The organism is Flavobacterium ammoniigenes (genome assembly GCF_020886055.1).
GTDB lineage: Bacteria > Bacteroidota > Bacteroidia > Flavobacteriales > Flavobacteriaceae > Flavobacterium > Flavobacterium ammoniigenes.
In genome coordinates, this window is record NZ_AP025184.1 from 1,038,085 (window position 1) to 1,095,755 (window position 57,671).

At 36.0% G+C, this 57,671-nt stretch carries 42 protein-coding genes, 1 tRNA gene and 2 rRNA genes (2 of these 45 only partly in view); 22 read left to right on the forward strand and 23 right to left on the reverse strand.

The window, feature by feature from the left end; translation table 11 throughout:
* Nucleotides 1–2,198 (forward strand): 23S ribosomal RNA (locus tag LPC21_RS04605); it begins 682 nt to the left of the window's first position.
* A gap of 162 nt (nt 2,199–2,360) precedes the next feature.
* Nucleotides 2,361–2,470, forward strand: a 5S ribosomal RNA gene (gene rrf / locus LPC21_RS04610).
* Nucleotides 2,471–2,753: 283 nt separating this feature from the next.
* On the opposite strand, the gene LPC21_RS04615 is transcribed toward rrf, so the two are convergent.
* On the reverse strand, nt 2,754–3,335 hold the full coding sequence (locus LPC21_RS04615; protein ID WP_229318356.1) for a MiaE family protein: 582 nt from the start codon (nt 3,333–3,335) through the stop codon (nt 2,754–2,756).
* A gap of 110 nt (nt 3,336–3,445) precedes the next feature.
* On the opposite strand from LPC21_RS04615, the gene LPC21_RS04620 reads away from it, so the two are divergent.
* The gene (locus LPC21_RS04620) at nt 3,446–4,681 is read left to right on the forward strand and encodes a glycosyltransferase (RefSeq protein ID WP_229318358.1); all 1,236 of its coding nucleotides are present in this window, start codon (nt 3,446–3,448) and stop codon (nt 4,679–4,681) included.
* 4 nt (nt 4,682–4,685) lie between these two features.
* On the opposite strand, the gene LPC21_RS04625 is transcribed toward LPC21_RS04620, so the two are convergent.
* The 5 genes from LPC21_RS04625 to porV form a co-directional block, all read right to left on the reverse strand.
* On the reverse strand, nt 4,686–5,933 hold the full coding sequence (locus tag LPC21_RS04625; protein ID WP_229318360.1) for an NAD(P)/FAD-dependent oxidoreductase: 1,248 nt from the start codon (nt 5,931–5,933) through the stop codon (nt 4,686–4,688).
* A gap of 102 nt (nt 5,934–6,035) precedes the next feature.
* Nucleotides 6,036–7,652: a pyruvate dehydrogenase complex dihydrolipoamide acetyltransferase gene (locus LPC21_RS04630; protein WP_229318361.1), complete on the reverse strand. Its 1,617-nt coding sequence runs from the start codon at nt 7,650–7,652 to the stop codon at nt 6,036–6,038.
* Between the two features lie 6 nt (nt 7,653–7,658).
* Entirely contained in the window at nt 7,659–8,657 is a 999-nt protein-coding gene (gene pdhA / locus LPC21_RS04635) for a pyruvate dehydrogenase (acetyl-transferring) E1 component subunit alpha (protein ID WP_229318363.1), read from the reverse strand.
* A 127-nt stretch (nt 8,658–8,784) separates the two neighbouring features.
* Nucleotides 8,785–9,267, reverse strand: coding sequence for a cytidine deaminase (locus LPC21_RS04640; protein ID WP_229318365.1), 483 nt, complete (start codon nt 9,265–9,267; stop codon nt 8,785–8,787).
* Between the two features lie 68 nt (nt 9,268–9,335).
* Entirely contained in the window at nt 9,336–10,505 is a 1,170-nt protein-coding gene (gene porV / locus LPC21_RS04645; protein WP_229318368.1) for a type IX secretion system outer membrane channel protein PorV, read from the reverse strand.
* Between the two features lie 340 nt (nt 10,506–10,845).
* Here porV and gldJ point away from each other — a divergent pair, with 340 nt between their 5' ends.
* Together gldJ and LPC21_RS04655 are read left to right on the forward strand one after the other, a co-directional pair.
* Nucleotides 10,846–12,531: a gliding motility lipoprotein GldJ gene (gldJ, locus tag LPC21_RS04650; protein WP_229318374.1), complete on the forward strand. Its 1,686-nt coding sequence runs from the start codon at nt 10,846–10,848 to the stop codon at nt 12,529–12,531.
* A 62-nt stretch (nt 12,532–12,593) separates the two neighbouring features.
* On the forward strand, nt 12,594–13,883 hold the full coding sequence (locus LPC21_RS04655; protein WP_229318376.1) for a UDP-N-acetylmuramoyl-tripeptide--D-alanyl-D-alanine ligase: 1,290 nt from the start codon (nt 12,594–12,596) through the stop codon (nt 13,881–13,883).
* A 15-nt stretch (nt 13,884–13,898) separates the two neighbouring features.
* Here the strand turns inward: LPC21_RS04655 and LPC21_RS04660 are convergent, their stop codons facing one another.
* The gene (locus tag LPC21_RS04660) at nt 13,899–16,430 is read right to left on the reverse strand and encodes a helix-turn-helix and ligand-binding sensor domain-containing protein (protein ID WP_229318378.1); all 2,532 of its coding nucleotides are present in this window, start codon (nt 16,428–16,430) and stop codon (nt 13,899–13,901) included.
* Nucleotides 16,431–17,050: 620 nt separating this feature from the next.
* Between LPC21_RS04660 and LPC21_RS04665 the strand changes: the two genes are divergently transcribed.
* The 10 genes from LPC21_RS04665 (at nt 17,051) to LPC21_RS04710 (ending at nt 32,441) form a co-directional block, all read left to right on the forward strand.
* Nucleotides 17,051–20,170: a SusC/RagA family TonB-linked outer membrane protein gene (locus LPC21_RS04665; protein ID WP_229318380.1), complete on the forward strand. Its 3,120-nt coding sequence runs from the start codon at nt 17,051–17,053 to the stop codon at nt 20,168–20,170.
* A gap of 13 nt (nt 20,171–20,183) precedes the next feature.
* Nucleotides 20,184–21,695: a RagB/SusD family nutrient uptake outer membrane protein gene (locus tag LPC21_RS04670; RefSeq protein WP_229318382.1), complete on the forward strand. Its 1,512-nt coding sequence runs from the start codon at nt 20,184–20,186 to the stop codon at nt 21,693–21,695.
* Nucleotides 21,696–21,707: 12 nt separating this feature from the next.
* Nucleotides 21,708–23,306 (forward strand): PKD domain protein, encoded by a 1,599-nt coding sequence (locus tag LPC21_RS04675; RefSeq protein WP_229318384.1) that lies wholly within the window; start codon nt 21,708–21,710, stop codon nt 23,304–23,306.
* An 18-nt stretch (nt 23,307–23,324) separates the two neighbouring features.
* Nucleotides 23,325–24,254 (forward strand): hypothetical protein, encoded by a 930-nt coding sequence (locus LPC21_RS04680; RefSeq protein ID WP_229318386.1) that lies wholly within the window; start codon nt 23,325–23,327, stop codon nt 24,252–24,254.
* Between the two features lie 69 nt (nt 24,255–24,323).
* On the forward strand, nt 24,324–25,415 hold the full coding sequence (locus LPC21_RS04685) for a glycoside hydrolase family 16 protein (RefSeq protein WP_229318387.1): 1,092 nt from the start codon (nt 24,324–24,326) through the stop codon (nt 25,413–25,415).
* Nucleotides 25,416–25,503: 88 nt separating this feature from the next.
* On the forward strand, nt 25,504–26,340 hold the full coding sequence (locus LPC21_RS04690) for an endonuclease/exonuclease/phosphatase family protein (protein ID WP_229318389.1): 837 nt from the start codon (nt 25,504–25,506) through the stop codon (nt 26,338–26,340).
* A 32-nt stretch (nt 26,341–26,372) separates the two neighbouring features.
* Nucleotides 26,373–27,809 (forward strand): glycoside hydrolase family 30 protein, encoded by a 1,437-nt coding sequence (locus tag LPC21_RS04695; RefSeq protein WP_229318391.1) that lies wholly within the window; start codon nt 26,373–26,375, stop codon nt 27,807–27,809.
* A 52-nt stretch (nt 27,810–27,861) separates the two neighbouring features.
* Nucleotides 27,862–29,271, forward strand: a complete 1,410-nt coding sequence (locus LPC21_RS04700) for a glycoside hydrolase family 30 protein (RefSeq protein WP_229318550.1) — start codon at nt 27,862–27,864, stop codon at nt 29,269–29,271.
* 21 nt (nt 29,272–29,292) lie between these two features.
* A complete protein-coding gene (locus tag LPC21_RS04705) occupies nt 29,293–31,518 on the forward strand; it encodes a glycoside hydrolase family 3 N-terminal domain-containing protein (RefSeq protein WP_229318393.1) in 2,226 nt (741 codons plus the stop codon).
* Nucleotides 31,519–31,685: 167 nt separating this feature from the next.
* Nucleotides 31,686–32,441, forward strand: coding sequence for an NrtR DNA-binding winged helix domain-containing protein (locus LPC21_RS04710; RefSeq protein WP_229318395.1), 756 nt, complete (start codon nt 31,686–31,688; stop codon nt 32,439–32,441).
* 51 nt (nt 32,442–32,492) lie between these two features.
* Here the strand turns inward: LPC21_RS04710 and LPC21_RS04715 are convergent, their stop codons facing one another.
* From LPC21_RS04715 to LPC21_RS04750, 8 genes are all read right to left on the reverse strand, one after another.
* Complete coding sequence (locus LPC21_RS04715) at nt 32,493–34,229, reverse strand: alpha-amylase family protein (protein ID WP_229318397.1); 1,737 nt, start codon at nt 34,227–34,229, stop codon at nt 32,493–32,495.
* Nucleotides 34,230–34,415: 186 nt separating this feature from the next.
* Nucleotides 34,416–34,817 carry a hypothetical protein gene (locus LPC21_RS04720; RefSeq protein WP_229318399.1) on the reverse strand — a complete coding sequence of 134 codons (402 nt, stop codon included), beginning with the start codon at nt 34,815–34,817 and terminating at the stop codon, nt 34,416–34,418.
* On the reverse strand, nt 34,804–35,427 hold the full coding sequence (locus LPC21_RS04725; protein ID WP_229318401.1) for an exosortase/archaeosortase family protein: 624 nt from the start codon (nt 35,425–35,427) through the stop codon (nt 34,804–34,806). The genes LPC21_RS04720 and LPC21_RS04725 overlap by 14 nt, the downstream gene beginning before the upstream one ends.
* 17 nt (nt 35,428–35,444) lie before the next feature.
* On the reverse strand, nt 35,445–35,663 hold the full coding sequence (locus LPC21_RS04730; protein WP_229318403.1) for a PID-CTERM protein-sorting domain-containing protein: 219 nt from the start codon (nt 35,661–35,663) through the stop codon (nt 35,445–35,447).
* 9 nt (nt 35,664–35,672) lie between these two features.
* The gene (locus LPC21_RS04735) at nt 35,673–40,724 is read right to left on the reverse strand and encodes a T9SS type A sorting domain-containing protein (RefSeq protein ID WP_229318405.1); all 5,052 of its coding nucleotides are present in this window, start codon (nt 40,722–40,724) and stop codon (nt 35,673–35,675) included.
* 558 nt (nt 40,725–41,282) lie between these two features.
* Nucleotides 41,283–41,531 carry a GIY-YIG nuclease family protein gene (locus LPC21_RS04740; protein ID WP_229318407.1) on the reverse strand — a complete coding sequence of 83 codons (249 nt, stop codon included), beginning with the start codon at nt 41,529–41,531 and terminating at the stop codon, nt 41,283–41,285.
* Between the two features lie 47 nt (nt 41,532–41,578).
* A tRNA-Val gene (locus LPC21_RS04745) sits at nt 41,579–41,653 on the reverse strand.
* 86 nt (nt 41,654–41,739) lie between these two features.
* The gene (locus LPC21_RS04750) at nt 41,740–42,960 is read right to left on the reverse strand and encodes a bifunctional folylpolyglutamate synthase/dihydrofolate synthase (protein WP_229318409.1); all 1,221 of its coding nucleotides are present in this window, start codon (nt 42,958–42,960) and stop codon (nt 41,740–41,742) included.
* 129 nt (nt 42,961–43,089) lie between these two features.
* On the opposite strand from LPC21_RS04750, the gene LPC21_RS04755 reads away from it, so the two are divergent.
* Together LPC21_RS04755 and LPC21_RS04760 are read left to right on the forward strand one after the other, a co-directional pair.
* Nucleotides 43,090–43,785, forward strand: coding sequence for a MotA/TolQ/ExbB proton channel family protein (locus LPC21_RS04755; protein ID WP_229318410.1), 696 nt, complete (start codon nt 43,090–43,092; stop codon nt 43,783–43,785).
* 2 nt (nt 43,786–43,787) lie between these two features.
* Nucleotides 43,788–44,183, forward strand: a complete 396-nt coding sequence (locus tag LPC21_RS04760) for an ExbD/TolR family protein (RefSeq protein WP_229318412.1) — start codon at nt 43,788–43,790, stop codon at nt 44,181–44,183.
* A gap of 69 nt (nt 44,184–44,252) precedes the next feature.
* On the opposite strand, the gene LPC21_RS04765 is transcribed toward LPC21_RS04760, so the two are convergent.
* Nucleotides 44,253–45,143 (reverse strand): energy transducer TonB, encoded by an 891-nt coding sequence (locus tag LPC21_RS04765; protein WP_229318414.1) that lies wholly within the window; start codon nt 45,141–45,143, stop codon nt 44,253–44,255.
* 185 nt (nt 45,144–45,328) lie between these two features.
* Between LPC21_RS04765 and LPC21_RS04770 the strand changes: the two genes are divergently transcribed.
* The 3 genes from LPC21_RS04770 to LPC21_RS04780 are packed head-to-tail and all read left to right on the forward strand — an operon-like array spanning nt 45,329 to nt 47,811.
* Nucleotides 45,329–46,471, forward strand: a complete 1,143-nt coding sequence (locus LPC21_RS04770; RefSeq protein WP_229318416.1) for an acyl-CoA dehydrogenase — start codon at nt 45,329–45,331, stop codon at nt 46,469–46,471.
* A 47-nt stretch (nt 46,472–46,518) separates the two neighbouring features.
* Nucleotides 46,519–47,196 (forward strand): SDR family NAD(P)-dependent oxidoreductase, encoded by a 678-nt coding sequence (locus LPC21_RS04775; RefSeq protein ID WP_229318418.1) that lies wholly within the window; start codon nt 46,519–46,521, stop codon nt 47,194–47,196.
* Nucleotides 47,197–47,208: 12 nt separating this feature from the next.
* Nucleotides 47,209–47,811, forward strand: coding sequence for a SprT-like domain-containing protein (locus LPC21_RS04780; RefSeq protein WP_229318420.1), 603 nt, complete (start codon nt 47,209–47,211; stop codon nt 47,809–47,811).
* Here LPC21_RS04780 and LPC21_RS04785 read toward each other — a convergent pair.
* From LPC21_RS04785 to gcvP, 7 genes are all read right to left on the reverse strand, one after another.
* The gene (locus LPC21_RS04785; RefSeq protein ID WP_229318422.1) at nt 47,808–48,572 is read right to left on the reverse strand and encodes an ABC transporter ATP-binding protein; all 765 of its coding nucleotides are present in this window, start codon (nt 48,570–48,572) and stop codon (nt 47,808–47,810) included. The genes LPC21_RS04780 and LPC21_RS04785 overlap by 4 nt on opposite strands.
* Nucleotides 48,572–49,318 (reverse strand): MlaE family ABC transporter permease, encoded by a 747-nt coding sequence (locus tag LPC21_RS04790; protein ID WP_229318424.1) that lies wholly within the window; start codon nt 49,316–49,318, stop codon nt 48,572–48,574. Before LPC21_RS04790 ends, LPC21_RS04785 begins: the two co-directional genes overlap by 1 nt.
* A gap of 75 nt (nt 49,319–49,393) precedes the next feature.
* Nucleotides 49,394–50,245 carry a glycosyltransferase family 2 protein gene (locus LPC21_RS04795; RefSeq protein WP_229318426.1) on the reverse strand — a complete coding sequence of 284 codons (852 nt, stop codon included), beginning with the start codon at nt 50,243–50,245 and terminating at the stop codon, nt 49,394–49,396.
* Nucleotides 50,245–50,769 carry a methyltransferase gene (locus LPC21_RS04800; protein ID WP_229318428.1) on the reverse strand — a complete coding sequence of 175 codons (525 nt, stop codon included), beginning with the start codon at nt 50,767–50,769 and terminating at the stop codon, nt 50,245–50,247. The genes LPC21_RS04795 and LPC21_RS04800 overlap by 1 nt, the downstream gene beginning before the upstream one ends.
* 156 nt (nt 50,770–50,925) lie before the next feature.
* The gene (locus LPC21_RS04805) at nt 50,926–51,984 is read right to left on the reverse strand and encodes a 3-oxoacyl-ACP synthase III family protein (RefSeq protein ID WP_229318430.1); all 1,059 of its coding nucleotides are present in this window, start codon (nt 51,982–51,984) and stop codon (nt 50,926–50,928) included.
* A 122-nt stretch (nt 51,985–52,106) separates the two neighbouring features.
* Complete coding sequence (locus LPC21_RS04810) at nt 52,107–52,484, reverse strand: group III truncated hemoglobin (RefSeq protein ID WP_229318432.1); 378 nt, start codon at nt 52,482–52,484, stop codon at nt 52,107–52,109.
* Nucleotides 52,485–52,567: 83 nt separating this feature from the next.
* A complete protein-coding gene (gene gcvP / locus LPC21_RS04815; protein WP_229318434.1) occupies nt 52,568–55,411 on the reverse strand; it encodes an aminomethyl-transferring glycine dehydrogenase in 2,844 nt (947 codons plus the stop codon).
* Between the two features lie 175 nt (nt 55,412–55,586).
* On the opposite strand from gcvP, the gene LPC21_RS04820 reads away from it, so the two are divergent.
* Nucleotides 55,587–56,327: a hypothetical protein gene (locus LPC21_RS04820; protein WP_229318436.1), complete on the forward strand. Its 741-nt coding sequence runs from the start codon at nt 55,587–55,589 to the stop codon at nt 56,325–56,327.
* A gap of 55 nt (nt 56,328–56,382) precedes the next feature.
* Nucleotides 56,383–57,671 carry the 5' portion of a Gfo/Idh/MocA family protein gene (locus tag LPC21_RS04825; protein ID WP_229318437.1) on the forward strand. It continues 109 nt past the right edge of the window, so the window shows 1,289 of its 1,398 coding nt (coding positions 1–1,289); its start codon is at nt 56,383–56,385; its stop codon lies beyond the right edge, outside the window.

Genomic DNA, 57,671 nt, shown 5'->3' on the forward strand with positions numbered 1-57,671 from the left:
TAGTCAGTAGTGTTAGACGCGAAACCGTGTGATCTACCCATGGGCAGGTTGAAGCTGTGGTAACACACAGTGGAGGACCGAACCGGTTGACGTTGAAAAGTCTTCGGATGACCTGTGGGTAGGGGTGAAAGGCCAATCAAACTCGGAAATAGCTCGTACTCCCCGAAATGCATTTAGGTGCAGCGCTGGATTTAAGTTATATAGAGGTAGAGCTACTGATTGGATGCGGGGGCTTCACCGCCTACCAATTCCTGACAAACTCCGAATGCTATATAATGTTTACCAGCAGTGAGGGCTTGGGTGCTAAGGTCCAAGTCCGAGAGGGAAAGAACCCAGACCATCAGCTAAGGTCCCCAAATCTATACTAAGTTGAAAGAACGAGGTTTGTCTGCCCAGACAGCTAGGATGTTGGCTTGGAAGCAGCCATTCATTTAAAGAGTGCGTAACAGCTCACTAGTCGAGCGGACGAGCATGGATAATAATCGGGCATAAGTATAGTACCGAAGCTATGGATTTGTATTATATACAAGTGGTAGGGGAGCATTCTAACAGGGTAGAAGGTGTATCGTAAGGTATGCTGGACTGGTTAGAAAAGAAAATGTAGGCATAAGTAACGATAATGCGGGCGAGAAACCCGCACACCGAAAGACTAAGGTTTCCACAGCTATGCTAATCAGCTGTGGGTTAGTCGGGACCTAAGGCGAACCCGAAAGGGACAGTCGATGGCCAACGGGTTAATATTCCCGTACTACTTATTACTGTGATGGGGTGACGGAGTGATGAAAGCGCCGCGAACTGACGGAATAGTTCGTTGAAGTACCTACCTATAAGAAGCGCAGGCAAATCCACGCTTCTTGGGGAAATACGATAGTACTCGGAGACTTCGGTCAAAGAGATAGTGCGCCTAAGGGCTTCCAAGAAAAACCTCTAAACTTCAGGTAATAAGTACCCGTACCGCAAACCGACACAGGTAGTCGAGGAGAGAATCCTAAGGTGCTCGAGAGATTCATGGCTAAGGAATTAGGCAAAATAGACCTGTAACTTCGGGAGAAAGGTCGCCAGCGCAAGCTGGCCGCAGTGAAGAGGTCCAGGCGACTGTTTATCAAAAACACAGGGCTCTGCAAAATCGTAAGATGAAGTATAGGGCCTGACACCTGCCCGGTGCTGGAAGGTTAAGAGGAGATGTTATCTTCGGAGAAGCATTGAATTGAAGCCCCAGTAAACGGCGGCCGTAACTATAACGGTCCTAAGGTAGCGAAATTCCTTGTCGGGTAAGTTCCGACCTGCACGAATGGTGTAACGATCTGGACACTGTCTCAGCCATGAGCTCGGTGAAATTGTAGTAACGGTGAAGATGCCGTTTACCCGCAGTGGGACGAAAAGACCCTGTGCACCTTTACTATAGCTTAGTATTGACCTTGGATAAATGATGTGTAGGATAGGTTGGAGACTATGAAGTGGCGTCGCCAGGCGTTGTGGAGTCATTGTTGAAATACAACCCTTTGTTTATCTGAGGCCTAACCCCGCTATGCGGGGGACATTGCTTGGTGGGTAGTTTGACTGGGGTGGTCGCCTCCAAAAGAGTAACGGAGGCTTCTAAAGGTTCCCTCAGTACGCTTGGTAACCGTGCGTAGAGTGCAATGGCATAAGGGAGCTTGACTGAGAGACATACAGGTCGATCAGGTACGAAAGTAGAGCATAGTGATCCGGTGGTTCCGCATGGAAGGGCCATCGCTCAAAGGATAAAAGGTACGCCGGGGATAACAGGCTGATCTCCCCCAAGAGCTCATATCGACGGGGGGGTTTGGCACCTCGATGTCGGCTCGTCACATCCTGGGGCTGGAGAAGGTCCCAAGGGTTGGGCTGTTCGCCCATTAAAGTGGCACGCGAGCTGGGTTCAGAACGTCGTGAGACAGTTCGGTCTCTATCTACTGTGGGCGTTAGAAATTTGAGTGGATCTGATTCTAGTACGAGAGGACCGAATTGGACAAACCTCTAGTGTATCTGTTGTCCCGCCAGGGGCACCGCAGAGTAGCTACGTTTGGAAGGGATAAGCGCTGAAAGCATATAAGCGCGAAACCCACCACAAGATGAGATTTCTTTTAAGGGTCGTGGAAGATGACCACGTTGATAGGCTATAGATGTAAAGGCAGTAATGTCATAGTCGAGTAGTACTAATAACCCGTAAGCTTATGTACGCTTTTCCTGCCCCGCAAGGGGCAGGGAGAAACTTTCTTAATTTTTTTCTTTATCTCAGTATGTTAAGATATTTGCTCGACGCGAGCAGTGACTAGTGAACAGTAACTAGTAATTAGTGTAAGACTAATTACTAATCACTACTAACTAATCACTAACAACCTTAAGGTGGTTATTGCGGCGGGGCTCACCTCTTCCCATCCCGAACAGAGTAGTTAAGCCCGCCTGCGCAGATGGTACTGCAGTTATGTGGGAGAGTATGTCGTCGCCTTTCTTTATTGAGCCTTGTCTTTATAGACAAGGCTCATTTTTTTTAATGGATCGACGTGTTCGCCCTAAAGGGCTCGGTTCGTCGCTTTCTTTTAAAAACCCTGTTTCTAACCAAACGGGGTTTTTTGTTTTAGATACATCCGCGAACTGCCACTGAAATACACCACGACTTGAATAGCCCCGATAGGAGCTAGCTACCGCGTAGCGCGGATAGCGGGACAACTAGTGTTCAGGATGTAGAATAGTGCTGCAAAAAAAAATCCTCAATTACTAATTGAGGATTTTTATTAACCGTGTACGGTTTCTCGATTGCCGTAATTGGCTATGATAGACGATTCGTATTCAATCCATTCTTTCCAACGGGTATCCACATTGATGTTGTCTTGGTACTTTTTTGCGAAGCCTAAAAAGGTAGTGTAATGTCCTGCCTCAGAAATCATAAGGTCTCTATAGAATTTTGCCAATTCGGGATCTTGAATGTTTTCTGAAAGGACTTTAAAGCGTTCGCAACTTCGTGCTTCGATCATGGCAGCAAACAGTAATCGTTCGACCAAGGCATCGTTTCTACTGCCGTCTTTTTTTGCAAATTTGACTAGATCGTTGACATAATTATCTTTTCGTTCACGTCCTAATGTCAAGCCCTTTTCTTTAATAATAGTATGAACCATTTGGAAATGTTCCATTTCTTCTAAAGCGATTCGAGTCATTTCGGTTACCAATTCTTCTTTTTCTGAATTGTTGACGATGATATAAATAGCATTAGAGGCTGCTTTTTGTTCGCACCAAGCATGATCGGTCAAGATTTCTTCAATATTTGATTCGACGATGTTGACCCATCTTGGATCGGTTGCTAATTTAAGTCCTAACATGAATTGTGATTTTAGACTTACAAAATTACTCTTTTTATGTTCTATTTTTCAGATAAATGATTGAATTACCGTTTAATTACCATTATTTTGTAGTTCGGAAAAATGGATACATGAATACAAATAAACGACTCTTACTAATTGGTTTTGTTTGGCCTGAGCCCAATTCCTCTGCTGCGGGTGGAAGAATGATGCAATTGATTGCATTGTTTCAAAATCAGGGCTTTGCTATTACTTTCGCTAGTCCCGCACTGGATAGTGATTTTATGGTCAATCTTGCTGATTACGATGTAGATAAAGTGTCGATTGCTTTAAATGATTCTAGTTTTGATTCTTATATAAAGGAATTGCAGCCCAATGTGGTAGTATTTGATCGTTTCATGATTGAAGAGCAATTTGGTTGGCGTGTAGCAGAACATTGTCCTAATGCTGTTCGAATTTTAGATACGGAAGACTTGCATTGTTTGCGGTTAGCGCGACAGAATGCCTTTAAGGCAAATCGTAATTTTGATATTTCAGATCTAAGGAAAGAGGATGTAGCAAAAAGAGAAATTGCCAGTATTTTACGTTCGGATGTTGCTTTGATGGTTTCTGAATATGAAATGGAGGTTTTGCAGTCTGTATTTAATATTGATCCATCGCTTTTGTATTATTTACCTTTACTTGTTACTACTTTTGATCCTAATCCTTTGCCCTACATACAAAGGCAACATTTTGTTTTTATAGGTAATTTTCTGCATGAACCCAATTGGAATGCAGTTCAGTATTTGAAAGAGACAATTTGGCCAATTATTAGAAAGCAATTCCCAACAGCAGTTGTTGAAATATATGGGGCTTATCCTTCGCAAAAGGTTTTTCAACTACATAATGAAAAAGAGGGTTTCTTAATAAAAGGTAGGGCTGAAAGCGCTAAGGAGATTATTTCAAATGCGCGTGTTCTTTTGGCTCCAATTCGTTTTGGTGCCGGAATTAAAGGTAAATTGCTAGAGGCAATGGAATACGGTACCCCTTCCGTTACTACTTCTATCGGTGCAGAATCTATGCATGCTGATTTAAATTGGAATGGGAGTATTGAAGATGATTCGCAAGAATTTGCTGCTGCTGCTGTTCAATTGTATCAGGATGAAATCGTTTGGCAACATAGTCAACAAAATGGATTTTCCATTATTAAACAAAGGTATTTGACCGCATTATTTGAAGATCAATTTGAAACAACATTGACTTATTTACAATCCAATTTAGAAAAGCACCGTAATCATAATTTTATTGGTCAAATGTTGATGCATCATACTTTGCAAAGTACTAAATACCTGTCGCGATGGATAGAAGAAAAAAATAGAAAAATGTAGTTTGCTATTTTTTCTTTTCATCAATTAATGCTGCCACTAGTCGTCCTGATTTCATAGCGGCATTTATAGAGCCATTCATCAAATGGTCTCCACATATGAAAATATTGTCGTTGATTTTCATGTCAGTTTTAGTTAGTTCATCGCTAACGCTATCTTGATTTGGTAAAGCATACTGAATGCGGTAGGTTTTCAACATTTTCCAATCGTCAACTTGATTTCCATACCATTGCTTTAGCTCAGCTTTCATATTCTCCGCTACTATTGTATCGTCTATTTCTGGTATGCCATTATAGGAGATGGAGAGTAGCACTTTTCCATCTGGGGCATATTTGTTCGAAATATTCGACATCACAGTGAGATTATTTACCCATTTTTTGTTCTCAGAAGCATTTAAAATGACAACAGCTTGGTTTGTTGGTGCTTTTGTTGCTTCAAAGTAGACAGTAGTAACGGAATGGGATTGTTGTTTTTGTTGGGCAATATAATTACCCGCTAAACCAGTTGCTTCTGTTGCAATTACTATGATGTCTGAATTCATTTCTGAACCATTTTCTAAATAGATTGTATTGTTTTCAATCGCTGTTACTTTTGTTTCAAATTGAATTGAATTTTCAGGAAGTAGTGCCGCTAGTTGTTTTGGGATTTCTTCCATACCGAGTTCAGGAATTGCGGCATCACCAGTTGAAAATTGTTTCATTACAAAGTCAAACATATTGCTTGATGTTGTCAATTCATTTTCTAAAAATATACCAGAGAAAAAAGGTTTGTAAAAACGATCAATCATTTTTTGGCTAAAGCCATATCTTTTCAATTGCGAATAAGTATCAGTTTCGGGTTGTTTAAAAATAGCTGAGTTTGAAAGACGGACTAATTTAAGCTTTAACCAAAAGGTTTGAACCTTGTCTTTTAAGCTTCCTACGGGTGCAAATAATGTAGCAAAAAGGGCAGTAGGTCTTCTGAACGGATCGGCAATATCAAATTGTCCACCCTCAAAGAGTACGGTTGCACCTGGTATGAAGGGTTTCAAGTTTAATTTTTGATAATCTAAAAGCGCTTTCGTTTCCGGATAGTCAGTGAGCAAAACCTGAAATCCTCTATCTAATCGAAACCCATCTATACAATCTGTTTTGATTCGGCCACCCACTCGATCCGATGCTTCTATAAGTTGGACTTGGTAGTTTTTTTGATGTAAATAGACGGCGGCTGTTAAGCCTGATAATCCCGCTCCAATAATAGTTATAGTTGGTTTCATTGTTTGTTTATCAGACTTTAAAATTACTAAATCTAACCTATAAAATAAAAAATCCCGTTCTGATTTCTCAAAACGGGATTTCATTTATTTAAAATACAATTATTAAGCCAGCATGGTAACTGGATTTTCAATGTATTGTTTTAATGTTTGTAAGAACTGCGCGCCTGTTGCACCGTCAATAGTACGATGATCGCAAGCTAATGATAACATCATAGTGTTTCCTACCACAATTTGTCCGTTTTTAACTACTGGTTTCTCAACAATTGCTCCTACAGATAGGATAGCAGAGTTAGGTTGGTTAATGATTGAGTTGAACTCGGTGATGCCAAACATACCAAGGTTTGAAACGGTAAAAGTACTTCCTTCCATTTCGTTAGGGAGTAATTTTTTGTTTTTGGCTCTACCAGCCAAATCTCTTACGCTTGCACCAATTTGAGACAAACTCATCGCATCAGTAAATCGTAATACAGGTACAACTAATCCGTCTTCCACAGCTACAGCTACTCCAATATTTACATGGTGATTGATGATAATAGCATCTTCTCTCCATTGTGAATTAATGATTGGGTGTTTTTTCAATGCGGATGCACAGGCTTTAATTACCATATCGTTAAAAGACACTTTGGTATCAGGAACACTATTAATTACTGCTCTTGATTTCATTGCTTCGTCCATGGTAACTTCAATTGATAAATTGTAGTGAGGAGCAGTAAATAAAGATTCAGCTAAACGTTTCGCAATGATTTTACGCATTTGCGAATTTTTAATTTCTTCTGTAAAAATTTCACCGGCAGGCACAAATACTTGTGGCGCTGCAGCTTTAGCAGTTTCTTGAGGTTGTGTTGCAGCAGTTGTTGCACTTGTTGCAGATGGAGTAAAGTTTTCGATATCGCTTTTTACGATACGTCCGTTTTCTCCTGAACCTTTTACTTGAGACAATTGGATTCCCTTGTCATTAGCTATTTTTTTAGCTAATGGCGAAGCCAAAATGCGCTGTCCGTCTACAGCAGCTTCTTGAGTAACTGGAGCCGCTTTTTCAGCTGGGGCAGCAGTAGTTTCTTCTTTAGCAACAGGAGTGTTTCCGCCTACTTTAAAGTTGTCAGCTACGCCGCTAATATCCGTTCCTGCAGGACCAATAATAGCTAATAAACTATCTACTGGTGCTGTATTTCCTTCTTGAATTCCAATGTATAATAATGTTCCTGCATTGAATGACTCGAACTCCATAGTTGCTTTGTCAGTTTCGATTTCAGCAAGTATATCGCCTTCTGCTACTGTATCGCCTACTTTTTTCAACCAAGTCGCAACTGTACCTTCCGTCATTGTATCGCTCAAACGAGGCATTGTTACTACAATTACTCCTTCTGGAAGTGAAGCGGCAGGTGCTGCTTCTGTTTTTGTTTCAGTTATTGTTGCTGTTTCAACTACTGGAGCTGCTACTGTAGTAGCACCGCCAGCTAGTAATGATGAAATATCCTCTCCTTCATTTCCTATAATAGCTAATAAAGAATCTACAGGTGCAGTTTCTCCTGCTGGAATACCGATATGTAAAAGAGTTCCTTCATTGAAGGATTCGAATTCCATTGTTGCTTTATCTGTTTCGATTTCTGCTAAGATATCTCCTTCGCTAACTTTATCTCCGACTTTTTTAAGCCAAGTAGCCACCGTTCCTTCTGTCATTGTATCGCTCAAACGAGGCATTGTTACTATTGTAGCCATAACTGATTATAATTTATGAGGTAAAAATGGATAGTCTTCTTGTTCGTATACTACGTCGTATAATTGTTGAATCTCTGGATAAGGAGATTCTTCTGCAAATTTAACGCATTCGTCAACCAAATCTTTAACTCGTTGGTCAATAGCATCAATCTCTTTTTCGGTAGCATATTTTTTGTCCTTAATTACGTCTAATACTTGAGTAATTGGATCTATTTTTTTATACTCTTCTATCTCTTCTTTTGAACGGTATAATTGTGCATCAGACATAGAATGTCCTCTGTAACGGTATGTTTTCATTTCAAGGAAAGTAGGTCCGTCTCCACGACGTGCTCTTTCGATAGCTTCGGTCATTGCTTCGGCTACTTTAACAGGATTCATTCCGTCAACTGGTCCACAAGGCATTTCATAACCTAAACCTAATTTCCAGATATCGGTATGATTTGCCGTTCTTTCTACAGAAGTACCCATTGCATACCCATTGTTTTCAACAATAAATACAACAGGTAATTTCCATAACATAGCCATATTGAATGCTTCGTGTAATGAACCTTGACGTGCAGCACCATCACCAAAATAGGTCATAGTAACTCCGCCTGTTTCAAAATATTTGTCTGCAAAAGCTAAACCTGCTCCTACAGGAATTTGACCACCTACGATTCCGTGCCCACCATAAAAGCGGTGTTCTTTTGAGAAAATGTGCATGGATCCACCCATTCCTTTTGAAGTTCCGGTTGCTTTCCCTAAAAGTTCTGCCATTACGCGTCTTGGGTCAACTCCCATACCAATAGGTTGAACGTGATTTCGGTATGCGGTAATCATTTTATCTTTGGTCAAGTCCATAGCATGTAAGGCACCTGCTAAAACGGCTTCCTGGCCATTGTATAAGTGAAGAAATCCTCTTACTTTTTGTTGGATGTATAACGCTGCAAGTTTGTCTTCAAACTTTCTCCAAAGTAGCATGTCTTCGTACCACTTTAAATAAACTTCTTTTGTAACTTCTTTCATTTGAATAATGTTGTGTTATCAATTGTACCTAATAACGCAAAATAGTTTCCTCACACAAATTTGCGAAGTGCAAAAATAAGACATTCCATCGTAGCACTAAAATTAATATGCTATTTTTTGAAATTTTTTATAAGAACTTTTTATCAAAAAGTAGTGGGAGTAAGTTTTTCAGAGAGTCTGATTTGTAAATAGCGCCAATTTCACCCATAAAGTAAATTTCAATAGGGGTGTTTTGTTTTATTTCGTATTCGGCAATTGATTGTCTGCAAGCACCACAAGGAGGAATAGGAGCGCCTGTAGTGTTGCTATCGGATGCGGCAGAGATAGCCATTTTTAGAATTTTGGCTTCTGGATATTTGGCTCCGGCATAAAATACGGCTACTCTCTCTGCGCAAAGCCCTGAAGGGTAGGCTGCGTTTTCCTGATTGGAACCCAGAATAATTTCCCCATTGTCCAATTTGAGAGCCACTCCAACTTTAAAATTAGAATACGGCGCGTAAGCAGTTTTACGAATCGTTACTGCTTCATGCATTAAATTTTGAATGTCATAAGGAAGTTCTTCTATGGTTTCAAAAACATTGAATTCTGCAGTGATTGTTATTTTGTTCATTTTTATTTCGGAAAAAAAATCCAAATTTCAAATGAAATTTGGATTTTGAGTTACTTATAATCGATGTATTAATTGAGTCCGTAATTGTCACCAAAATTAAATGTTAGTGAAAATCGAAGCGTATTTTCTAGTGGATTTTTTATTTTTGAAGTAGAGAATAAATAGGAGACATCAATTTTTGTGGAAGTATATTTGAATCCAGCTCCCATTGAGAAATAATTACGAGCTCCTTTGTCAGGACTCTCGTGAAAATATCCTGCACGAACCATAAATGCATCTTTAAATGCATATTCAGTACCTATTGCATAGGTGACTTCTTTTAGCTCTTCACTAAAGCCGTTTGGCGCATCTCCAAAAGATTTGAAAATTCCTGAAACCCATCCTGTTTTAATGTAATTATTTTTAGTTTGTTCGTTCTCCAATGTTGAAATTGTGCCATCTCTATTTAAATCTGCATCTTGAGGAGAGGGTACTAATAATTTATTCAATTCTACATTTGCAGTAAACTTATTGTCTTCATCAAAAATAAACTCAAATCCCGTACCGATTTTTAAATTGGCAGGTAAAAAATAGCCGGTATTCGTGTCATCGGCATTGTCGTAATTTATTTTCGGGCCTAAATTCTGGATGTTAAATCCAGCTCTCCAAATCCCGTTAAAATGAGTATATACCTTTTCTTCTGATTGGTAAAATCCGGCTACATCTACAGCAAATGAAGATGCTGATGAAGCGTCAATATTTTGTGTTGGAAATTTTAGATTGGAACGAATGTATCTTCCGGCCACCGCCATAGAAAATGTTTTGCTTATTTGTAAAGAGTAGGAACCGTCTAGGGCTAATTCGTTTGGAGAAACTACATTAGCTTGCTCGTAGGGATCGTTACGTAATTCAATATTTCCGAGGCCAAAAAATCGAAGGCTTGTTGCCCATGCACTTCTGTCATTTATTTTATTGAAATAGGAAACTTGGCCTAATGAGATATCATTAACTAAATCAGTTAAATAAGGGGTGTAGCTAATTGAAAAACCTTGCTCTGCTGTTGCAAATGCAAATTTTGCAGGATTCCACTGTTGCGAAAAAACATCAGATGAAGTAGCAATACCTATATCTGCCATACCTGCCGATCTTGCATCAGCAGCAACCATTAAGAAGGGGGTACTTGTTGTAATTACTCTTTGTTGGGCATTGCTAATTGAGAAAGCAAGCATGGATGAAAACAGAAAGATGTATTTATTCATTTTAAAATGATGTTTAATAAACAAAAGTAATTTTTTTTGGATTATTTTCTATTCACAAGGTAGTTAATTTGAAAACATATTAGTTATTTAGGATTAGTTTATAACACTATTTTTCGTTTTTTATTGTTATTTAATTACAAATAGTAGGTTTTAGTAAATAAAAAATAGTAAGAGTATAGATTTAGGAAGTAAAAATACACTTCAAAGTTTATTATTAATAATAAAAATTATAAATTTGCGTTCTGTTGTCTTAAGTTAGAGTTTAAAAGTTATTTTGAACAAAAATCTACAAAACAGATTTTTTGTAGAGACCAGATGACCAATTTATTTGATAAATAATATGAAAGTGAAAAATATAAAATTTTTACAATTAGCATTGTCTTTAGTAGTATTGCTAGGTGTTACGAGTTGTAGTAAAAAATCATCTAGTTCTGGTAAAGGAGCCTCACAAGCTACAGGCTGGAATGTCAATAAAAAGAAAGCTGGATTCCAAAAAACAGGAGATCAAGAAGCAGGGCCTGGACTTGTTTTTGTAGAGGGAGGTACCTACACAATGGGTAAAGTACAAGATGATGTAATGCACGATTGGAATAATTCCCCTACACAACAACATGTTCAGTCGTTTTATATGGACGAAACGGAGGTAACTAATTTTATGTATTTGGAATATTTAAATTGGTTAAAAAATGTTTTTCCTCCTACTGAAGAAAATTATAAGCAAATATACGAAGGTGCTCTTCCTGACACTTTGGTGTGGAGAAATAGATTAGGCTACAGTGAAAACATGACTAATAATTATTTAAGACATCCTGCTTATGCAAGTTATCCTGTTGTTGGTGTGAACTGGATACAAGCAAATGAATTTAGTAAATGGCGAACAGATCGTGTTAACGAAGCTTTGTTAGAAAAAAATGGATTCTTGAAAAAAGATGCTAAAACTTTAGATGTAACTGCAGAAAATTCATTTAATACAGAAACGTATTTTAATTCTCCATCTTTATCTTATGGTGGTGATGAAAAAATTGTATTGAAAGGTAGAAAAGGTTCTGCAGCCAAAGGGACTAAAACTGGTAAAGATGGAAAAGTAATTCCGCCTAAAAATATTTATGTGCAACGTTCATCGGGTTTATTATTGCCAGAATATAGATTGCCAACAGAATCTGAATGGGAGTATGCTGCAGCAGCCGATATTGGACAAAGAGAGTACAATGTATACAAGGGACAAAAAAAATATCCTTGGTCGGGACAAGATACTCGATCTGGAAAACGAAAAACAGTAGGAGATCAGTTAGCTAATTTTAAACAAGGTAACGGAGATTACGGCGGTATTGCAGGTTGGTCTGATGATGGTGCGGATATAACTAATGAAGTTAAAAAATACCCTGCTAACGATTTTGGATTATATGATATGGCAGGAAACGTGGCTGAATGGGTTGCCGATGTGTACAGACCTATTGTTGACAACGAATTCAATGATTTTAATTATTTTAGAGGGAATCAATACACCAAAAATAAAATTGGTAAAGACGGTAAAGCTGAAATTGTTACTAAAGAAACTATGAAGTATGACACTTTAAGTAATGGTAAACTCATTGCGAGAACTTTTCCAGGTCAAATTGCTCAAGTTCCGGTTGATAAGAATGAGACTTATTTAAGACAAAATTTTGATAAAAGTAACAACTTGAATTACAGAGATGGTGATCAACAATCAAGTAAAGAATACAAGTTTGGATCTTCAGAATCTACTAAAGATCCTAAAAATATGTACAATTCCCCAAAACATACATTAAAAAGAGATAGTTTAGGAATGCCTTCAGGTTATGATGTATCAAATAAGAGAACTACATTGGTTAATGACAAAGCAAGAGTTTTTAAAGGAGGTTCTTGGCGAGATAGAGCTTATTGGTTAGATCCTGCACAAAGAAGATTCTTCCCTGAAGATATGGCAACAGATTACATCGGTTTTAGATGTGCCATGTCAAGAGTAGGATCAAAATCACAAAATAAAAAAAGACCTAGAAACTAGTTTTTATTTCATTTAAACAAAAAGCCCTTTTTAGGGCTTTTTGTTTTTAAAATTTCCAATATATGGATATTGCAAAAATTCACGAAGTATTTTTAAAATGCACCTCGGTTTCAATTGATACCCGAAAAATTCAACCCAATTCGTTATTTGTTGCCATAAAAGGCGATAATTTTGACGCCAATACTTTTGCTAAAGAAGCTCTAGAAAAAGGCGCTTCCTATGTTATAGTAGACAATTCTAATTACTGTATTGATGACAGAACTATTTTGGTAAAAAATAGTCTTAAAACACTACAGCAATTAGCGCAGTATCATAGAAATTATTTAAAATTACCAATCATCGCCCTTACAGGAAGTAATGGTAAAACGACTACCAAAGAGCTGATTTATTCGGTACTTTCTTCAAAGTATACTACCAAAGCTACCATAGGAAATTTAAACAACCATATAGGAGTTCCATTGACCTTACTTTCTTTTACGTCTGAAACAGAAATTGGGATTGTAGAAATGGGTGCCAATCACAAAAAAGAAATTGAGTTTTTGTGTGAATTAGCCCAGCCTGATTTTGGTTATATTACTAATTTTGGCAAAGCGCATTTAGAGGGTTTTGGAGGTGTTGAAGGAGTTATAGAAGGCAAAAGTGAAATGTACTCTTATCTGTTCAAACATAATAAATTAGTTTTCGTTAATTTGGAAGATAGTATTCAAGTTGAAAAAACGCGATCTATAAATCAGTTTACTTTTGGACTTAATACAACGACGGCTAATGTTTCGATTACTCAAGTTACTGCAAATCCATTCGTAACTGTCAAATTTCAAGATTTGAAAATAACCTCGCATTTAATTGGCCTTTATAATGCTAATAATATAAATGCTGCCATAGCAATCGGTAATTACTTTGAAGTTCCTAATGCATCTATCAAGGCCGCTTTAGAAGGATATATTCCAGAAAACAATCGATCACAAATGATTGCTAAAGGAACAAACCAAATCATTTTAGATGCTTACAATGCCAATCCAAGTAGTATGGCTGTAGCAATTGAAAATTTCAAACAGTTAGATCGCCCAAATAAAATGGCCATTTTAGGAGATATGTTTGAATTAGGGGATGAAAGTCTTTACGAACACAAACAAATTGTGAATTCTTTGTCTAATCAAAATGAAATTGATTGTCATTTTGTTGGTGCTGATTTTTTTGTCCATAATATAGAAGCAAAAAATTTCCATTTTCATGCAACTTTTGATGAATTAGCAACGTATTTAAATAAACAAAAAATTAACGACAGCACTATCTTAATTAAGGGCTCTAGGGGAATGGCTTTAGAACGTACTTTAGATTTTTTTGAAAAATAGGGGTGCTTGTGAAGTTTAAATTCTCATTAGATACCCGGTTAAACTTTCCTTTTTTTCAAGCTCTAATTTTTTTCTTAAACGATAACGAGCAAGTTCTACTCCACCTCCTGAAATATTCATAATTTCAGAGATTTCTTTTGTTGACATATTCATCAATAAATAGGTTGACAAATCCAATTCTCTCGGAGAAATTGTCGGATGTTTTTCTTTTAGCCGTTTTAAAAATTCAAAGTGTACATTTTTTATATGCTTTTCTAAATCCTTCCAGCTTTTATCCGAATTTACTTCTTTAAGGATACTTTTACGTAATTTTTCAAATTGAAATTTATTAGTTTCATCAAAAGTAGAGGTGTCTATATCTTTCAAACGCTGAATTATACCATTCAAGATTTTGTTTTTTTTCACCACCTGAAGTGAATTGGTTACCAGTTCTTTATCTTTTGCTAATAAATTGAGCTGTAGTTTATCATTATTTAATTTTTCAATTTCTTTTTCTAAATTAAATTGTTCTTGACGGATTCTAGCTTCTTTTTCTAAGTACAATCGACGTTGTTCTATTGTTTCGTAATATTTATTTCTTCGAATTTTAATTTTAATTCTATCCCGAATAACACGAATAGTTGCTCCAATCAATATCAAGTAAAATAGATAAGCAATAAAATGTCTGTACCAAGGAGGTGAAATTGTAAAGGGTATGGATGCGGTGTCTGAAATAATTCCAAAACTATTTTTGACTTTAACATTCATTGTATATTTTCCCTCTCTAAGATTTGTATACTCTTTAATTGTTGCCGACGACCAGTTACTCCATTCCTCGTCAAATCCGTTTAATTTGTATGAATATTTTATATTTTCAACATTTTCAAATGTCGGAGATGAAAATCTAAATTTCACGAAATTGGAAGCGTATGGGATGGTTATTTTTTTATCAACAGATGTATTTGAACTAGTATAAATTGTAGTTTCTTGAGTTGTGAAATCTTGAATAAATACTTTTGGTTTGCTGTTGATGTTGTTTAACTGATTGGAATCATAATGTACTAATCCATCGGTTAGTCCTATAAATATATTTTTAGAATCTAGAGTATTAATAGATAGATTGTTGTATACTAGATATTGTGTGAAATTGAGAAACGGATTACTAGTATTTGTGTATGTTCCATTTGGTGTCTTTTTTAAAACCCCTAATGTCTCCTTAACAACATACCAAATATTTCCAGCCTTATCTTCCACAATTGTGTTAGTTTTTGGAATTTTTTGAAATATTTTTGTCAAAAACATATTGGGTTCAAATTTGTTTTTCTTTTCTGAGTAGGTGTAAAAATGATTATTATATTGAAAAACAACAGAGTTCTTTATCCGCTGAACACTGGTAATCCCACTGTCTTTTTCAGATAGCTTCTTGTGTGTTTTTATACTTATAAATCTAGAGTAATTCGAGTCTAATTTTAATTGGAATAAATTCTCATCTTTCTTAACCCATAAATTAGTATTGGAAAGCTCAAATTCACCTACAGATTTTGAAAATCCTTTTATTTGATTTATTAACACCCAATTTCCATTCCTGTTTTCTAATAGAGAAAAACCATTGTAGTTAGAGGCAATTATCTTATCAGGTTTGCCCGGAACACCTTTAAAACTCCAGTATCCAGTACTGTCTAGTGTCCGTGATATCAAATTGCCATTTAATATAAATGCACCTCTATTATGGGCGCAAAATAAAGTACCATTTATAAGTTGTAGGTTCCAAGCTTGGCCTTCTGTACCATTTATAAGTTGAAAATCCTCTTCTCTAAAGGGGATGCTCCATCGATGGTAAAATACGCCTTGGTTGGTAGCAACATATAATATTTCTTTATGTACAATAGTAGCATAAACTGTACTTAAATTGTAACTCGACCCAAAAAATGTAAATGGAGAATTTTCATTTAAAAAAGATATTCCATTGTCTAATCCTAACCAAAGGTTCTCATTTTTATCGATAAATGACGTTAGTGAGGTGTTGTTTTGTAAGCCTTTTTTTCGGTTGATATGTTGAATGATTTTCCCATTTCGATCACAAATAATTACTCCATCTACAACTGAATTCAGTACGAGATGATTGTTTTTCATTGCAACACCACCAAGGCCACTATTTTTTTTAATGAACCAATTTGCATCGGTATCCCAAGGTGCAATTTTGTTATTTTGATAAATGTAAAGTCCCTTGTCTAATGTGCTTATAATTATTTTATTATCAATTGGAAACATCCCCCAAATTTCAGTATTGTTGAGTAAAGTAGAGTTTGGAATTGCAGTTAAATTTCCATTTCTATATTTTAAAATACCTTTATTGATATCTTGAAAATATAAAGTGTTTTTTACGAGAAAAGAGAATTGAAATCGAGTAGGTGCTTTTATAATTTTTAACTGATTGTTTTTAAAGATATAGGCAGCATTAAACGATTGAAAAATTATTTCGTTTTTGAGTTGATGTATTTTCCAAATAATGTCAATTGAAATAGTATTCTTATTCTTTAGGAATTTAGATAATGAAAAATAGACCAATTTTCCATTACTATTTGGTTTGAAATAACCGAATTCATTATACCCCCCCACGAATATTTTTCCAGACGAATGCGTTTTTAAAGATCGGACAACGGATTTGTTAGGTAGTTCATATTTGGACCAAACGGTTCCGTCAAACATAAACATTCCATCATTATTGGCGAAATATAAATTATTATTAGCGTCTTGGTCTATATTCCAGTTTTGGGTACCACCCTTATAATCTGTCCTTTTGTAGTTTCTAATTTCTGGAATACCAATGCTTTTCACCTGGCCTACAAATACAGAGTGAAGTAATAGGAAAAATGCAAGAAAAGAGTTTCTTTTTATGATTTTCATGGTTAAATTTTGTAAAATACAGAATTAGAAAAGTTCATTTTTTGCTAATTTAATTCAAATTGCCATTTGTAAGTTACTTTCAGATTTTATTTTTTTACAAATATATTTTTTATTTTTTTAAATTATTTATAATCAATTAATTATAAATTTTATGATGTGTTTTTGTATTTTATAAAATCAGCATTTGATGTGTTTTTGTATAGATTTTTTTTTCTTTTATTTAAAATAATTACAATAATATTGTGCCATATTACTAATTAATTAACCAAAATTTTAGAAAAATGAAATTAACGAAATTATTTATTTTTTGTTTTTTGTCTTTGTTTTTCTCTATTTATGTACAAGCACAAGATCTTGTCGTAAAGGGGAAAGTGTATGATGATAATGGTTTGTCTATTCCAGGGGCTACCGTTTTATTGAAAGGGACATCCAAGGCAACAACATCAGATTTTGATGGAGCATTTGAAATTAAAGCTCCTAAAAATGGTGTTTTAGTTGTAAGTTATATTGGATATGCTTCTATTCAACAATCCATTAATGGTAAAACGTCATTAACTTTTAAGTTAAAGTCGCAATCTCAAGATTTAAATGAAGTTGTTGTAGTAGGGTATGGTACTCAAAAGAAGAGTGTTGTAACTGGTGCAATTTCTAGCGTTAAAGCAAAAGATTTAGAGAAAGTACCTAATGGTAGAATTGAACAAACACTTCAAGGTAGAGTTTCTGGTGTTACCATTGCTGCACAATCGGGTCAGCCAGGTGCCGCTTCAACAGTGCGTGTTAGAGGTTTAACCACTTTTGATACGTATGGAGGAAATAATCCTTTATGGGTTGTTGATGGTGTTATTGTAGATTCTGGAGGAATTGGTTTTGTTAATCAATCTGATATTGAATCTATCGAAGTGCTTAAAGATGCTGCTTCTTTGGCTATCTATGGTGCGCGTGCTGCCTCAGGTGTTATTTTAGTAACAACTAAGAAAGGAAAATCGGGTAAGATTAGTGTTAATTATACTGGGTTTACTGGTGTTTCTGCTCCAGAAAAAACCCTTAAATTATTAAATGCTACACAATATGGTGCTTTGATGAACGAGAAATCTGTTGCAGGAGGTGGTCCAATTTTATATTCTGATTTAACTAGTTTAGGTAAAGGAACTGATTGGCAAAAACAAATTTTCAGTAATGATGCACAACGTTCTAATCATGAAGTTAGTTTTAGTGGTGGAAATGATGTTTCTACTTTTTTTGCTTCATTTAGTGTTCAAGATCAACAAGGTATTGTTTCAAAACCAATTTCTAATTTCAATAAGAAAAGTATTCGTTTGAACTCCACTCATAATTTGAGTAAAAAAATTCAAATAGGTCAAACTTTGGGTTATACACATCAAAAAGGTGTAGGTTTAGGTAATACTAATAGTGAATTTGGAGGTCCATTAAGTTCAGCTTTGAATTTAGATCCTATTACTCCCGTTGTAATTACAGATCCTATTGTAGCTAATTCATCTATTTATACAAGCAATCCTGTTTTTAGAGATGCTAATGGAAATCCTTACGGTATTTCTTCTATAGTGGGACAAGAAATGTCAAATCCAGTTGCCTACGTAAATACTCGTTTAGGAAACTACAATTGGTCTGACGATTTTATTGGAAATGTTTTTGCTGAAATCAAACCAATCGAAAATCTTAAAATTAGATCTTCTATGGGAGGTAAAATAGCCTATTGGGGTGATGAGGCATTTACACCTAAATTTTATTTAAGTCCTACAGTATTGTCTTCTCAAAATAGTTTGACTCGTGCCACTAATCAAACATTTGCATGGAATATTGAGAACACAGCATCGTATACTAAAAATATTGGTTCACATGATTTTACTGTATTAGTTGGTCAAGGGGTTTATATTGATAATAATACAAGAGGTTCTTATGTAGCTCATACTAATTTACCAGTTAACGATTATAGAGAAGCATCTTTCAACTTTCCTTTGCCAACTGCACAACGTGTTGGAGCATCTTATACAACTCAGGAACATAGAGTAACTTCATTATTTTCTCGTTTGAATTATGCTTTCAATGAAAAGTACTTATTTACAGGTATTATTCGTCGTGACGGTTCTTCAAATTTTGGACCAAATAATAAATTTGGAATTTTTCCATCTTTCTCAACGGGATGGGTAGTTTCTAAAGAAGGTTTTTGGAAAGAAAATAAGATAGTAAACTCCCTTAAAATTAGAGGAGGTTATGGTGTAGTTGGAAATGATGCCATTGCTGCTAATGGTTTCTTAGCTTTAATTGATGGTGGTCGTAACTATACTTTTGGTAGTGCAGGTTCTACTATATCTTCTGGAAATAGTCCAAGTGCACCTTCTAATCCTGATTTGAAATGGGAAGAAACTTCTCAGTTCAACGTTGGATTTGATGCCAAATTATTCAACGACTTGAATTTAACTGTTGAATATTACAACAAAAAAACAATTGGAATTCTTCAATATGTTGATTTACCAGGTTATGTAGGAGCAACGGGTAGTCCTTTAGGAAATGTTGCTGACATGGAAAATAAAGGTGTCGAGGTAGAATTAGGTTACCGTAAAAAAATGGGAGAATTTAATTTCTCTGCTAATGGTAACGTATCTTATCTTAAAAATGAGGTTACATTCTTAGGCCAAGGAAAACAATTTATTACTAATGGTGTGGCAGGATTTCAATCAATGGGAGAAATTACTAGAACACAAGTGGGTCAATCTTACAATTCCTTTTATGGTTTTAAAACTGCAGGAATCTTCCAAACTCAAGATGAAGTTAATGCTTATACCAATTCAGCAGGTGGTTTAATTCAACCAAATGCACGTCCTGGAGATTTCCGTTGGACAGATACTAATGGTGATGGCGCCATTACTAATGATGATAAGCAATTTTTAGGAAGTCCACTTCCTAAATTTACTTTTGGGTTGACTTTAAATCTAGAATACAAAGGATTTGATTTGATGGCTTTTGCTCAAGGAGCAACAGGAAATCATATTTTTCAAGGGATAAGACGATTGGATATTTTGAATGCTAATTATCAAACGGAAGCATTATCTAGATGGACAGGCCCAGGAACTTCAACTACTTATCCAAGATTGACAAACAATGATACTAATGGAAATTTTGGAAATTCTTCTGATTTTTATTTAGAAAAAGGAGATTACATCCGTCTTAAAGTAGTTCAATTAGGATATACTTTACCATCAAGTTTTGTAAATAAAGTAGGAGCACAAAAAGTTCGTTTTTATGTAACTGGAGAAAACCTACTTACGTTGACTAAGTATACAGGTTTTGACCCAGAAATTGGCGGAAATATTTTAGGTATTGATAGAGGATATTATCCTCAAGCACGTACTTTCATGTTTGGTGCAAATGTTCAATTTTAATATAAATTAAATTATGAAAACAATAAATATTAAATTATTATCTTTTGTAACTGCCGCAGTTATATCATTAGGTTCATGTTCTAAAGAGTATTTAGATGTGGAGCCTAAAGGAACTAATCTGGAGAGTAATTACTATCAAAATCAAGAACAAGCCTTTGCTGGATTAGTTGCTGTTTATGACATCATGAGAAAAAATTCAGGGGGTTTTGAGAATATGATTACCATGATGAATGCAGGTTCTGACGATCATTATGCAGGTGGTGGTGGAGCTACAGATGGAGCTGGAATCCAAGGGTTTTCAAACTACACAATTAATGCAAATATTATGCCTTCTAGTTTGTGGAATGATCATTATCAAGGGATTTTTAGAGCAAATTATTTGTTAACGAAGTTAGCTTCTGTTCCAATGGATGCTGCGTTGATAGATCGTTATACTGCCGAAACAAAAGCTTTGCGTGCGAATTATTATTTTAATTTAGTTAGAATGTTTAAAAACATTCCATTAATTACTGTACCAATGTCTTCTTCGGAATTTTACACCGTTGTTCAGGCTAATCCAACTGCAGTTTATGCTCAAATTGAAAAAGATTTGACAGAAGCAATCACTAATTTACCAACAACTGTTTCTGCTGCAGAATCCGCTCGTTTTACTAAGGGTGCTGCGCGTGCTTTATTAGGTAAAGTGTATTTATATCAAAATAAAAATTCGCAAGCTGCTGCAGAATTAGCTGCTGTAAATGGAACACCAGGTGGAACTAGTCAATATGGATATCGATTATTGGCAAATTTCGCTGATTTATGGACTGTAAATAATAAATTCAACACAGAATCCATTTTAGAAGTTGCTCATACCAACGCTTCTAGTATCGGATGGGAAAATTGGGGTAACGGAGTTGATGAAGGAAATTCAACGAATGTAATGTGTGGGCCAAGAACCTATTCTAAAATTGCTTCTGACGCACCAGATTTACCATCGGGTTGGAGTTTTAATGTTTTTACACAAGATTTCTATGATTTTATTAAACTGAATCCACGTTTTGCTGCAACAGTTTTAGATATGAAAGACTTGCAAACAAGAGGAAAAGCTTCTTACATTGGAGGGTATCAAGACACAGGTTATTTCTTGAATAAATTTATTCCAAGACGTTCTGATGTTACAACAGGCACAGGTGAGCCGGTATTGAATTACAGACAAAATTCGTATGTAATTCGTTTGGCTGACTCTTATTTGATGGAAGCAGAAGCTTTGGGCGGAACTGGTGCTAGAGCGCAAGCTTTATTGGATGCTGTTAGAGCTAGAGTTGGGCTTGCCAGTACTCCAGTTTCTTTGGCTGCAATTAAAGCTGAAAGAAGAGCTGAATTAGCTGGTGAAGGGCACCGTTTCTTTGACTTAGTTCGTTGGGGAGATGCTGCTACTAAATTGGCCTCAAGAGGTTTTAAAGCAGGTAAAAATGAAGTTTTCCCAATTCCATATAAAGAATTGCTAAACACTAAATTGGTTCAGAATCCTGGATATAATCAATAAATTTAGATAACTATGAAAAATATAAAATTACTATTCAGCTTTCTATTAATGCTAGCTGTAACAATAAGTTGTAGTGTTCCGGAAGGAATTGATGGCGACACCAGTTTCTTGGCTAGTGCCTCCGATCCAGCAGCAGTGTCTGCTTTAGCGACAATTACTCAAAATAACTCTGGTAAAGTAACTTTAACTCCTCGTGGAGAAGGCGCTACTAAATTTGAAGTGTATTTTGGGGATGGAACTGCACAACCTGCAATAGTGAGCGCAGGTAGTTCAGCAGTTCATATTTACAGAGAAGGAGTTTATACTGTTAAAATTGTTGCAATTGGAATCACAGGTAAAAGAACTGAAAGTACACAACAAATTAATGTATCTTTTAGATCTCCTGAAAATTTAGTTGTAACTATTGAGAATGACAGAGCTATTTCTAAAAAAGTAACAGTTCGTGCTACAGCAGATTTTGCTTTGTTTTATGAAGTATATTTTGGAGATGTTCCGAATGAGGTTCCAGTTCAAGTAAATAATGGAGAAGCTACTTCTCATATTTATGCAAATGCAGGTACCTACACAATAAAAATTGTATCTAAAAGTGGTGCTGTCAGAACTACTAACTACCAAGAAGATTTTGTAGTTACTGCCATCATGGCTCCTACTACTGCAGCTCCAACACCTCCTAGTAGAATTGCTGGTGATGTAGTATCTATTTTTAGTGATGCTTATACTAATATTGGAGTTTCTGAATGGAATCCAGGTTGGGGACAATCAACAGTTTTGACTAATGTAACCATTGGATCAAATAACACTCTGAAATATGGTGCGCTTAATTATACTGGAATTGTTACGGATTATGGTAATGCAACTAATTTATCCAATATGACCTATGTGCATTTTGATTATTGGACACCAGATGCAACTACACTTGGCTTCAAAATTGTAAATACAAGTCAGCCGAATGGACCTACTAAAGAATCTCAAGTTGATTTGTCAACGGTTACTAGAATGAATTGGGTAAGTGTAGATATTCCTTTATCAGATTTTACAACTAACAAATCGGCGATCACTCAAATGTTATTCGCTTCATCGGGCGGTACTGTATTTATAGACAATTTATATTTTTATAAAAACCCTACACCAGCATCAGGTATCCAAGGAACTTGGAAATTAGCGCCAGAAGCGGGAGCTTTGAAAGTGGGAGATAGTTATGGTGCAGGAAATTGGTGGTCAAATTCAGTACAAGATGTAACAACAAGAGCTTGTTTGTTTGACGATACCTATGTTTTTGCTACTAATGGATCATTTAGTAATGTGTTAGGAAGTAGTACTTGGTTAGAAGCTTGGCAAGGAACTGCTAATGCCTGTGGAGCTCCTGTTGCACCTCATAATGGAGCATCAGCAACTTATACTTACAACTCTTCAACTAATAAAGTTACGATCAATGGTTCAGGAGCTTATTTAGGATTACCAAAGGCTAATAACAGCGGTGAATTGCCAAATGTTGCAGTTCCTAGTTCAATTGTGTATAACGTAGTTTTATCAAACGGGAATAATACAATGGAATTGGTTATTGAAGCAGGAAATGGAGTGTTTTGGTCTTTCAAACTTGTTAGAGTTTAATTTTAAAAAGGATATAAAATGAAAAATATAAAATATTTTATGCTAGTATTAATTGCAATTGGTTTTACCAGTTGTGAACAAGATACTTATGAATTTGGTGCTTTAACAAGTCCGTCTGAGCTTACAGTTGTTGCCGATGTTGTAGGTAAAACTACTGCAAATCCAAATGGTGATGGAACTGGTGTTGTAAATTTCACTATCACAGGAAAAAATGTATTGGCTACAAAAGTTGATTTTGACGCTGACGATGCTGTAGATTTAGTGGATGCTCCAAATGGAAAAATCACTAAAAAGTATTCTACCAATGGAACCAAAACGTACCAAATTACAATTGTAGCTTATGGTGCAGGAGGTGTAGCAACAACAGTTACAAAAGAAGTTACTGTTAAAGTTAGTTTTGCTCCAGCAGCCTCAATTGTTACGGCTTTAACTGGAGATTCAAACAAGACTTGGGTAGTAGATAAATCAGTTCCTGCGCATTTTGGTGTAGGTCCTGCTGATAATCCTGCACCAATCTGGTGGTCTGCTAATGTTAATGAAAAAGTAGCAACAGCTAATTGTTTCTACACTACTAGGTTTAAATTTACCAAACTAGGTGCTTTCAATTATACTTTGCAAGTAACTAATCCAGATGGTGCCTTTACAAAAACAGGTGCTTTCACGAGTTTGCCTGGAATACCTGCTTCTGGAGACGAAGGTTGCTATGCATACGGTGGAGGAACTTCAGCATTTAGTTTTGCAAGTGCATCTTCTGGTTTTGCAGCATCCACTCCTTCAACTCAAACCAGTATTGTATTATCTGGAGTAGATACTTATATCGGTGTAGCTTCTGTGCAAAAAGAATATGAAATTCTTTCTATCACACCAACAGCAATGCATTTACGTGTTTTAGGATACGGTCCTGAATCAGGAAATGCGTGGTATTTAAAATTAGTACCAGCACAATAGTATTAATCATTATAAACTCAGAATCATCATTGGTTCTGAGTTTATTCTTTATTACCAATAGATCTTAAAATGAAAAAACAATTTAATAATTTCACTAAATCTAAGCTTATGTTAAGTGTTTTCTTATCGGCGTTTATGTTTTTTTCATGTAGTGGCGATGCAGCTGATACAACTGGAGGTGAAGCGGTAGTAAAACCATCAAACTTAGTAGTTGTTGCAACTCCAGTGGGTGTTTCAACACAAAATCCAAATGGAGATGGTAGTGGAACGGTTAGTTTCACATTTAGTGCAACCAATGCAAAATCCTACAAGATTGCTCTTGGAGATGGTGAAACTAAAGAAACTACTACAGGATCCTTAACGTATACCTATAATGCTGGCGGAACAAATTCATATACCGTTTATGTATCTGCCTACAATGGCTCACAATTTATTAGCACTTCTGTTGCATTAACACTTTATGTTGCTCCAAAAGCAATTTGGGCAGACGAATTTGATGTTGATGGCGCGCCTGATGCAACCAAATGGGCTTACGATTTAGGTACTGGAGATTGGGGATGGGGTAATAATGAAGCACAATACTATACGAATCGTCCCGAGAATGTTAAGGTTTTAAACGGTAAGTTAATTATTACTCCTATTAAAGAGACCTATCAAGGAAGTAGTTATACATCCGCTCGAATTAAAACACAAGGTAAATTTTCTTTCAAATATGGTAAAGTAGAGATTAAAGCAAAATTACCATTAGGTGGTGGAACATGGCCTGCTTTATGGATGTTAGGAAATAATATTACAACAGCTAGTTGGCCTGCTTGTGGCGAAATTGATATCATGGAGCACGTAGGAAATACACCAAACAAAATTTATGGTACCCTACATTATCCCAATTTTTCAGGAGGTAATGCGGTTTCAAGAACCACTACAATTACAAATGCGTCTTCAGAGTTTCATATTTATACATTAGACTGGAGAGCCGACAGTATAAAATTTTATGTCGATGGCAACTTGTTCCATACGTTCACAAATAATTCATCATTACCATTTAATCAAAACTTTTTCTTGATTATTAATTGTGCAATGGGCGGTAATTTTGGCGGTGCAATTGCTCCTGGTTTTACATCATCTACTTTCGAAGTAGATTACATCAGAGTTTTCAATTAAAAAGGTTTGTTAACTTAGAGTTCTTCATAAAAAGCTTTTATTTGTAAGTTGGATAAAAGCTTTCTTGAAGAATTGATACCATTTCATTATGAAAACCGATAAACGTATTTGGATTTTAATTATTTTGATTCTAGGAAGTCTAAGCTACAGTCAAAATTTAAAACTGATGTCTTATAATATTCGGTTGGATGTTGCTTCTGATGGACAAAATGCCTGGCCTGTTCGAAAAGATTTTTTTGCCTCACAAATTCAATTCTACGAACCTGATATTATGGGGGTGCAAGAAGCAATGCCTAATCAAGTTCTAGATTTAGAGCAAATGCTTCCTCACTACAACCAAGTTGGTATAGGTAGAGAAGGCGAAGGTAAAGGAGAGTCTTCCAATATTTTTTATAAAAAAGAAAAGCTAAAAGTAATAACAACGAATACTTTTTGGTTATCTGAAACACCTGATGCAATATCTAAAGGTTGGGATGCTGCTTGTCATCGCGTATGTACATTTGCTCTTTTTCAGGATATAACTTCCAAAAGAAAATTTTGGATATTTAATACTCACTTAGATCATATTGGGGAGCAAGCAAGGGCTAATGGAATTAAACTAATACTTTCAAAAATTGAACAGTACAATACAGATCAGTATCCTATTGTGTTTATGGGTGACTTTAATTTGGAACCCAACGACAAATCAATTGTAGCTCTTAAAATGCAAATGAATGACGCGAGTGAAATTAGTTTGCAAAAACCATTTGGACCTAATGGAACCTTTAATAATTTTGAATTTGACAAACCAGTTACTAGAAGAATAGACTACATTTTTATTTCTAAAAATGCCAAATTTGAAGTAAAAAAGTATGCTGTCTTAACGGATTCAAAAAATTTTAGATACCCCTCAGATCATTTTCCAGTTTATGTGGAAATTAAATAATTTGATTTACTAATTTATTTATGTTTAAAAATATGATCCTATATTCTTTACTAAGTTTATCCATCAGCTTGTTTAGTTGTTCCTCATCTACTGATACAGTATTGCCTGAGGTATCTCCTAAAGTCCCTTCGGTACAAGTAAATGAAGTTGATTATTGGTTAACGAATGGAGCCAAAAATACTTTTCTACAAAAGCAAACTGGAATTTTGACATTTGGATCTACTTACAATGTATATCCAAGTATTGAAGTAGATGCCACACAAACCTATCAAACTATTGATGGCTTTGGTTTTACTTTGACAGGTGGAAGTGCGCAGAGTATTAACCTATTGAATACGCAAAAACGAAAAGATTTATTGCAAGAATTATTCGGAAAAAATGACAATTCGATTTCAATTAGCTATCTCCGAATTAGCATTGGAGCTTCTGATTTGAATGCGGCTCCATTTTCTTACAATGATTTAGCTGCAGGTCAAACAGATGTAAGCTTATCACAATTCAGTTTGAACCCCGATAAAAATGACCTGATTCCAATGTTAAAAGAAATTTTGGCAATCAATCCGCAAATGAAAATTATAGCTACACCTTGGTCACCACCTACCTGGATGAAAGATAATAATAGCTTTATTGGAGGAAGTCTAAAGCCAGAATTTTACCGAGTTTATGCAAATTATTTTGTAAAATATATTCAAAAAATGAAAGAGGAAGGCATTGCAATAACCGCAATTACTCCTCAAAATGAACCCTTACATCCAGGAAATAATCCGAGTATGTATATGACCGCTTTGCAACAAGCAGATTTTATTAAAAATTATTTAGGACCTGCTTTTGCCAATGCTAATTTGACTACCAAAATTATAATTTACGATCATAATTGCAATAAACCAGAATATCCCTTGGCAATATTAAATGATGTTGGCGCTAATCCCTATGTGGATGGTTCTGCATTTCATTTGTATGAAGGTGATATAAGTGCTATGTCTACCGTTCATAATGCTTACCCAAATAAGAACCTTTATTTTACCGAACAATATACGGGTACTTCAGGCACTTTTGATGGTGACCTAAAGTGGCATTTGAAAAATGTAATTATTGGTTCTATGCGCAACTGGAGCAAAGTGGCAATGGAATGGAATTTAGCTAACGATGCTAATTTTAGACCTTTTACCCCAGGCGGATGTTCTACTTGTAAAGGGGGTTTAACTATAAATGGTTCTGATAGTTTTGAGCGAAATGTTGGGTATTATATTATTGCTCATGCTTCTAAATTTGTTCCTGCGGGTTCGGTTCGTATTGCTTCAAATCAAACGCCCAATTTAAATACAGTGGCTTTTAAAACACCAACGGGAAAAACAGTTCTTATCATTGAAAATGATGGGTCTGCTAATGAATTATTTAACATAAAGTCAAATGGAAAATGGGTTACAACCGCTATTGATGCAGGTGCTGTTGCTACTTTTATTTGGTAAACTATTCAAATTTCAAACCATGTTAAAATACAGTATTTTAAGTATAATAATCATGTCCTTTTCAAGTTACGGGCAAGAGATACAAAAGTTATATTCTAAAGAAAAGTTAATCCAAGTATTTACTACAGCAGAAAATACAGATTTACGTTTGACCCCAACAAACAACCTAAATTTTATCCCTTCTCAACAACCTATTGAAAGCGAGATTTCAGTTTATGTAAATCCTACTCAATCCTTCCAAAATTTTATGGGAATTGGAGGCGCAATAACCGATGCAAGTGCCGAGGTTTTTGCAAAATTGAGTGCAGTTAAACAAGCGGAGTTGATCACAGCCTATTATGATAAAAAAAATGGGATAGGGTATTCTTTGTTGCGAACTTCTATTCATAGTTCTGATTTTGCAAGTGAAAGTTATACCTACATTCAAGAAGGAGATCAGGAATTGAAAACATTTTCAATAGATCATGACAAGAAATATCGAATTCCAATGATCAAACGTGCCATTCAATCTGCAGGTGGAAATTTGCTTTTGTATGCTTCCCCTTGGAGTCCTCCGTCCTTTATGAAAAGTAACAAAACCATGCTTAAAGGAGGAACCTTATTACCTGAATTTTATCAGGCTTGGGCAAATTATTATGCCAAGTTTGTAAAAGCCTACGAAAAAGAAGGCATGCCTATTTGGGGAATTACGATTCAAAATGAACCAATGGCTACTCAAACATGGGAATCCTGTTTGTTCACTGCTGATGCCGAAAGAAATTTTCTTAAAAATTATCTTGGACCAACAATGCAAAAAGAGGGTTTAAGTTCAAAAAAAATAGTAGTTTGGGATCACAATCGTGATTTAATGAATTATAGAGCTAATGTAATTTTTGATGATCCAGAAGCTTCTAAATACGCATGGGGAATGGGGTTTCATTGGTATGAAACATGGTCTGGTGGACAGCCCATGTTTGATAATGTTCGTAAAGTATATGAAGCTTATCCTTCTAAAAATTTATTGTTTACCGAAGGTTGTGTAGAACGTTTTGATGCCAAAAAATATCAATTTTGGGGGAATGCAGAACGTTACGGAACTTCGATGATTAATGATTTTAATAATGGAACCGTTGGGTGGACCGATTGGAATATTCTTTTGGACGAAAATGGAGGGCCCAATCATAAAGGGAATTTTTGTTTTGCACCCATACATGCGGATATGAAAACTGGGGAGTTAATTTATACTCCAAGTTATTATTATATCGGGCATTTTTCTAAATTTATACGCCCTGATGCCAAACGTATAAGTACAGCTTCAAGTAGAAGTAATTTGTTAAGTACTACATTTAAGAATCTCGATGGAAGTTTTGTGACAGTAGTTATGAATTCATCTTCAGACAAGATAAAATACAATTTGATTTTAGGCACTGAAAAAACAATAGTTGAAATACCGCCACACGCTATTCAAACGTTGGTTTATTAATTTATATTTAAAATAGAATACATGAAAAAAGTAAGTTTTATTGGGTTGTTATTTTTCTCCATATTAGGATTTTCTCAACAAAAAACAATTGATCAAAAAGTCGAAGCATTGTTAAAACAAATGACTTTGGAGGAAAAAATTGGTCAGTTAAATCAATACACTGGTAATAATCAGGCAACAGGTCCAATTACCATCAATCCCAATAAAGAAGCTGAAATCAAAAACGGTTTGATCGGTTCGATGTTGAATGTAATTGGTACAAAATATACGCGCCAATACCAAGAATTGGCCATGCAATCCCGATTAAAAATTCCGTTGTTGTTTGGGCAAGACGTCATTCATGGTTACAAAACTACGTTTCCAATTCCCTTAGCTGAAGCAGCTAGTTGGGATATGGATGCTATTGCTTTGGGTGCTCGAATTGCAGCCGTTGAGGCATCTGCAAGCGGGATTCATTGGACTTTTGCCCCTATGGTTGATATTGCTCGTGATCCTCGTTGGGGTCGTGTGATGGAAGGAGCAGGTGAGGATACCTATTTAGGGTCTAAAATTGCGGTTGCAAGAGTAAAAGGATTTCAAGGCAATCTAGGCGACGTGAATTCGGTGATGGCTTGTGTAAAACACTTTGTAGGGTATGGTGCTGCAGTTGGTGGCCGTGATTACAATTCGGTAGACATGAGTGATAGAATGTTGTGGGAAACGTATTTACCACCGTTCAAAGCGGCATTGGATGCTGGAGCTGCAACGTTTATGAATTCGTTCAACGATTTGAATGGGGTGCCAGCAACCGGAAATAAATTTTTACAACGTGACATTTTAAAAGGGAAATGGAATTTTCAAGGTTTTGTAGTTTCTGATTGGGGTTCTATTGGCGAAATGGTCAATCACGGAAATGTGAAAGACAACAAAGAAGCGGCTCAACTAGCTATAACAGCTGGAAGCGATATGGATATGGAAAGTAATGCCTACCGTTACAATTTGGGACAATTAGTTCAAGAAGGTAAAGTAGATATAGCTTTGATTGACGATGCTGTAAAGCGTATTTTAAGAAAGAAAATGGAATTGGGATTATTTGACGATCCTTACAAATATTCTAATCCAAAACGCGAAGCCAAAGAATTAAATAATCCGTTGCATCGAAAAATTGCACGTGATATGGCGGCTAAAAGTATTGTTTTATTGAAAAATGAAAAACAGCTTTTGCCTTTGTCAAAAGACTTGAAAAAGATTGCCTTTATTGGTCCTTTGGTAAAAGAACATAAAGAAAATATGGGATTTTGGGCAGTGGAATTGCCTGAGTTAGATTATAACAAACATGTAGTTTCCCAATGGGAAGGTTTACAAAATAAATTGGGTCAAAACACGCAATTATTATATGCTAAAGGATGTGAAATCGAAGGAAATAATAAAGATGGATTTGCTGAAGCGATTGCAGTTGCTAATCAAGCTGATGTGGTAATTGTGAGTATCGGTGAGAGAGGCAATATGAGTGGAGAAGCTAAAAGTAGAAGTAATATTCACATACCAGGCGTACAAGAAGAATTGGTACAAGCATTGCAAGCGACAGGAAAACCGGTGATTGTTTTGATTAATGCTGGACGCCCTCTTGTTTTTAATCAAACTGCAGATACGGCACCGGCTATTTTATATACTTGGTGGTTAGGAACTGAAGCTGGTAATGCTATTGCAGATGTGTTGTTTGGCGATTACAATCCGTCAGGAAAATTGCCAATGACTTTTCCACGTGAAGAAGGTCAGTTGCCCATTTATTACAACCATTTTAATACTGGAAGACCAGCACCTAATGAAACGGCTTTCAACTATGTTTCGGCCTACACTGATTTGAAAAATAGCCCAAAATTTGCATTTGGACACGGTTTGAGTTATACCACGTTTACCTATGCCGATTTGAAATTATCAAAAAACAAAATAAGCGATTCGGATACTATTGAAGTTAGTTTTCAATTAACTAATTCGGGAAAATTTGCAGGAAATGAAGTAGTGCAATTGTATCTAAGAGACAAAGTAGGTTCAGTAGTTCGTCCCATTATTGAATTAAAAGATTTTCAAAAAATCTATTTGAATGCTGGCGAAACAAAAACAATTCAATTTACTATTGACAAAGAAAAATTAGCATTCTACAACGAGCAATTAGAATGGAATACAGAAGCAGGCGATTTTGATGTAATGATTGGAACCTCTTCATCAGATATTCGTTTAAAAACAACATTTGAATTGGTTAAATAAACTAAAATTCAAAACAACTATAAAGTAGAGTAGATTGTAGTGTAATAAGGGATGCTAATTTGTTTTAGTATCCCTTATTTTTTTGGTTCGTTATAAATTTTGACCGTTTCGGTATATATAGTATATTCGTTGCACCCAAAAACGGCAACAATTCTAAAATCAAATTCATGTTAAAAGAAGTTATCGCAAACCAAAAAAATTACCAACCGGGTTTATCTACGGATTGTGTTATTTTTGGATTTCATGACAATCAATTAAAAGTATTGTTAATCAAAACCAAATTCAGTGAAGATTGGGCTTTGCCAGGAGGTTTTGTTCTTTTAGATGAAGGGATTGATGAGGCTGCAGTTCATGTATTAAAGGGACGGACAGGATTAGAAGGGATTTTTCTTAGACAATTCGCTACTTTTGGTCAAGCTAACAGAAATTCTATTGAGAAGAGTCAACAAGTATTGGATTTTTATGGAATTTCATCGGAGGAAGGACAATGGTTTTTAAACCGTTTTGTAACTATAGGTTATTATGCTTTAGTTGATTTTTTGAAAGCCGTTCCGCAACCTGAAGGGAAAAATGAAATTGTAGAATGGATTGATTGTAATGCGGTTCCTAGTTTAATTGTAGACCTCAAAGAAATTTTTGATAAAGCACTTGAAACACTTCGAATGGAATTGAATCAAGTTCCTGTGGGCTATAATTTATTACCAGAAAAATTCACGATTCCTGAATTACAAAAATTATACGAAACCATTTTAGGCAGACAACTCGACCGCCGCAACTTTCTACGTAAAATAACTTCCATTGGGATTTTGACGAAATTGGATGAAAAGAAAAGTAATGTCGCTCACAAAGCGCCTAACTTGTATTCTTTTGATAAAGATCGATACGAAGAAGTCTTGAAAATTGGTTTGCACCAAGGTTGGTAAAATCCATCGATAAATAAAAAAGGGTTGTCTCAATTGACAACCCTTTTTTATTTATAATGTTTTCAATTCTCCGGAATCAGTATACTGAATCGAAAATTCATGTGTGGTCAGATTGGCTTTCAATTGCGCCATATCGTCTTCGTTTTTCCAAATAAGGTGCAATTCATTGTCAGCAGCGTCTCCAAATTCTAAACTTCCTGAGAAGGCTTTTGAGGTATTGCGTAGACGAAGTAAATCCAATTGTTTGAGAACAACTTCTCTTTTCAATCCTGCATGAATAGCTTCGGTACTTAAGGTAGTTCGGTTGATTTCTTTGTGACCGTCTTTTCCTGCTTTTTCTACTCCTGCATAATCATTGGCACCCGCAAAAATATCCAAATACCAAATTTGAGGAATTCCCGGCATAAAGAGTTGGATGGCTCTAGCTAAGGCTAATTTTTGTTCGCTTTCTCCAAGCGCACTAAAGTAAGTCGCATTCACTTGGTAATACGATATTTTTTTACCGTCGGCACCGTATAGATTCTTCACCAAACCACCTCGTTCAATGATGAGGTTCATCAAGTCTTCGATTTCGTTATCTTCCAACAATCCTTTTTGGTACACACCATTCACTTCTTTTCCTTTCAAATCCAAAACAGGAATTCCATCGTGGCAACCTAACATGTTGACTGTTTTCAAGCCTTTGGTGATAATGTCATTCGCCCAAGTCAAAAGTGCTTTGTTGCTTCCTTTTTCAATCGCGTGAATACACAATCCAGGCAAGAAGAAATCGTAAATAGCATAACCTTCTTTGGCTACTTCCTCGTGCAAATGCAAACCGTATTCGGCGTGAATTTCGGGTAATAATTGCAAATTATTTCGTTGGGCAATTTCGTTAATTCGAGCCAAATAATCCCAAGTACCCGGTTTGTTGAAGAAATTACTTTCGCCAATGGCTTTGTGCAAATACGCAAAAGCATCCAAACGTAAAATTTGTCCGCCGTAACTCGCCACTTTAGCCAAAACGTCTTCATAAAATTCCCAAACCAAAGGCGAATTGGCATTCACATCCATTTGGCCTAAATACTCCCGCTTGCTGTTTACAATTTTCAGTACTTCAGCCGTTAGTTCTTTGTCATGACCTAAATCAATAGTTTGAATATCAATATTTTCGTCAATAGCATTATTTATTTTTTCGCAAATAGTATCGGCTTCTTCTGCTGAAATGCTAGTTAGAGATTGTAAGTCGGCAACACTGATTTTTTGAAAGCTAACTTTTTGATAAAAAGTGTTCCAATAGGGTCTTTCTTGTCCGTCAGGAAATACGATATTTAAAATGGGCAAACCTGATTTTCGCATGAACAGTTTGTCCAAATATTCTTTATTTGGAACTATAATTCCATCTTCTCCAAGCGTTCCGTTGCCTTTCCAGAATTCATTCCAGTCAATAAAAAAATCTTTGAATTTGGATTGATCTCCGTGAGCAATCAAATCTTTAAATTGAGGAGAAGCAACGGATAAGTGATTCAATACAATGTCAAATTTCAACTGAATATTCAAAGCTTTCAAGGCTTCGATGTCTTGTTTGGAAACTAATTCTTCATTAATGTTATAGTCAACAATAGAAAAGCCTCGGTCTAAATCACTATTAAAAAAAGTAGGCAATACATAAAAAAGAGAGAAAGTATCCTTGAATTCTGGTAGTTGCAACATGCTAACGATATCCTTTAATTGAGATCCAATACTATCTGGATACGCGTTCAACATAACGCCGTTAGAAATGCTTTTTGTAGTTGTAATTGATGACATTGTGTAGTTGTAGATTGTAGTCGGTTTAATTTTTGCCAAAGTTACTAATAAAATTCACGAACTAAAAGAAGGTATTTTACTTTGTATAGAATAGGAATAAGAAACATAAAAAAACTCCTTAATTTCTTAAGGAGTTTTTCGGTGGGCGATATTGATCTTAAATCGAATCAAGTAATTGATTTTATTTCAAGAAAATCCGACATATTTAGAATTTAAAATCCCCATCCCAACATATAAAACGGGCGAGATTAAGAACTCTTGCATGGACTGCGCCACATCTTTAGTGGAGTTGGATACCATTCCAAAAGTCCAATCGTACAATCCAATAGAAGTAATGGTAACTAATAGGGATATATGAATACAATGCCACAGCATTCTCATCCATTTTTGCTGGAGTGTACCTAAATGAAAAGATCCAATAAGGTATACAAGAATAGTAGTGCTAAATTTTATAATATGGCGCATTCTCCTAGGAATTGTTACCGCATTTTCAGAATCGGCAAAAAAGATGTAATAGGCAGAGTAAACCAATACTATGATAAATAATCCCATTATAAAACGGCGACGTTCTGAATTATATAACGACATTCTTGATTTTTATATTTTTTGTAAATAGCATCCAAAGCATAAAAATGATACCATATAGTGTGATTTTAAAAACATAATGATGAGCAAATTGAAACAAATCATAATCATAAAATCTCTTTAAAAATACCAATCCACCACATCGTACAATATTGGCTAAATCAATTATTGCAACACCAGATAAAATAAAAACAATTTTTTTGTAAATCGTTGAAGGAAAACACAAAATAAATCCTATGAATAATATGATTAATTCCAGCCCGTTACAAGGATCTGCTATCAATAAAATATCCTTTCCATGATGTCGTACTTGTGAAACTTTACTAAACTGCATTTGACCCTCAAATATTGATTGTTTCTCAATTGCAGTAGCGCTAAAACCATCTAAAGGAGTACAGTGGTTGAGAAACCAAGCCGTACTTATACCAATATGATTTGTTAATGGTTTGTCAAGAATTCGGTGTTCGTATAAAAAAACTAAATAGACTATCTTCCAAACAGCAAAAACAATAAGAGCATTTCTAAGAAATGCTCTTATTGTTGGCGGGGTTTCATTTATAAAAGAATGATAATATTGTAAAATACGATTCTTCATATTAATATCTAAAACCAAAATTTTGTACCAAGCACTTATTTTTGATTTTTTCTTTCATTTAGTTTTTTTGCTCCATAAATTGCACCTCCTACTAAAAGAGCTGTAATTCCTCCATCTACTGGCACTCCATTTCCTGGATCATTTCCTGGATTTGAAGGTGCTTGTAGTCGAATAGGGAACATATTACCAGAGAATGCCTCTAAACTACAAAAAAATAAAAGTGCTACAAATATTGTTTTAATAACTGTTTTCATATCGTCAATTTATTGTTCTATTAATAATTTTACTGAATAATTTTTGTTTTGTTCGTCAACTAATTTTAAAATATAAATACCATTTTGAAGTATAATATTAGGAGTTAACGTTTTATTTAAAGTATTCGTTAAGTTAATTTTCCCATGATCTACAACTTGTCCTAAAGTGTTCAAGATAGCATATCTATAATTTCCAAAAGGGATGTTTTCAAAATGAATCTGGTAACTTGATCCAGTCAACGGATTTGGAAAAACAGTAATATCGTTTGAAGCGATTGTATCAATTGACAATGGCGCACCAAAAACAATTTTGAAGCGATCCGTAGCATTTTGAGTTGCCGAAGGAACAAAGTTGTATTCTGTTATTGTTCCATTCAATGTAATAGGGACCGTTGTATTAGTAACTAAATCTACCAAATTGACTGACAAACCAAGAGTAGAAAAATCTTCAGTTTGGATGGCTAATTTGTATTCTGATCCTGTATCAATATCACCTAAACGTAATTGTAATGCCTCTTGAGGCGTTGGTAATGCTCTATGTTCTGCCATTAATGAAATGCCGTTATTTTGAATAGTAATGTTGTTATTTGGATTGAACATTTTAACAGCATCTTTTGCATCAATAGCATTGGAAGCATTGGCATCGAATAACGCCATAACTGCATCAAATGGTTTCCATTTATTTTCAAGTTGTTTCAACAAGTTCACTCGAAGTAGGACAGATGGAGCTTGAAGTGATTTAGTTGGCGCTTTTGACTTGTCGAATAAACCATTATCTACCGTCGTCGATTTGTGGCTTTCATTGATAATAAAATTAGATGTTGTATTTGGTTTTACAAAGAAAGCTTGACCACTTTGGATCGGTTGATTTGAAGAATAACTTCCCGAAGTATTACTATATGCAGAACCTGAATAAACAACATAAGCACCAAGAGATCCTAATTCTGGATCCCAAACCCAAATATTACTAAAGTTTGCATTGTCTGTTAAAATTGCACTTGGGCTAATTGGACTCGCATAAGGATTTCCAATAAATTTGTATTCACTTGCCGAAAGGCTAGAATAAGTTTGTGTGCCCGTAATTAATTCTCCCTTTGCTTTTAAAGTGGTAGCTGTAGCACCTGAAGTGATATTTGAACTTCCAAACGGACCCGTAATAAAGGCCATGAAGGCATTGTTTATGGTAGACGAAAATAAGGTTCCGCTTGCAATTGGCATCGAAACGCCACTCCAAGTATCATTGGCATTATAAGTTAATAGGTTATAATTCTGCGCCATTTGAATACCCCAACTGGTTGTAGGTCCGAATACCAACATTCCTGTAGCATCTGAAACTCCCGATTGGTTGTTGTTCATCCATGACGAATAAACAGAAGAATAATTCCATCCTTTTAAAGGGGCAGTGATGGCTCGCCAAGCTCTTTTGGCTGGGATATATCTTTCGATAGTTACATTGGTTGCTCCAGTCAATGTTCCAGTAATTTGACCTAAAGTTGCGGTTCCCGCACTAGTGGATTTAAAGGTAACTGGTTTTCCTCCAAAATCAGCATAACCAGCTATCGTTAACCTTGAAGTAGGATTAATAGTTAAAGTCCCTGTACCGGATAGCGTTAGTTTTTGACCTGTAGCTAGGGTAAAGTTGGTATCTAATTCGGTACTATTGGATGCATTCGAATCAATAACTATGTTATCGGTTGAAGTAGGAACAGCTCCAGTAGACCAGTTTCCTCCTGTGTTCCACGAACTACTTACAGCACCTGTCCATGTTGCAGTTGCATTTGCTTTTTCTGAAAAAGAAGTAGTCGAAGTACTGTATACCGGTGCATTAAAACAATTGGTTGAGATTGCTGAGAATACCCAATAGTAGTATGTCGTATTTGCAGTTAGTCCGCTAGACGTCCAAGATCCTGCTATAGTATTGACATATTCTATAAAACCGATTGAATTACTTCCTACTGTATAAGTAGTTCCGTTAACAGGCACTGGTTGTGTATTTGTAGTTGTTCTTACAACCAAATAACTATCAGGTGCATTTGAAGCAGCAGCTGTGAATTCTGCTGAAATAGAGTTTATGGTTGTAGCGGTTGCCAATGCGGTTGCTGCTAAACTTGTAGGAGGATTACATTCAAGACTAATAGGTCCTTGAACTAAAGAGGCACTACTTGAACATGAGGCTGCACCATTTGCAGATACTCTATAATAATAGGTTCCTGTATTAGATAAACCGGAAACAGCATAGGAATTTGTGTTAGCAGTAAATGGGGATCCAGTTACATAAGTATTCAATCCAGAGTCTGAAAATACTTCTAGTGTATAATTTATAGCTCCTGAAACAGTACTCCAATTAGCTGTAAATCCTGTATTTGTAATAGAAGATACTGAACTTAACGAAGGTGAAGTAACACACGTTTTAAAGGTTCCGAATAATGGGTTAACTAAATTATATTCTTTGGTACAAATTTGCGTGGTGTTGAACGCATACGTGTAAAAGTCGTATTCAGTATTTGGAGTAAGATTATTAATCTCCCAGAAATTAAATGAACCAGAGTAGGCAACAGTTCCTGAACCTATAGTATCACCTATAGTGTAACTTGTACCACTAACTGGAGCGGTTGGTGTTGCTCCGTGTGCATAAACTACTGTCAAATAACCAGTAGAAGCAATTGTTGTGGGTTGGTATGAGAAAATAATTGCTGTAGATCGATATGTTGAATCAAACCCAAACTGATAATTTGTAGGTTGTGTGAGAGGGGTACAAAGTAAGGTTACTGACCCTGAACTTGACAAACCACTGTCACAACTATTAGGTCCAATGGCTTTGACTTTAAAGTAATAGGTAGTGGATGGAGATAGGCCAGTAGCTGAATACGAGTTTGTATTTGAAGTAAATGGAGAACCACTTAGTTGTTGTGTGAAATTTGAATTGGTATAAATATGTATACTATAGGAGGTGGCTCCTGAAACGGCATTCCAGTTTGCAGTAAAACCAGTATTGGTTATCGCTGATGAAGTGCTCAATGTAGGTACAACCACACAGGTTTTATAAGAACCTGATAAAGGGGAAGATGCCTTATAAATCATTGTACATCCCGAAGAAGAGTTGTACGCATAAGTATAAAAATCATATTCTGTATTTGCACTTAAACCGGTTGCTGTCCCTGAGGTATTTGTGCCTGCATACACTACTGTTCCAGTACCTAAACTACTTCCAATAGTATAGGTTGTTCCATCAGTGGGAGCTGTAGGCGTTGCACCATGGGCATAACGCACTACTACATAGCCTGTCGCAGCTGGTACCGCCGCTTGAAATGAAAAAGTAATCTTACTCGCAGGTGCTGAAGTATCGGTACCAAATACATAAGACGTAGCTTGTGCACTTGGAGTACAAACAGTAGCTGCTGTAATTACATTAGAGTTAGCTGAAGTAGTTGTTGATGTTACAGCTCTAACTCTATAATAATAAGTAACGGGTGCATCCAATCCGGTCACTTCTTTTGAGGTTCCCGAAACTGTTAAATTATCAAAACCACTCACTAAGGTTTGATCTTCACTTCCTTTAAGTTGAATATCATCAATATAATTTTCTCCAGACTGCTGGATAGAACCTCCATTAACAGCAGTGTCTGATGTTAGCAGCAATCTTAAAGAAACATAAGATTTATTACTTAATACATCAGGCAGTTGCAAATCATTAATTGCACCAGTGGTAAAATCAGTTCCACATATAATCGAACCACCTGGCACATCAATCCAGTTTTCTGCGCCATCATAGGTTAAAGTATATTGTAGTTTAAAATTTTTTGGGCCATCTAATGTAGACTTTTGCTTGGAAGAAAATTTAATATTATATTGATTTAATGTGTTAAATGTAATTCTATAATACATTGTGCCACTTACAGACCAAAATGTAGTTCCTATAACTCCAGGAGATGAAAAAGTCGCTGGACCATTAGTTTCTATTGATTTATACTGGTTATTTGAATTACTTAATGAATTGTTATTAAGATGTACGGGAGAACCTTCAAAATCAAAAGTTAAAAATGGAGCTTCAGCCCTGTAATTGGAAAAAACAGTTGAGGAAGTAGAAACATCTAATTTGTAGCCTGTAGCATAACTAACTGCGTTCCAATTTGCTTTGAACCCTTTATTATTGATTAAAGTTGCCGAAGTTGCTGTAGGAGTGTCAATATTTGTGGTGTAAAAATTATACTCGCTTGAATAATAAGTCCCGGCACTCGTGGTAGCAAATGTTCTAAGATAATAATGAGTTCTTATCGCCAAATTATTTAATTCTATTTGGAAACTACCTATCCCAGATCCAGAAGTAATCACATTATCAGATAAAGTAGGATTTGGCGATGTCCCATATACTACTCCTCTTGAAATAATTGAATTGGTTCCTGCGCTTAATATAGTGTTGGAAGAAGTTGCGCTAGTTTGAGTTATAGATTGTAAACCGACGCCTGGAGTTTGTATATTTGGAGGAGTAATAACTTGAACTATTGAAACATTATCTATTGCAAGGGGTGGGTTATTAACCGTAGAAAAATCGTAGTGCCATAAAAATTTAATTTTGATTATATGGCCTCTATAGTCAAATAAATTAATTGTTTTGTTTGTGAACGTTGATGAATTGTACAATTCAAATTGAGAACAAACTAGAGTTTGTACACCACCAGATTCTATATATACTTCACCGTAATCAGCTCCCCATTCACCGTTACATTTCCAATCAAATTTCAATTCTGAATTTTCAACATTAGTTAAATCGACATCAAAACTAGCGTATAGAAATTCCTCTCCTGAAACTGAGAGGGTATTTGAATAGGTATTAGAGGAACCATTATCATCAGAAATATACAATCCTTTCGAACCGCCATTTTTTGCAGCCGTTCCAACTACCCATTTGTTTGGCGAACTCGATTCTAAAGTCCACTCCGAAGTGCTTCCTTCAAAATTTTGAGAATAAGGCAAGCTTACTTGCGCCAAGTTTTGTTGTGGTATTATTGCCAAAAATAGCAATAAAATTAAGGCCTTAGGAAAGGAAATTAATTGTTTCATAATTATAATATTGTACAGAAAAAAATGTTGGATCTTGTTTATAAATGGGTTAAATAGCCCAATTAGTGTCAAATTATTTCTCTATTAATGGCTACAAGAATACGACATTTTATTTAAAAAATAAAAAACAGCTGCTAAAACACCTTCAAATTCAACCTGTTAAATTGAATTTCTAAATAAAGGAAATGAAGTACATAATCAATTAATTACAAATTACTTGAAAACAAAAAAAACTATGTAGAACTACAAAAGTTATATTTTAAAGTTTACTAAATAGATTAAAACTGATTAAAGAATTGATTTTCTTATAGTTATGAGTTTTATATAAAATAAAAAAACTCCTTAATTTCTTAAGAAGTTGTATAGGTAGGCGATTTAGTCTTAAAATCGGATCAAGCAATTGATTTTATAAAGTTTATGGGTTTCATAAAATAAAAAAAACTCCTTAATTTCTTAAGGAGTTTATCGGTGGGCGATGATAGCCTGTTCCGAGAATCGGAAGGTTCGAACCCCCGACCACTTCCGATGCAATCGGAATGCTAAGAACCAGCTGAGCTATTATTTAGTTGAAATAAGCTCTTGAATTTTTATTCTGCTTTTCCAAGATTTGATTTGAAGTTCACGTTTTTGTGCTTCTTCTTTTGTATTATATTGTTCAGTATAAACTACTTTCCAATCGTTAGTATTACCTGTAAATCCTTTGCTTTTTTGGTTGTGACGAATCAAACGCGCTTCTAAATTAGAGCTGTATCCTATGTAGTATCGATTTTTCGATTCACTAAAGAGTAAGTAGACTTGGAATAACATGGGGTAAAAATAAAAAAAACTCCTTAATTTCTTAAGGAGTTTATCGGTGGGCGATGAGGGGTTCGAACCCCCGACCCCCTCGGTGTAAACGAGGTGCTCTGAACCAGCTGAGCTAATCGCCCGATTGCAATTTGTAAATTTTCATTCCCTTATTGCGAGTGCAAATATACAGCTGTTTTTTGTATTTGCAAGTAAAAAAGAAAAAAAATTATAAAATTTCTGCAACTACAAAGGTGCTTCCGCCAACATAGATAAAATCAGTAGGTTGTGCATTTTGCTTCGCTTTTTCGTAAGCGGCTGAAACAGAATTATATATTTTTCCGTTCAGTCCAAATGGTGTTGCTTTTTGGGCTAAAATGGCAGCTTCTAGTCCGCGAGGAATATTGGGTTTGCAAAAATAATAGATCGCATTTTTCGGAAATAAAGGGAGTACTTCGTCCAAATCTTTATCATTGACCACTCCGAAAACAAAATGGAGTTGATCAAAGGGTTCTTTTTGGATTTGGTTTAACACAATGGACAAACCATGCGTATTGTGTGCGGTATCGCAAATTATTTTGGGAGCCGCTCCTAGTTGTTGCCAGCGTCCTTCTAAGCCTGTGTTTTTTACTACCTGAGCCAATCCTTTTTCCCAATCCTTTTCAGTGGTTTTGAAGTTGGTCTGTTGATTTAAAACGGTAAGGGTTTGCAGAACTGTCTTTTTATTGTGGATTTGGTAATCGCCAATTAGATCCGACGGATAAGCCGTTGCAATCAAATCGGATGCAAAGTAGACTGGGCTCTGATTGGCTTTGGCTGTAGCCAAAAAAACGGGCTGTGTTTCCGATGTATACTCGCCAATAACTACTGGGGTATTCGATTTGATGATGCCAGCTTTCTCGGCTGCAATAGCCGTTAGTGTATTTCCAAGAAACTGTGTATGGTCCAAACCAATATTGGTAATTACAGAAACCAATGGCGAAATGATATTCGTCGCGTCCAATCGGCCACCCATTCCTACTTCTATGATCGCGATGTCAATTTTTTCTTTGGTAAAATAATCAAAAGCCAAGCCCACACTCATTTCGAAAAAACTCATGTCGTTGGCTTCAAAAAACGATTGATGTTGGTTGACGAAATCACAAACAAAAGCTTCAGACACCATTTGGCCGTTGATTTTGATGCGTTCTCTAAAGTCCTTTAAATGTGGAGAAGTATACAATCCCACTTTGAAACCGGCTTCTTGCAATACAGACGCTAACATATGTGAACAAGAGCCTTTACCATTAGTACCGGCTACATGAATGCATTGTAATTGGCTTTCGGGATGACCCAAATAATCCATTAATACATGGACATTAGTCAAATCTTTCTTGTAGGCAGAAGCCCCCTGAAGTTGGTACATCGGGAGTTGATTGAAGAGCCAATTTAGGGTTTCAGAATAGGTCATTTTGTTAGAAAAAAAGTAATTGTTTAAAATATTTTTCGGTTTTTTTAGTTTACTATTGCATCGAAAAGTATCTTTATTGCAAATTTGAAACAAATTTTAGAATTAAAGCTTAAAAAACACGAATAATATATGTTTAGTTTACTACAATTACAGTCTGATACCCTTGCCAATACTGCCTCTAATGTAGTGGTTGAAAAAATCGCTACCAATACTGAAATCTCGGTTTTAGAATTCATATTCAAAGGCGGTTTCTTTTTGATTCCAATTGCTATTTTATTGTTTTATACTATTTATGTAATCATTGAACGTTACTTATACATTAACAAAGCGGCTACTATTGACAGCCGTTTGATGGGAGATGTGCGAGATCAATTGCATTTAGGTAATTTGGATTTAGCAAGAAGTATTGCCGAAAGAAGTAACTCAGCTTCTGGCAATATATTAAAAGAAGGAATCTTAGTTGTGGGTAGACCAATTGCCGAAATTGAATCGAATATGGATCGTGCAGCTGACATCGAAATTGCACAAATGGAAAGTCGTTTGGGTCATTTAGGGTTGATTGCAGGTATTGCACCTACATTAGGATTTATTGGAACGATCTCTGGAGTAATCAAGATTTTTTACAGTATTTCGGTTACAGAGAATATTAGTATTGGAAATATTTCTGGAGGTTTGTATGAGAAAATGATCAGTAGTGGTTCGGGATTGGTTGTAGGAATTATTGCCTACAGTGCCTATCACTTATTGAATGGTAAAATCGATAATTTTGCCTTGAAAATTCAGAAACAAATTTTAGAATTTGTCAATATTATTCAAAAAGCATAAGTATGTCAATTAAACGTAAAAGAAGATTTCATGCTGAAGTGGCGACCTCGTCACTGAGTGATATTATGTTTTTTTTATTGTTGTTCTTTTTGATCATTTCTACATTGGCCAATCCTAATGTGATTAAAATGACCTTACCAAAAGCGCAAGCGAATGAAAAAACAAACAAACAATTTATAAGTCTATCAGTTACTGAAGACAAGAAGTTCTATATCGACAAAGAACCAGTGGCTTTCGAAGCTTTAGAAAGTACTTTAATGTCAAAAATGAATGGTACCAAAGATCAGACAGTTGTAGTTCGAATTCCCTTTAATTTACAAGTACAAGATTTGGTTGATGTATTGCAAATTGGAGTGCGAAACAATTTGAAATTTGTGATTGCAACAAGTCCTAAATAAGCTAAGATGAAAATACAAAAAGCCCCATAATTCAAAAGAATTATGGGGCTTTTTGGTTTATGTTAGTTGTTAGTTCAAATTGAAATTGTAAACGATTTTTCCTACCTGTTTTTCAGGGGCATCACTACTTGCATCCCATTTGGTATTCAATGCAGCTGATTTAGCTTGTTCCAATAAACATTTAGCCGTGTTTGTAGTCCCTTTGATACCAGCAATGGCGCTCACTGTTTTTCCGTTTCGATCTACTGAAACTTCTACGACTACTTTTCCTTCTTCGTTACAGGTGTATTTTGGTGCCGGTTTTGAAATTGCTCTCCGATTGCCTAAAGAATAGCCGCCACCAATTCCGTTTCCGGAACCGCCACCCGAACCTGCTCCATAGCCACTACCGTTTCCAATTCCGTTGCCTGTACCATTACCTCCGCCGGTTCCACCACCGGAACCGCCATTGCCGTAATAACTAGTAGCGCTCAAACTTCCATTTGATTTTCCTTTATTACCTGCGGTTTTATCATCGCCATCACCGCCTTTGTTAGATCCTTTTAATAAACTTGATAAAGCATCATTGGTCGTGTTAGAAACTTTAGGCTTTACCACTTCTGGCTTAGCTTCGTCTTTAACAACGGTTGTTTTAGTTTCTGTTTTTTCTTTCTTAGGAATGACAACACTTTCTTCTGTACTGTTTTCTTGTGCAATTACCGCTTCTTCAGGAGTGGATTCAGTAGGTATTTCTTTCGTTTGATTTTGTACTTCAAGGACTTCACTTTCATAATTGCTGCCAGAGCCTAGATCACTGTCTCCGAAATTAACAGAGACACCGCCACCTCCACCACCAGTTAGCTCAGCCAAATTGGAAGGTGGCCAAAATCGGATGAAGAATAAAATCAATACCATTGAAGCATAAATAAGCAGCGATACTACTAAGGACTTTTTTTGGTCTGAAGAAGGAGTGAAACCCATGTGTTTATGAAATTGAATAAGTCGTTTTAAAAACGTCGAAATGTACTAAAAATTGTCAAGAGAAAAAAAGAAATACTGGTAATTTCAACAGCTATATTTTGAACTATAAATGCTAAATTTTCAGTTTTAAAAAGTATCTTTGATTGCTTTTTTATAACAAATCAACCTATTTATTATATATAATTATGGATTTTAGTTTAACCGAAGAACATAAAATGATTCAGCAAGCCGCTCGTGATTTTGCTCAAAATGAATTATTACCTGGTGTTATTGAACGAGATGAGAACCAAACTTTTCCGACTGAACAAGTAAAGAAAATGGGAGAATTGGGTTTTATGGGCATGATGGTGGATCCCAAATACGGAGGAAGTGGTCTTGATACCGTTTCCTATGTTATAGCGATGGAAGAAATTTCAAAAATTGACGCCTCTGCTTCAGTCGTGATGTCGGTAAATAATTCATTGGTGTGTTGGGGTTTGCAAACCTTTGGCACAGAAGAACAAAAACAAGAATGGTTGCCCAAATTAGCTTCGGGTGAAATTCATGGTGCTTTTTGCTTGAGTGAACCCGAAGCGGGGAGTGATGCTACCTCGCAAAAAACTACTGCTATTGATAAAGGAGATTATTATTTAGTTAACGGAACCAAAAATTGGATAACGAATGGTGGCACTGCTTCCTTTTATATCGTAATTGCTCAAACAGATATTGATAAAAAAAGTAAAGGAATCAATGCGCTGATAATGACCAAAGACATGACTGGATTTGCCATTGGTCCAAAGGAACAAAAAATGGGAATTCGAGGTTCAGATACACATTCGTTACTTTTTACGGATGTTAAAGTACCTAAAGCCAATCGCATTGGAGAAGAAGGTTTTGGGTTTAAGTTTGCCATGAAAACCTTAGCAGGCGGACGAATCGGAATTGCTGCACAAGCTTTAGGGATTGCTTCAGGGGCTTATGAATTAGCTTTGAAATATTCGAAAGAACGAAAAGCCTTTGGAACCGAAATTTGCAACCACCAAGCCATCGCATTTAAATTAGCCGATATGGCAGTGAGTATTGAGGCGGCTCGTCATTTGTGTATGAAAGCAGCTTGGGACAAAGACAACGGTTATAATTATGATATTAGTGGGGCTATGGCCAAATTGTATGCTTCGCAAGTAGCCATGGATACAGCAGTGGAAGCGGTTCAAATTCACGGTGGAAATGGCTATGTAAAAGAATACCATGTAGAACGAATGATGCGTGACGCCAAGATTACTCAGATTTACGAAGGGACTTCTGAAATTCAGAAAATTGTAATTTCACGCGCAGTTTTAGCGGATTGATTTTTTAGTTTCGGTATTATCTTCACTCTTTTGTTTACTTTTGCTAGATGAAAAATATTATTGTTACAGGAACGAGTAGAGGTATAGGTTTGGAATTAGCATTGCAATTGGCTGACAAAGGGCATCATATATTAGCTATTTCAAGAACAATTCCTCAAGCGCTTTTGGGTAATGAAAACATCAGCTGTCTTTCAGTTGATTTAGCTCATGAATCCGATTTGCAAAAAGTGGGAGATTATTTATCTTCGACTTGGAAGCAAGTAGATGCTATAATACATAATGCCGGGAGTTTGTTGCTAAAACCTTTTTCAGAAACAGCACAAGCCGATTTTGAATCTATTTATAAAGTCAATGTTTTTGGTGTTGCCAATTTGACTCGTATTGCTTTGCCTTATTTAACAAAAGGGAGTCATGTCGTTACGATTAGTTCGATGGGCGGTATACAAGGAAGTTTAAAATTTCCGGGTTTAGCAGCTTACAGTTCGAGTAAAGGAGCTGTTATTACACTTTCTGAATTGTTAGCCGAAGAATACAAAGAACAAGGAATCGCATTTAATGTATTGGCACTTGGTGCAGTTCAAACTGAAATGCTAGCGGAAGCTTTTCCGGGTTATCAAGCACCTATTTCAGCTGCTGATATGGCAAAATACATTGTTGATTTTACGCTTACCGGAAATCAATATTACAACGGTAAAGTTTTGGAAGTTTCTTCTTCGAATCCCTAAATTGGTTTAGTTTTGAGTGATACTTTAGCGAGATATATTCCAGAACATGCAGTTAAGCCGGTCTTCGAATTGATTGTGGCCAATCAAGTTCATCTTAAAATAGTCAACGAGCGACAAACCCGCCATGGCGATTATCGAAGAGCATTAAACGGAAAACATGAAATTACGGTAAACGCTAGTTTGAATAGGTACAAGTTTTTGATTACATTAATTCACGAAATTGCCCATCTAGTAGCTTTTGAAAAATTTGGTAGAAATATCAAACCTCATGGGGAGGAATGGAAGATTACTTTTCAGCGTTTGATGGTGCCTTTTATTCGACCAGAAATTTTTCCACAACACCTATTACCTTTATTGGCAAGACATTTCAGGAATCCATCCGCCAGTAGTGATACCGATACTACATTGTCATTGGCACTCAAACAATTTGACCAACAGAACGATAAAAATTATGTGTTTGAAATTCCGTATGGAAGTGTTTTCCGAATTTCAAATGGAAAAATTTTCAAAAAGATAGCAGTGCGAACCAAACGATTTGAATGTGTAGAAATTAGTACGGGTAAAACGTATTTGTTCAACCCAAATGCCGAAGTGGAGTTGTTGAAAATGAATTAATGTCCGCTTAAAACAGCCTCTCTTACTTTTTTAAATAGATTGGAAGAATAGACAAACTTAACTACAGCCTTATTATCAGTTCTAAAAATTTCCTCTTTAGTTCCTTCCCAAGCAATTAATCCTTTTTTTAGAAAAACGATTTTCTCTCCAATTTCCATTACCGAGTTCATATCATGCGTATTGATTACGGTGGTAATATTGTATTCTTTGGTAATTTCTTGAATTAAATTATCAATTACGGTTGCGGTTTCAGGATCTAGACCCGAATTGGGCTCATCGCAAAATAAGTATTTTGGATTGTTAACGATGGCACGGGCAATAGCAACACGCTTTTGCATTCCTCCAGAAATTTCGGATGGTTTTTTATGATGTGCATCCACTAAATTAACACGTTCAATTACAAAATCGACACGCTCTTTAATTTCTTTTGCGGTTTTATTAGTAAACATTTTTAAGGGGAAGCCAATATTTTCTTCTACCGTCATACTATCAAACAAGGCACTTCCTTGAAAAACCATTCCTATTTCACTTCTAAGTTCTCGTTTCTCATCTTGAGACATTTCGCCATAGATTCGACCGTTAAATGCAATGGTACCTTTGTCTATTTCATGAACACCCAATAATGATTTTATGAATACTGTTTTACCAGAACCACTTTGACCAATGATCAAACTCGTTTGTCCCGCTTCAAAACTAGTACTAATCCCTTTTAGTACTTTTTGATCCCCAAATTTCTTTTCAACGTTTATAACTTCAATCATTAGCTTAATAAAATTTGAGTGAGAAAATAGTTGGTAATAATGATCAATACAGAGGTCCAAACAAAGGCAACAGTACTTGCTTTTCCAACTTCTAACGCTCCGCCTTTCATATAATAACCATGAAAAGAAGGAATAGTAGCCAATATGAATGCAAATGCAAGGGTTTTTATAAATGCATAGGTAATATGAAAGGGAATGAATTCAACTTGAATTCCTGTTACGAAGTCAGTTGAGGTTGCAAATCCTCCATAAACGGCAGCTAAATACCCTCCAAAGATGCCTAAAAACATCGCGATTCCAATAACGAAAGGATACAAAAATAGCGCTATAATTTTCGGAAAAACCAAATAGTTTAATGAATTAACTCCCATTACTTCTAGCGCATCAATTTGTTCTGTTACGCGCATCGTTCCGATACTTGAGGTAATAAATGAACCCATTTTACCCGCCATAATGATAGAAATAAATGTAGGGGCAAACTCTAGAATTACCGATTGTCTAGTGGCAAATCCAATTAAGTATCTTGGAATTAATGGATTGGTTAAGTTCAAGGCCGTTTGAATAGCAACAACGCCACCCACGAAAAAAGAAATAAAACAAACAATCCCTAAAGAGTCAATAATCAAATCGTCAATCTCTTTAAGAATGAGTTGTTTCATCACACTCCATTTTACGGGTCTGTTGAACATGTCTTTCAACATGAGGAAATAACTGCCTATTTGGGTTAAGTTCTTGATGAGTATCATATTTTATTAATTGCAAGCTAATTTACAAAAAAGAACTAGCTTAGCTCTAATTGATTGAGGAGTTTCAACTTTATATTAACTAAATAGTTTGTTTTTCATTTTTTGCAATCGGTATTTCCTTATGAATTGTGCTTGTTCCGCAGTAACCAATAATGGTTTGTTGGCTAATTTGGCTTTCCAAAAACCAATTAGATAGTCAAGGAATAGGAAAGGTTTTCCTTTTCGCAAAGATAATTTCAATGAGGCTATAGCGGTAATACTAAATCCATATCCCAAGGTATAAAATGCTTCCCCTTGTTTGAAACGCGCGGTTTTATTGTAATTGGCTCCTGTTGGCTTCAGGTGTTTGACGTGTAAACTTTCGTCAGTCACTATTTTCCAATGATAAAATTTACACAATAATTCATCCACTGTGTCCCAACCCATTTGAGGTCTTAATCCTCCAATTTGTTGGAAGGTAGCTTTTCTATACGCTTTCAATGCACCACGAATATGATCTTTGTCGGTTAGGTTTTCCAAAATCCACTTACCGTTTTTTTCGATATAACAAAATCCGCCCACCATTCCAATAGCAGCATCTGATTCAAAATGACGAATTATGGTTTCGAAATAATTGGCCGGGAAAATCAAATCAGCGTCTACTTTTACGATCAAATCATAGTCTTCGTCGATTGATTCTAGTCCTTTTTGAAAAGCCTGAATTACTTTACTTCCTGGCAAATGAATGGCGTCTGAAGTTTTGTTGACCAAGGATATCCATGGGTGTTTTTCAGCAAAATCCGATACAATTTCGGGAGTGCTGTCTGTAGAGCTGTCATTCACTACAACCACTTTTGTGGGCACAACAGTTTGTTCTGCTAACGATTGCAATGTCAACGCGATAAATTGTTCTTCGTTGTACGTAGGAATGACGATATAATACCTCATTATTTTATTTTTTCGGCATAAACGAAGTAATATCTTGGCGTGAAGAAACGCAACAAAGGTCTAAAACCAATTTTTTTCACAGGGTGTGTGAATTTTTCTCGAGCTATAATTTTCCAACCTGTTTTTTCCAATAACCAGTCCAACTGCCAATCTTCAAATTCGTGATAATGTCTGTCCCACATATCGGTTTTACTGCGATAAGCAGGAGAGAACCACAGACGAAGTGGAATTGATATTACTAATTTATCTGATGTTACATTTTGTAAAATCGTGTATGGATTTAATAAATGTTCGAAAATTTCGAAGGCAGTAAAAACAGAATACTCCTCGTTTTGAAGCGCTGTTTGGTTGTTGTCTAGATCTTCTCCAGTCGTGTTTTTTACCGTATAGCCATTTTCGATCATGATCTTCGAAAAAGGATTGGGAACACCCAAATCAAAAATAGTTTCTGAAGTGGCAATGTGTTTTTGTAGAAATTCTAAAGTATGTTTGAATCGTTTATTGGGAAATGTTTTTTCGTACATAGTAGTAATGAGGAACGAATTAAAATTGCGTTCGATTTTGTTATAGCAACAAAGATAAATAAAGTTTTGAATTGTGAACTTGAAAGCGTCGTATATCAAAACAAAATTCGCAGTTAAATGGTTTCAACTGCGAATTTCAGATAGTGATAATATTGCTTAATATCGGTAAACAAAAGCATTGATATTCATTCCTGCTCCAACCGAAGCAAAGATTAATACATCGCCCTTGTTGATTTCTTGATTTTCAATTTTACCCTGAAGCACTTGGTCAAAAAGTGTTGGAACTGTAGCCACGCTACTGTTCCCTAAATCGTGAATGCTCATAGGCATTACATCTTTAGGAGGGGTTTTTCCGTACAATTTGTAAAAGCGATGTACAATGGCTTCATCCATTTTTTCATTGGCTTGGTGAATCAATATTTTGCTCACATCGTCAATGCCTAATCCACTCTTTTCCAAACAGCTTTTCATGGCTGCTGGCACATTGCTTAAAGCAAATTCATAGATTTTACGACCGTACATTTTAATGTATTTGGTATCGGGATCTAAATCAGTATTGTAGGATTTCCCAAAAAATAAATATCCAGCTTCCTCATTAGCAAACGTCGCACTTTCATAGGATAACATTCCGCTTTCGTCGGTTGATGCCTCTAAAATGGAAGCGCCCGCTCCGTCTGAATAAATCATAGAATCACGATCGTGATCGTCTACCACTCTTGATAAGGTTTCTCCACCAATGACCAAACAACGTTTTGCCATGCCCGATTTGATGAAGGCATTGGCTTGTAACACCCCTTCTATCCAGCCTGGGCAACCAAAAAGAAGGTCGTAAGCCACACATTTCGGGTTTTGGATTTGTAATTTGTTTTTGACTCTTGTTGCTAAACTCGGTAACATATCCGATTGAATAGTACCGTGTTTTACATCGCCAAAATTGTGTGCGAAAATGATATAATCCATAGTTTCAGGGTCTATATTGGCATTGGCAATAGCCTTTTGGGCAGCAAAATAACCTAAGTCTGAGGTGGTGAATTGATCGTTGGCGTAGCGTCGGTTTTCTATTCCAGTGATACTCTTGAATTTGTTGACTACAACTTCATTTGGATGTCCGAAAGGACTTCCGTCTTCGTTTAAAAAAACATGATTAATAAAATCGGTATTACTAATGCTTTTTTCAGGAATATAACTTCCTATTCCGCTTATTTTGATGTTCATAAAATTATAAATTATAACACGAATTTATCCTTTTTATCCGAAATAACCACAACAAAATGGAAACGAAATCGATTTATTTCCATTATTTTAATAAAAATAGTCAAAAAACGATAATTGAAAACTTATTTGTCTTGTTGGGCTATTTTTATTTGCATGATAGTAGACAAATTATGCGCTTGGTTTTTCATTCGTTCACAATTGAAGCCTTCAAAATTTTCGTTGATAGCAGCTTCAAAATGGTCGAGCCAAATCTCGAAAAGTTCTTTGGATAAATAGGATTTGGCATTGATATCCAAATGAATTTGGGTCAAATTATTGACATAGCCACCAGTTCCCAAAATAGCTTGCGACCAAAAAGTAACCAAAATAGGCAGGTGCTCTTCCAGTTTTATTTTGACCACATCGGTAAAGATGTAACTAATTTTCTCGTCGGCTAATAATTTTTTGTAGAATTCATCTACTACTAGATGAATCTCTTCGGCGGTTTGAATGTCTTTCATTTAGTTCAATTTGCGAGAGTTTCGTTTATAAAAAAGGGTTCAATTTTTTCAACTGAACCCTTTCGTGTATTGGATTATTTGAATTACATATATGCTTCAATTGGAGCGCATGAGCAAACTAAATTTCGATCGCCATATGCATCATCTACACGACGAACGCTTGGCCAAAATTTATTTTCAGCAATGTACTCCAATGGGAAAGCAGCTTGTTCTCTGGTGTATGGAAAATTCCAAACATCGGCCGTTAACATCGCTTGGGTGTGAGGCGCATTGTGTAAAACTGTATTATGATCCTCAGCAGTAGCTACCGCAATTTCTTTTCTAATAGCAATCATCGCATCGCAAAAACGATCCAGCTCAGCTACATCTTCAGATTCGGTTGGTTCAATCATCAAAGTTCCAGCTACAGGGAAGGAAACGGTTGGTGCGTGAAAACCATAATCCATCAAACGTTTAGCAATATCTGTAACTTCAACACCTTGTTGTTTGAAAGCACGACAATCCAAAATCATTTCGTGCGCTGCTCTTCCCATTTCGCCTGAATATAAAACAGGGTAGTGGTCTTCTAAGCGCGCTTTCATATAATTGGCATTCAAAATTGCATATTTAGTAGCATTGGTCAATCCTTCTGAACCTAACATCGAAATGTAGCCATACGAAATTAAACATACTAAAGCCGAACCATAAGGTGCTGCCGAGATGGCTGAAATCGCTTGGTTGCCACCTGTTGGGATAATTGGGTTGGTTGGTAAAAATGGAACGAGTTTTTCGTTGACACAAATTGGTCCAACACCCGGGCCGCCACCACCGTGCGGAATAGCAAAGGTTTTATGTAAGTTCAAGTGACAAACGTCAGCGCCAATGGTTGCGGGATTAGTTAATCCTACTTGCGCATTCATATTGGCACCATCCATATAGACTAATCCACCATTTTCGTGAATCAAATTGGTAATTTCAATAATGGTACTTTCAAATACTCCGTGAGTCGAAGGGTAAGTAACCATTAATGCAGACAAACGATCTTTGTACTCAATAGCTCTAGCGCGTAAATCTTCTACATCAATATTTCCTTCTGGAGTTGTTTTGGTTACAATGATTTCCATTCCTGCCATAGCTGCCGAAGCCGGATTCGTTCCGTGTGCCGAAGAAGGAATTAAACACACATTTCTGTGGTGATCGCCTCTCGATAAATGATAAGCTCTGATGGTCATCAAACCAGCATATTCTCCTTGTGCTCCCGAATTAGGTTGTAAAGTAGTTCCGGCAAAACCAGTCACTACATTCAATTGTTGTTCTAATTTTTTCAACATGATTTGGTAGCCTTCCGCTTGTTCAATTGGAGCAAACGGGTGAATGCTATTCCAATTGGCCATAGATAAGGGTAACATTTCAGCTGCAGCGTTTAATTTCATGGTACAAGAACCCAAAGAAATCATCGAGTGATTTAACGATAAATCTTTTCGTTCTAATTTTTTAATGTATCGCATCAACTGACTTTCAGAATGATGGTTGTTGAATACGTCGTGTTGCAAGAATGTTGAGGTTCTTTCTAAATTTTTAGGAACCATTGTTTCATTTGCCAATTGCTCAATTGTCACATTTGGTTTTCCTAATGCTTCCGCAAAAATGACAACAATTTGGTTGAGATCTGCCAATGAAGTTGTTTCGTTCAACGCAATCGAAATTGTTTCGTTGTCTACATAAAAGAAATTGACTTCATTTTTCTCGGCTACGGCTTTTACTTTTACAGCAACGGCTTTCACCAAAAGGGTGTCAAAGAAAGCAGAATTAGTTTGGTAAACTCCTAATTGATTTAAGGCATCCGCCAAGCTTACTGCTGATGCGTGCACTTTATTGGCAATATATTTCAAACCTTTTGGTCCGTGAAACACGGCATACATTCCAGCCATAACAGCTAATAATACTTGAGCTGTACAGATATTTGAAGTTGCTTTTTCACGTTTGATGTGTTGTTCGCGAGTACCTAACGCCATTCGCAAAGCGCGGTTACCATTAGCGTCAATAGTCACTCCAATGATTCTTCCTGGCATGGAACGTTTGTGTTCTTCTTTGGTTGCAAAAAAAGCAGCATGCGGTCCACCATAACCCATTGGAATTCCAAAACGTTGGGAAGTTCCTACCACTACATCAGCTCCCATTTCTCCTGGAGGAGTTAACTTAGCCAAAGATAATAGATCGGCGGCTACGGCAACTTTGATTTCGTTTGCATGTGCTTTGGTAATAAAACCAGTATAATCGTTTACTTGTCCAAATTTGCCTGGGTATTGTAAAATTGCAGCAAAGAAATCCGATGAAAAATCGAAGGTTTCATGGTTTCCAACTACTAATTCTATTCCTTTTGGAGTAGCACGAGTTTGTAAAACCGATAAAGTTTGAGGTAATATTTCTTCTGAAACGAAGAGTTTATTAATGTTATTTTTCTTTTGGTCGCGAGTACGAACGTCAAAAAGTAAAGCCATGGCTTCTGCCGCTGCAGTACCTTCATCTAATAAGGAAGCATTGGCAATTTCCATACCGGTCAACTCAATAATTGTGGTTTGGTAGTTTAAAATCGCCTCCAAACGACCTTGAGCAATCTCTGCTTGGTAGGGTGTGTAGGCAGTATACCAACCTGGATTTTCAAAAATATTTCGTTGAATTACAGCTGGAATTGCAGCAGGGTGATACCCTAAACCAATATACGATTTGAACACTTTATTTTTGTTTCCCAATTCTTGAATATGACTTAGGTATTCAAACTCTGTCATTGGAGCATCTAACTCTAAGTCCTTTTTTAGACGAATGTCAGCCGGAATTGTTTCTGCAATTAATTGTTCAAGTGAGTCAACTCCGATGGTTTTAAAAAGGTGTTGAAGGTCACTTTCTCTTGGGCCTATATGGCGTAAAGCAAATGCATCTGTTTTCATTTATATAAAATAAAAGTAAATTGGATTGTGATTTAATTCGCTGTTGTTTTCAAACAAAGAATTCGCGAACAAAAGTAATTATTATACTTGTATTTTTAAGTTCAACAAATGGTAATATTTTGAGAATTTGTTAACCAAAATCCAGTCTTATTAACAGATTTGCTAGTTTTGTAAAATGCTTGCATTTAGAAAAATAGTTGATTTTTACATTCAATCCTCCATACATGTTGGGTTTGCCGTATTTTGTTTAGTTCAGCTTAGTGTTCAACAATGGAATAGTTACTCTTTTTTGGTTTTGTTTGGAACCATTGTGGGGTATAATTTTTTGAAATATTCCGAATGGTTTTTCTCTACTCATTTTTTTCGAATCCAGTACATTGGAATACTTGTAGTTACTTTGATTTCAGCCATAGGGTTTTCTTGGTTATTTTTGCAGCAAGACGCAACGGTACAGTTAAATTTAATTCTTGCTTTTGGACTGGTAGTTTTATATCCATTGGTTCGAAAAATAGGTTGGCTAAAACCGTTTTATGTGAGTTTTGTGGTGAGTTATATTACGTTGTTTGTTCCGCTCAAAAGTGATGTAGATGTGATTGTGTTATTTGTCCAACGGTTTTTATTGTTATCAAGCGTGATGATTCCGTTTGAAATTTTGGACAGTTCAAAAGATGCAGTAGCAATGAAAACATTGCCCCATTGTTTTGGAATACCAAGAACCAAACAAATAGGCTATGGGTTGGTAGGGTTGTTTTGTATGACTTCATTTCATACACTATCCTTACACTATCCCTACTTTATCTATGCATTATCTTCCCTAATAGCAATTTATTTTTCGGATGAAAAAAGGAGTTGGTATTATACTTCTTTTTGGGTGGAAAGTTTGCCGATTTTCTGGCTAGTTGTTTTGCTTTTTTAGCTAATTATAAATTTTCGAAACAGAATTTTATTAAATTAGCTTAAAATAGCTATTTATGAATCCGAATGTTACCCGAAGAAATTTTCTTTCCACCACTGCAGCTGCCGGTTTTGGCGCATTAATTTTACCCAATTCTCTTTTCTCCTATAATGTTAATTTTCAGACGGATAAAAAAGTTCGTTTAGGATTCATTGCTATGGGCTATCGCGGTCAAGCGCATCTGGAAGAAATGCTTAAAAGAGATGATGTAGAGATCGTTGCTTTTGCAGATCCAGATCCAAGAATGTTGGCTATGGGGCAAAAACTTATGGCTAAATTTAATAGACAACCTGCCCAAGAATATGCTAATGGCGATTACGATTTTAGGAACTTACTTAAAGATCCAACTATTGATGCGGTGATTATTGCTTCGCCTTGGGAATGGCATAAAATACAAGGGGTAGAAGCTATGTATGCCAAAAAAATTGTGGGCATGGAAGTTTGTGGCGCTATGACTTTAGATGATTGTTGGGACTATGTAAAAGCCTATGAAGAAACCAAAGTTCCAATCATGATGATGGAAAATGTTTGTTACCGTCGTGATGTAATGGCAGTACTAAACATGGTACGAAAAGGAATGTTTGGAGAGTTAATTCACGGTCAAGGAGGATACGAACATGATTTAAGAGGGGTGTTGTTTAATGACGGCCAAACGGCTTATAATTCGGGTGTCGAATTTGGAGCCAAAGGTTTTAGCGAGGCCAAATGGAGAACGAATCATTATGTAAACAGAAATGGAGAATTGTATCCCACCCATGGTTTGGGTCCGGTTGCGGTAATGTTTGATATCAATAGAGGCAATAGGTTGTTGCGATTGTCTTCATTTTCATCCAAATCAAGAGGACTAACAAAGTACATCGAAGAACACCCAAAAGGAGGCAAAGACCATCCTAATGCCAAAGTAAAATTCCAACAAGGCGACATTGTAACTACCCAAATCCAATGTGCCAATGGAGAAACCATTTTATTAACGCATGACACTTCTTTGCAGCGCCCGTATAATTTAGGATTTAGAGTGCAAGGAACCGATGGAATTTGGCAAGACTTTGGTTGGGGCGACAATAATCAAGGGTTTATTTATTTTGAAAAATTAATGAAACATTCGCATCGTTGGGATAATACTGAAAAATGGTTGCAAGAATACGATCATCCACTTTGGCAGCGTTATGCTAAAGATGCCGAAAATTCAGGACATGGCGGCATGGATTTCTTTGTAGACAATTCCTTCATAGAATGTATCAAACGCAATATTGAATTTCCATTGGATGTGTATGATTTAGCCACTTGGTATGCGATTACACCATT

Coding starts and splice junctions, on each gene's coding strand:
- LPC21_RS04615 (WP_229318356.1), bottom strand. CDS start 3,335: ATGTTAGGACTTAAATTAGCAACCGATCCAAGATGGGTCAACATCGTC.
- LPC21_RS04620 (WP_229318358.1), top strand. CDS start 3,446: ATGAATACAAATAAACGACTCTTACTAATTGGTTTTGTTTGGCCTGAG.
- LPC21_RS04625 (WP_229318360.1), bottom strand. CDS start 5,933: ATGAAACCAACTATAACTATTATTGGAGCGGGATTATCAGGCTTAACA.
- LPC21_RS04630 (WP_229318361.1), bottom strand. CDS start 7,652: ATGGCTACAATAGTAACAATGCCTCGTTTGAGCGATACAATGACAGAA.
- pdhA (WP_229318363.1), bottom strand. CDS start 8,657: ATGAAAGAAGTTACAAAAGAAGTTTATTTAAAGTGGTACGAAGACATG.
- LPC21_RS04640 (WP_229318365.1), bottom strand. CDS start 9,267: ATGAACAAAATAACAATCACTGCAGAATTCAATGTTTTTGAAACCATA.
- porV (WP_229318368.1), bottom strand. CDS start 10,505: ATGAATAAATACATCTTTCTGTTTTCATCCATGCTTGCTTTCTCAATT.
- gldJ (WP_229318374.1), top strand. CDS start 10,846: ATGAAAGTGAAAAATATAAAATTTTTACAATTAGCATTGTCTTTAGTA.
- LPC21_RS04655 (WP_229318376.1), top strand. CDS start 12,594: ATGGATATTGCAAAAATTCACGAAGTATTTTTAAAATGCACCTCGGTT.
- LPC21_RS04665 (WP_229318380.1), top strand. CDS start 17,051: ATGAAATTAACGAAATTATTTATTTTTTGTTTTTTGTCTTTGTTTTTC.
- LPC21_RS04670 (WP_229318382.1), top strand. CDS start 20,184: ATGAAAACAATAAATATTAAATTATTATCTTTTGTAACTGCCGCAGTT.
- LPC21_RS04675 (WP_229318384.1), top strand. CDS start 21,708: ATGAAAAATATAAAATTACTATTCAGCTTTCTATTAATGCTAGCTGTA.
- LPC21_RS04680 (WP_229318386.1), top strand. CDS start 23,325: ATGAAAAATATAAAATATTTTATGCTAGTATTAATTGCAATTGGTTTT.
- LPC21_RS04685 (WP_229318387.1), top strand. CDS start 24,324: ATGAAAAAACAATTTAATAATTTCACTAAATCTAAGCTTATGTTAAGT.
- LPC21_RS04690 (WP_229318389.1), top strand. CDS start 25,504: ATGAAAACCGATAAACGTATTTGGATTTTAATTATTTTGATTCTAGGA.
- LPC21_RS04695 (WP_229318391.1), top strand. CDS start 26,373: ATGATCCTATATTCTTTACTAAGTTTATCCATCAGCTTGTTTAGTTGT.
- LPC21_RS04700 (WP_229318550.1), top strand. CDS start 27,862: ATGTCCTTTTCAAGTTACGGGCAAGAGATACAAAAGTTATATTCTAAA.
- LPC21_RS04705 (WP_229318393.1), top strand. CDS start 29,293: ATGAAAAAAGTAAGTTTTATTGGGTTGTTATTTTTCTCCATATTAGGA.
- LPC21_RS04710 (WP_229318395.1), top strand. CDS start 31,686: ATGTTAAAAGAAGTTATCGCAAACCAAAAAAATTACCAACCGGGTTTA.
- LPC21_RS04715 (WP_229318397.1), bottom strand. CDS start 34,229: ATGTCATCAATTACAACTACAAAAAGCATTTCTAACGGCGTTATGTTG.
- LPC21_RS04720 (WP_229318399.1), bottom strand. CDS start 34,817: ATGTCGTTATATAATTCAGAACGTCGCCGTTTTATAATGGGATTATTT.
- LPC21_RS04730 (WP_229318403.1), bottom strand. CDS start 35,663: ATGAAAACAGTTATTAAAACAATATTTGTAGCACTTTTATTTTTTTGT.
- LPC21_RS04735 (WP_229318405.1), bottom strand. CDS start 40,724: ATGAAACAATTAATTTCCTTTCCTAAGGCCTTAATTTTATTGCTATTT.
- LPC21_RS04740 (WP_229318407.1), bottom strand. CDS start 41,531: ATGTTATTCCAAGTCTACTTACTCTTTAGTGAATCGAAAAATCGATAC.
- LPC21_RS04750 (WP_229318409.1), bottom strand. CDS start 42,960: ATGACCTATTCTGAAACCCTAAATTGGCTCTTCAATCAACTCCCGATG.
- LPC21_RS04755 (WP_229318410.1), top strand. CDS start 43,090: ATGTTTAGTTTACTACAATTACAGTCTGATACCCTTGCCAATACTGCC.
- LPC21_RS04760 (WP_229318412.1), top strand. CDS start 43,788: ATGTCAATTAAACGTAAAAGAAGATTTCATGCTGAAGTGGCGACCTCG.
- LPC21_RS04765 (WP_229318414.1), bottom strand. CDS start 45,143: ATGGGTTTCACTCCTTCTTCAGACCAAAAAAAGTCCTTAGTAGTATCG.
- LPC21_RS04770 (WP_229318416.1), top strand. CDS start 45,329: ATGGATTTTAGTTTAACCGAAGAACATAAAATGATTCAGCAAGCCGCT.
- LPC21_RS04775 (WP_229318418.1), top strand. CDS start 46,519: ATGAAAAATATTATTGTTACAGGAACGAGTAGAGGTATAGGTTTGGAA.
- LPC21_RS04785 (WP_229318422.1), bottom strand. CDS start 48,572: ATGATTGAAGTTATAAACGTTGAAAAGAAATTTGGGGATCAAAAAGTA.
- LPC21_RS04790 (WP_229318424.1), bottom strand. CDS start 49,318: ATGATACTCATCAAGAACTTAACCCAAATAGGCAGTTATTTCCTCATG.
- LPC21_RS04795 (WP_229318426.1), bottom strand. CDS start 50,245: ATGAGGTATTATATCGTCATTCCTACGTACAACGAAGAACAATTTATC.
- LPC21_RS04800 (WP_229318428.1), bottom strand. CDS start 50,769: ATGTACGAAAAAACATTTCCCAATAAACGATTCAAACATACTTTAGAA.
- LPC21_RS04805 (WP_229318430.1), bottom strand. CDS start 51,984: ATGAACATCAAAATAAGCGGAATAGGAAGTTATATTCCTGAAAAAAGC.
- LPC21_RS04810 (WP_229318432.1), bottom strand. CDS start 52,484: ATGAAAGACATTCAAACCGCCGAAGAGATTCATCTAGTAGTAGATGAA.
- gcvP (WP_229318434.1), bottom strand. CDS start 55,411: ATGAAAACAGATGCATTTGCTTTACGCCATATAGGCCCAAGAGAAAGT.
- LPC21_RS04820 (WP_229318436.1), top strand. CDS start 55,587: ATGCTTGCATTTAGAAAAATAGTTGATTTTTACATTCAATCCTCCATA.